Source organism: Halobaculum sp. EA56, assembly GCF_051195075.1.
Classification (GTDB): Archaea; Halobacteriota; Halobacteria; order Halobacteriales; family Haloferacaceae; genus Halobaculum.
Genome location: NZ_JBNTJX010000005.1, coordinates 115,343 through 172,179 on the forward strand (window position 1 = coordinate 115,343; position 56,837 = coordinate 172,179).

Below are 56,837 nucleotides of genomic sequence, written 5' to 3' on the forward strand. Positions count from 1 at the left end.
CCTTCACGAAGCCCACGGGCGTCGCCACGACGACGGCCGGCCGGGTGCCGTCCTCGATGCAGTCCGCGAGCGCGAGCGCCGCCGTGGGCGCGTTGCCGACGACGGCGACCGCGCCGTCGTAGACGCCCTCGCGGTCGAGCTCCAGCACCGCGGCGGCGGTCCGGGTCATCCCCGTCTCTGCGGCCAGTTCGGCGCCGTTGCCGATCGCCTTCCGAACCGGACAGTCGTGGCCGCGACCGGTGATGCCGGCCTTCACCATCGTGATGTCCGTGACGACCGGTCGCTCGTCGAGCACCGCCCGGGCGCCCGCCCGGATCGGCTCCTCCTCGTCGGCGCCGGTGAAGCGCACGAGGTGCTGGAACTCGGGGTCGCCGGTCGCGTGGACCGCCTTCGCGCGCAGGCGGTCGGCCAGCGTCTCCTGCGGGACCAGCTCGTGGACGCGGTCCATGCTCGTCTCGGCGATGTCCATCGCCGCCTCGGTCGTGGCGCCCAGGTCCGCGTACGCCTCCGTCCCGTTCGATTCCTCCTCCTCCTCCGGTGCCGTCTCGCTCGCGTCGGATGTCTCCGGTGTGTCGCTCATGGTGGTGTCGTGGTCGGTCGTGTCGGGTGTCGTGATCGGTCAGTCGTCGTCGCCCGCGCGGCCCGCGAGCGCGTCCGCGTCGCCGCCGCGCGACTCGCGCTCCTCGATGGCGCCCTCCGCGCGGAGGTTCAGGTCGCGCAGCCGCTCCGCGGTGTTCGCGTCGGCGTCCCACAGGCCGCGCTCGACCGCCTCCAGGAGCGTGTCGGTGATCGAGTCGAGCGCCCAGGGGTTCACCTCCGCCATCCACTCGCGCCGCTCCTCGTCGAAGGCGTACGCGTCGGCGACCGCCTCCCACAGCGTGTCGGAGACGACGCCGGTGGTGGCGTCCCAGCCGAGGACCACGTCGACCGTCGTGGAGAGGTCGCCGGCGCCCTTGTAGCCGTGCTCCTCCATGGAGTCGAGCCAGCGCGGGTTGAGCACCCGCGAGCGCATCGCCTTGCGGACCTTCTCCTCGTTCGTGTACACGCGCACGTCGTCGGGGTCCGAGGAGTCGCCGACGTAGGAGGCGGGCTCCTCGCCGGCGTGCTCGGTCACCGCGGTGATGAACCCGCCGTGGAAGGCGTACCAGTCCGAGGAGTCGAACTCGTCCTGCTCGTCGGTGTCCTCGACCTTCACGGTCGCCTCGACGCCCGAGAGCCGCCGGGCGAAGGCGTCGTGCGCCTCGCTCACGGAACCGCGCTTGCCGAGCGCGTAGCCGCCCCACCGGGTGTACACGTCCGCGAGGTCCGAGCGGCCCTCCCAGTTGCCCTCGTCGACGGCCTTGTTCGTGCCGGCGCCGTAGCCGCCGGGCGTCGTCGTGAACACCCGGTGGCGGGCGGCCGACTCGGGGTCCTCGACGCCCTCTGCGGCAAGTTCCTCGGCCTCCTCCTCGACGTGCTTCTTCACGTAGTTGCGGTCGTGCGGCTCGTCGAGGGCGACCACGGCGTCGACGGCGTCGTGGATCACCCCGGCGGCCGCGGGGAAGGCGTCGCGGAACAGCCCGGACACGCGCGTCGTCACGTCGATCCGGGGGCGACCCAGCTCCTCCAGGGGGATCGGTTCCACGTCCTCGACGCGCCCGGCGTCGGACCACACCGGCTCGACGCCCATCATCGCGAGCACCTGTGCGATGGTCTCGCCTCGGGTTCGGACGGTGGGCGTGCCCCACGCGACGACGCCCACCTCCTCGGGGTACTCGCCCTCGTCGTCGCAGTGTCGCTCCAGCACGCCCTCGGCGACCTCCCACCCCACCTCCCAGGCGGCGCGTGCGGGCACCTTCCGGGGGTCCAGCGTGTAGAAGTTCCTCCCCGAGGGGAGCAGGTCGACGCCGCCGCGGGTGGGGGCGCCGCTGCCGCCGGGCGGGACGTACCCGCCGGCGAGCGCGTCGGCGACGTTGCCCACCTCGGCGCGGGCGCCGCCGACCCGGGGGGCGGCCTCCTCGCAGACGTACCGGAGCGCCTCCCGGAGGTCGTCGTGGGCGCCCGAGGCGGCCCGCGCGTCGCCGATCGTGTCGACGTCGACGACCAGGAGGTTCATGTTCACCTCGCTGTCCGCCCCTCCGTCCCGCTCGGAGGCGGGCACGTCGAATCCGTGCTCGGCGAGCGTCCGCACGAGGTCGCAGCTCACCTCGTGGACGCGGTCGGCCGCCTCGGCGTACGTCATTCCCAGGTCCTCGTCGTAGGTCCCCGGCTCGGCGCGCATGCGGTCGTAGTCGACGCCCAGCACCCTGGCCACCGACTCCCGGAGGCTCGGCGCGCCGGGGTTCTCTAGGCGGGTGAGCGCGACGAGGTACTCCACGAGCCGGTCGCCCGCCGGCGGCTCGCCGAGCGTGTGCAGGCCCATCCGGATCTGGGTGGTCTTCACGTCGGTGAGGTACTCGTGGACCCGCTCGACCAGTTCGTCGACGTCGACATCGTCGCCTGCGACTTCCCCCTCCGCGAGCGTCGACCCCGCCTCGTCGGGGCCGCGAACGTCCGCCCGCTCGTCGATGTCGCCCGCGATCCCCAGTTCGACGGCGAGGTCGAGGTCGTCGACCGCCTCGCGGATCCGGCGTTCGAGCCGCTCGCCGTCGTCCGGGCGCGCGTCGGTCGTCCCCGCCTCCCGGTACTGGTCGGCCAGCTCCTCCAGCTCCGCGAGGTCGTCGTAGGTGCCGGCGTTCGCCATCGGCGGCGTGAGGTGGTCGACGACGGCGGCGTAGGACCGCCGCTTCGCCTGCGTCCCCTCGCCGGGGTTGTTGATCACGTAGGGGTAGACGTTCGGGAGGTCGCCGACCAGCTGGTCGGGCGCCGACGATGAGTCCAGCCCCACGGTCTTGCCGGGGAGCCACTCGAGCGAGCCGTGGGTGCCCATGTGGACGACCGCGTCGGCGTCGAAGGACTCCCGGAGCCAGCCGTAGAAGGCGACGTAGTCGTGCGGGGGCTGGAGGTCCGAGTCGTGGTACACCTTGCTCGGGTCCATCCCGAACCCGCGCGGCGGCTGGACCGTCACGAGCACGTTCCCGAACTCGACGCCCGGGATCGCGAACGGACGGGCGGGCGGGTCCCCCCACTCCGACAGCACGGCCTCCCGGAAGCCCTCGTCGAGGTCCGCGAACCACTCGCGGTAGGTGTCGGGCGCGACCGTGTCGACGCTCAGCTCGCGGACGTCCTCGGGGGCGACCCACCGGTCGTCGAGGGTGAGCTGCGCCGTGAGCGCGTCGATGAGGTCGGCGCCGTCGGCCGGCGGGCCGTCCTCCCGGCCGGCGTCGCCGAGGTCGTACCCGCGCTCGTCGAGTTCGGCGAGGAGGTTCGCCGTGCTCTCGGGCGTGTCCAGCCCGAACGCGGTGCCGATGCCGTCGTCGCTGGGCGGGTAGTTGTGGAGGACGACGGCAACGTCGGCCTCCCCGTTCGGGAGGTGCCGGAGCCGCGCCCAGTTGGCCGCCAGCGACGCGACGTGGTCGACCCGGTCGTCGATCGGGAAGTGCTGCTTCGGCGCCGAGCCGATTCCGGCCTCGTCGTCCGTGCGCTCCTTCCCGGAGATGGGGTGGGTGATCACGTTCCCGTCGAACTCCGGGAGCGCCACGGAGAGCGCGAGTTCGAACCCCATCACGCCGGTGTCGCTCGACTCGTAACGCGAGCGCGAGCGCATCGTCGTGACCGTCTGGAGCACCGGGACGCCGAGCCGGTCGAGGAACACCTCCTCGGCGCCCGCTCCCTCGTCGTCCGCGTCGCGGCCGCGCTCGTCCATCGAGAGCGCGAACATGAACGACGAGAGCACGGCGTCGACCACCGGCTCGCCGTCGTCGTCCAGCAGCCACTCGTCGGTGACGCGCTCTGCGTCCCAGCCGTTCTCGTCGCCCGCGGGGTTGCAGAACACCGGGAGCGCGTCGACGCCCCGGTCCTCCAGCGCGCGCACCTGCGCGTCGACGTACCGTGTGTTCTCGTGGGTCCAGTGGGACTCGTAGAACCAGACGCCCACGGTCGGGGTGTCGGGGTCGAACGTCGAGACGAGTTCGTCGTAGGCCGCGCCCGGGTAGTCCGGGTGGTACACCCCTTCCGAGGGGAGCGCCACCGGGTCGTCGTACTCGTAGCCGCCGGGCGGAGCGTCGGCCGCCGCGCCGTAGGCGTCCGCGAGGTACCGCAGGAGGTTCGCGAGGTTCGCGGCGCCGCCGCGCTCCAGGTACTCGCGGACCCGGTCGGTCACCTCGTCGTCGGCGGTGGTGTCCTCGTCGGCGAACGCGTCGCCGGTCGCCTTCACGACGACCGGGGTCCCCGTCTCGCGCAGTCGCTCGACGGCGCGCTCGTAGCCGGGCATGCTGTCGGTGCCGCCGTGGAGCCACAGCACGACCGCCGCGGCGTCGGCCTCGGCCAGGTCGGACAGGAACGCGTCCACGTCCGCGGGGTCGTCCAGGTCGCCCTTCGAGCGCGCGACCAGCTCCACGTCGGTCTCCGCGGCCGCCGACGCGACCGCCCCCAGTTCGTTCTCCGTCGCCGTGTAGAGTCCGAGCGTCGTCATAACCTTTGTAAACCCTCGTTGTTGTAAGTCAACTGTGATTGATGAAGGCGGGGACAAAAACCCACCGACGCCCGACGCCGGCTTCGGGGACGTGGTGGGCCAGGGGGAGCTGAAGCGGGCGCTGCTGGCGGTCGGGACGGACGACGACCTCTCCGGGGTGCTGGTCCGCGGCGAGAAGGGGACCGGGAAGTCCACGCTCGCGCGCGCGCTCGCGGGCTACCTCCCCGAGCGGCGCGTCGTCGCGGACTGCCCGTTCGGCTGTCCGCCCGGCGACGGGGACCGGCAGTGCCCGGACTGTCGCCGCCGGGCGAACCCCCCCGTGGAGACGCGGCCCGCGCCGTTCGTCACGCTCCCGCTCGGGGCGACGCGGGAGGCCGTGGTCGGGTCGCTGTCGGTCGCGGGCGCGCTCGACGGCGAGGCGACGTTCGAACCGGGCCTGCTCGCGCGGGCGAACCGGGGGGTGCTCTACGTGGACGAGGTGAACCTCCTCGACGACCACCTCGTCGACGTGGTGCTCGACGCGGCCGCGGCCGGGGTGAACAGGGTCGAGCGCGACGGCGTTTCCCGGACACACCCCGCTGAGTTCACCCTGATCGGGACGATGAACCCCGAGGAGGGCGACCTCCGCCCGCAACTACGAGACCGCTTCGACCTCACGGTCGACGTGACCGGCCTCCGGGACACCGCCGACCGCGTCGCGGTGGTCGACCGCGCGCTCGGCCGCGACGCCGACGGCGACGGTCCCGACCGGGACCCCGAGTTCCCGGACCCGGCAGCGACGGTCGCCGACGCCCGCGAGCGCCTCCCCGAGGTGACGCTCCCGGACTCGTTCGTCCGCGATCTGGTGGACCTGTGCCGGGACGCCGGCGTCGACGGCCACCGCGCCGACATCGCGGCCGCGCGGTGCGCCCGGACCCTCGCCGCGCTCGACGGACGGTCCCGGGTGATCGAGGGCGACGTGCGCGAGGCCGCCTCGTGGGCGCTCCCGCACCGCCTCCGCACCGACCCCTTCGAGGAGGCCGCCGACCCGGAGAACCTGATCGACGACCACCTCGGCGAGGACGGCGACGAGTCCGACGACCGGACGGAGTCGGACCGCGAGAGCACGGACGCCGACGGGGACAGCGACCGCGACGGCGACGAGGCGGGGGAAGGCGACGTGGACGAGACCGCGAGGGACGCCGAGGGCGATCGAGCAGACGGCGGGGACTGGTCCCCCGACCGCGACGCCGGAACCGGTGACAACGACGGCGACGCCGGGGGGGACCGCCCCGAGGCCGGAGACGGCGGGGACCGTGGCGACGCCCCCGAACCGACCTCGGCCGGAACGACTGACGCCGGGTACGACGGCACCGACGACCCGTCCCCCGGGGGACCGGAGGACGACGGGGCCGGCGACTCCGGGGAGGGGAGCGGGGATCCCGACCCCGACGACGCGACCGACGAGGACCCCGACGGGGCGACGCCGCTTGTCCCCGGCTCCGAGCGCGCCGGCGTCGGCGACGCCGTCGCCCCGGACGTCGAGGCGCCCGACGCCGACCGCGCGGCCGCGGGCGACGGCGCCGGTCGAGGGAGCGCCGCCCCCTCGACGCGCGGGACCGGCCCGCGCGTCCGGACCGAGCGCGCGACCGCCGACGACCCCGTCGACGCCGGGGCCTCGGTCCGCGCGGCGGCCAAGCGCGGCGGCCGCGCGGTCGAGGAGCGCGACCTGCGTCGGTCGGTCCGCGCCGGCGACGCGGAGGCGCTGGTGTGTTTCGCCGTCGACGCCTCCGCCTCGATGCGCGGGCCGATGCGGGCGGCGAAGGGCGCCGCCGTCGACCTGCTGCGCGACTCCTACGAGCACCGCGACGCCGTCTCGCTGGTGGCGTTCGCCGGCGACGACGCCGCCGTGTTGCTCCCGCCGACCGACGACGTCGGCCGGGCGGCACGGCACCTGAAGGACCTCCCGACGGGCGACCGGACCCCGCTGGCGGCGGGAGTGGACGCCGCCGCGGACACGCTCGCGCGCGCCGACGCGGACGTGTCGTTGGCGGTCGTCGTCACCGACGGCGGCGCCAACGGCGTCGAGCGGCCCACCGCGGCCGTCCGCGAGGCCGGCGGGCGCCTCCGCGAGGTCGCCGACCGGACGCTCGTGGTCGACGCCGGCGACCGCGAGGGGGCCGTCCCGACGCTCGTCGAGTCGACCGGGGGCGAGCGGGTGCCCCTCTCGGCGCTGTCGGCCGGACGGGTCGACCGCGAACTCGGCGGGACCACCGGACACCGTGTCGCGGGGATCCGCGGTCCCGGATCCGACGCCGAGTAGCGCGGACGGACGCCCGACAGGGGTCGTTCTCACCCGCGTCCGGGCCCGGCTGGTCCGGTCACTGCGCCGTGTACCCCCCGTCGACCGGAAGCGCGGTCCCGGTCACGAAGGAGGCCTCGTCCGAGCAGAGCCACACGACCGCGTCGGCGACCTCCTCGGGCGTTCCCATGCGCTTCATCGCCTGGGGCGAGACGGTCTCCTCGACGGCGGCCGCGTCGCCGCCCGTGAACCGCTCCACCATCGGCGTGTCGATGACCCCGGGGCAGACCGCGTTCACGCGGATGTCGTCCTCGGCGGTCTCGACGGCGACGGAGCGCGTCAGTCCGACCACCCCGTGCTTCGAGGCGTAGTAGGGCGTCAGTCCGGCGGCACCCACGAGCCCCGCGACTGACGCGGTGTTGACGATCGCGCCGCCGCCGCGGTCGCGCATCGCCGGTACCTCGTGTTTCATCGCGAGGAAGACGCCCCGGAGGTTCACGTCGATCACCCGGTCCCAGTTCTCGATCGACTGCTCGGTGATCGGGCCGCCCTCGCCCTCGATACCGGCGTTGTTGTGGGCGACGTCGATCCCGCCGAACTCCTCGGTCACCGCCTCGACCAGGGCCGCGACGCTCTCCTCGTCGCTGACGTCGACCGCGAAGGCGACCGCCTCCCCCCCTGCGTCGCGGACCCGCTCGACCGTCTCGGCGGCGCCCGCCTCGTCGACGTCCGCGACGGCGACGCGCGCGCCGTGCTCGGCAAACCGCAGCGCCGTCGCCCGGCCGATCCCCGATCCCGCTCCCGTCACCACCGCGACCGCATCAGGTAGGTCGTTCATGTAGCTCACGGTGACAAGCGTCACCGATCACCATACTCTCCCACGGAGAATAGCTGTTTCTTCGGGTCCGTGGCGTCACCGGCCCCCGGATCGCGCGCGCCACCGTCGGCGCCCGGACGGTATCGCTGACGGGACCGGACCGGACCGGTTCGGCTAGCGCGGCCAGCGGTGGAGGCGGCACCCGCCGCGCTCGCCCGCGTCGTCGTCGTGGTAGGCGACGGGTTCCTCGACGGCGGCGACGGCGTCGGCGTCGAGCGCGACCGCGGTCGCGACGCCCTCGGTACCGAGCACCGTCGCCTCGCCGGTCCGGAGGTCGAACACGCGCACCCCGTGGACCGACGGATCGCGGTCGCGGAAGTGCTGGGCCGCGGGCACCGCGAGCGCGTCGGCCGTGCCCGCGACGTGGTGTGCGAAGCCGCCCGCGTCCGCGCGCCAGCGCTCCTCGCCCGAACGGTCAACGCCGACCGCCGTGTGCTCGGCCGGGTGGCGCGCGGCCGTCTCGCGGCCCTCCTCCGGGAAGGTGTTGCCGACGACGAACGCGACGCCCCCCGCGCCGGCGTGGACATGGTTCGGGTAGGCGTACACCCGCTCCGTCGCGTCGGGGGTCGTGCCGCCCTCGGCGTCGGTCCCGGCCGCGTTCCCCTCGTCCGCCTCGGCTCCCTCGCCCGTCCGTCGCTCGACGGGCGTTCCGAGGTCGACGGACGCGTGGACCGCCCCGTCGCGGTCGAGGAGGTAGCCGCGGTAGTCGGCGTGGCTCGCGACCGCGTGGCCGTCGGGCGTGAGCGCCACGTCGCCGACGGGCCTGCTCGCGTCCGCGTCGCCGCCGGCGTCCGGCGCGCGCCGGGGGTCCCACCGGAGCCGAACGTCGCCCGAATCGGGGTCGAGCACGACCAGCCCGTCGTCGTGGGCGTCGGGCTCCGGACAGCGGTTGTACGCGACCGCGACCCGGTCGCCGTCGGCCGCGATCGCGACGGGCGAGGCGCGGGCCGCGTATCGCCACGCGACGGTCCCGTCCGGGTCGAGCGCGTACACGACGCTCTCGAAGCGTCGGTCGCTCCCCCCGTCGGCGTCCCCGTCCGTCGACCGCCGCTCGTACCGCCGCGCGGCCACGTACGCCCGGTCGCCGTGGGTCTCCATCGCGGCGACGAACGGGTACCAGAAGCGCGTCTCCTTCGCGGGCGGTCCCACGTCGTCCGCGGCCTCCAGTCGCCACCGCTCCGTGCCGTCGGCGGCGACGAGGCGGATCACCCCGCGCTCGCCGCGGGTGCCCGCGAGCGCGCCGCCGGCGAACGGCGCGAGCGCGACGACCGGCTCGTCGCCCGCCAGGCGCCAGCGCTCCGGGCCGAGGGAGTCGGCTCCGGTACCGTCGCCGGCGGTCCCTCCCGCGCGCTCGAACGCCCGGAGGTCGCCGGCGGCGGTCCCGACGACGACCAGGTCGGCCGTCAGCGCGACGGCCGAGCGGCGCCCCCGCTGGCGCGAGCCGCCCGGGTCGACCGCGCCGAGCGACCGGGCCGCGTGCGCGTCGGCCCGGGGGCTCCCCGCGCCCGCCGCCTCACTCCTCGACGGGGAAGGCATCGTGCAGGTCGTGGTGGGTCTCGCCGAGGCCGTCGAGCAGGCCCTCGCCGTGGGTCGCCAGGCGCGCGAGGCTCCGCTCGGCGTCGCGGACGGCGACCAGCCGGCCCCGGACGTAGTCCGCCTCGGGGTCGTCGGGGTCGAGCGTCGCCACCTCCTCCTCCAGGTCCACGAGCGCGGCGTCGAGGTGGCGACGGAGTTCGTCGAGGGACTCTGCGGTCGCGAGCCCCTCGATGGGCCCCTCCAGCTCCCCCTCCAGTTCCTTCTCGGCGTGCTCGCGGGCGGCGCGGTCGTCGGTGCCGAGGACGGTCATCAGGCCGAGTCGCAGGGCTTCGAGTTCGAGACAGCTCATTGTAACGTGTCGTGGACGAGGTCGGAGACGATGCGCTCGCGGTCGAGGTGCGAGGAGACGATGCGCTCGGCGTCCTCCTCCCCGACGCCGCCGTACCAGACGCCGTCGGGGTAGACGGCCACCATCGGGCCGTCGCCGCACTGGTCGAGACAGGAGGTGCGGGTGACGCGCGCGTCGCAGGCGTCGGAGTCGCGGACGGCCTGCCGGAGCCGCTCCAGCACGGCCGGCGACCCCGCGGCCGCGCACGTCTGGTTCGTGCAGACCGCGACGTGGTTCGCGGGGGCGTCGTGGGCGTGGGGGTCGTCGTCCACGTCCTCGCGGTCCGCGTGGGCCGCGCTGTGGTTCAGGGCGCGCAGCATCGCACGGGCGCCGCCCTCGTCCTCCTCGTAGCCGTCGAGTTCGACCTTGTACTTGCAGGTGTCACAGGACATCTCCACGCTGCCGGTGCGGGCCTCCTGCCAGCGGTCCGAGAGCACGTCGAGCAGCCGCGGGTCAGTGCCGAGGGGCTCGCCGTACGACGCGTCGACGTAGGGGTACTCCCCGTCGAACTCCTCGGCGCCCTCCTTGATCCGGCCGGTGAGGACGCCGTCGCCGAGCATGTACGGCAGCACGAGTACCGCGTCGGGGCGCTCGCGCGCGACGGCGTGGAGCGTCTCGTCCAGCGTCGGCTCGGTCACGCCGATGAAGGTGGCGCGCACGTCGTCGAAGGCCCGCCCCTCGTACAGCAGGCGGGCCAGTTTGTGGACGTCCGCGTTCGCGTCGGGGTCCGAGGAGCCGCGGGCGCACAGCACGACCGACACCTCGTCGTCCGCGCGGTCGACGCCCAACTCGCGCTCGACGGCCGCCGCGCGGTCGTCGAGCAGGTCGAGCAGGGCGGGATGGACCCCCAGGTGCGAGCCGTTCCGGATCTCCAGGTCGGGGTGCTCGGCGCGCGCCCGCTTCACCGCCAGCGGCACGTCGTTCTTGACGTGGCTGGCCGCGAACAGCGACAGGTGGACCACCGAAACCCGCGAGACGGCGCCGGCGAGGCCGGCGACGGCCTCGTCGATTGCCGGCGACGCGAGTTCGAGGAACGCCGCGTCGACCGGGATGCCGAGCCTGGATTCGAGGTCGGCCGCGAGCGTGCGCACCTGCTCGTTCGACTTCTCGCGCCGGGAGCCGTGTCCCACGAGCAGTACCGCCTCGTCGGAGAGCGACGAGGGGGTGGGGGCGGTCTCGCTGCTCACGGCCGGCCCCCGTCGGCGTCGCCCTCGTCGCCCCCGACGCTCCCATCGCGGACGCGCTCGACGCTCTTTCGCGTCTTGCGTCGCCGCTGTGGGGCGAACAGGCCCGACTCCGCGCTCCCCTCGTACAGCCACTCGCCGAGGGTGGGGCCGGCGTCGTCGGCGACGCCGAACCAGTAGCCCCCCGAGGAAGAATCGTTCAGGTCGCCGTACGGGGCGTCGACGGGCGCGGCGTCCAGGTGATCGCGAACGGTCGCGAGCAGCGCCTCGTCGTCGTGGACGACCGAGATGCCGACGGCGTTCGCGTCCGACTTGTAACACACCGTCCCGCAGCCCTCGACGAGCCCGCGGAGGAGCTGGCGGCGGTGGTCGGCGAGCGCCGAGAAGCGGTAGCCGCCGGACACGTCGCCGTCGGTCGGGAGGCCGAACGCGGCCGCCGCCCGGCGGGCCGCGGGCGTCTCCGCCCGAACGACGTACTCGTCGCTCGTGCGGGTCACGTCGGTGTTGTGGGCGTACTCGCGTTCGGTCACCTCGCGAGCGCGGTCCACGTCGCGCTCGCCGAACAGGGCGGCGACCCGCTCGGCCGCCGCCGCGTCGCCGACGTGCACCGTCACCTCCCGGTCGGCGACCGCGCCGTCGGCGGCGACGCGTCCCCACAGGTACGCGGCCTCGGGCGTCGCCGCGAGCAGGTCGTCCGGCGCGTCGGGGAGCGGCGCGTCGCCGACGGCGCTGTCCGTGTCGTCCGCCTCGGCGGTCCCGCTCATCGGTCGGGCACCTCCCCCGCCTCCGCGGCCCCGGTCTCGACGGCGACCGCGATGGCGTCGAGCGGGCACGCCGCGGCCGCCTGTCGCGCGTCGTCGACGCGGTCGTCCGCGAAGGTGGCGGTCACGCTCGCGTCGGTCCGCTCGACCGACTCCGCGTCGGCGGCGTCGACGGCGGCGAGGCCGTCGTCGTCCTCGACGAACCGCGGGTCGCGGACGAGACACGCGAACACGCCGTCGCAGGCGTCGCGGTCGACCGTCACGGTGTAGCTGGCTGGCTCGCTCATCTCAGTAGTCGTACTTGGTCTCGTAGCCGCGCGGGGTGACCATCCGGCCGTCCCACACGTACGTGTCCTCGTTGCCGACGACGACCGTCGTCGTCATGTCCACGAGGTCGGTCTCGCCGTACGACTCCAGCTCGCCGAGGGTGGTGATCTCGACGGCCTCGTCGTCGCGGCCGGCGCCGTGGACGATGCCCACCGGCGTGTCGTCCGGGCGGTGCTCCCGGAGGATCTCGCAGGCAGTCTCCCAGTTCTCGCGGCGCTTGCGGCTCCAGGGGTTGTAGATCGTGATCGTGAACCCCTCGCCCGCGACGGCGTGCAGGCGCGACTCGATCTCCTCCATCGGGGTGAGGTGGTCCGACAGCGACACGGACACGGAGTCGTTCACCAGCGGCGCGCCGAGGCGGGCGCCACAGGACTGCGCCGCGGGGACGCCGGGGACGACCTCGAAGTCGACCATCGAGGCGGTCGCCCCCTTCGACTCCAGGATCTCCAGCGCCAGCCCCGCGAGCGCGTACACGTTCGGGTCGCCGGAGCCGACGATCGCCACGTCGTGGCCGGCGAGCGCCCGGTCGATCGCCTCCTCGGTGCGCGAGACCTCCCCGCACATCGGCGTGTCGTACAGCTCGTCGGCCTGCTCGGTGATCTCGTCGGGAATGAGGTCGATGTAGGTGGTGTAGCCGACGATGTGCTCGGCGTCGGCCAGCGAGGACTTCGCCCGCGCGGTCATGCCCTCGGCGTGACCGGGGCCGAGCCCGACCGCGACCAGCCGTCCCGGGTCGGCGTCGAAGTCGTCGACGGTCGCCTCCACCTTCTCCTCCGTGTCGCTGGAGGCGCCGCCGCCGCAGGCGCTCGTGGAGTCGCTGTCGGAGGCCCCCGACGAGGAGGCGCCGCACGCGGACGAGCCCGTGGAGCCCGCGTCGGTCTCGGCCGCCTCGGCGGCCGTCCCCCCGTCGGTCGTCGCGCCGCAGGTGGTCGTCCCGGTACCCGCGTCGGCGTCGTGTTCGTCCGCGCTGTCCGCCTCGTCCGTCGTTCCGCCGCATGCGTCGCTCATCGGTGTGTGGTGTGTGTTCAGAAGTCCTCCACGTCACGCCCGCCGCGCGGGGTGACGAGGTAGTCGCGGTAGTCGTTTCGCCAGACCTCGGTCTCGTGGGTGCCGACGAGGATGGAGGTGCCCATCCCGCCGACCTCCCCGTCGTGGTCGGTCGCCTCGCCGAGCGTCGTGATCGTGTACGTCTCGCCGTCGACGTTGCGGCCGGCGTCCCCCCGGCCGGCGTCGTTGACGATGGCGACGGGCACGTCGTCGTGGCGGGCCTCGCGGATCGCCTCGATCGCGCGCTCGTAGTCGCGCCAGCAGTTGTAGAGGACGATCACGAAGTCGGCGACCGCGGCGGCGTGGAGCTTCTCCTCGATCTCCTCCCAGCCGCGCCACTTGTCCGACAGCGAGACGGTGCAGAAGTCGTTCGACAGCGGCGCGCCGAGCGTCGCCGCGAGGCTCAGCCCCGCGGTGACGCCGGGGACGATCTCGATGGGCACGTCGGTCGCCTCCTCGGCCTCGGCCATCGTGAACAGCAGGTCCGACTTGCCGTACACGTTCGGGTCGCCCCCGGAGACGTGTGCCACGTCCTGGCCGTCGCGGACGCGCTCGAACGCCTCGCGGGCCAGCTCGACCTGCTTGCCCATCGACGAGCGGACCAGCTCCTGGTCGCTGTCCGCCTGCTCCTCCTCCGGCGGCAGGGTGCCGTCGTCGCGGAGGAACGCCTGGTAGAGGTTCGAGGCGATCACGCAGTCGGCCTGCTCGATGACACGCCGGGCACGGTCGGTCATCTCGCCCGGGAGCCCCGGGCCGATACCGACGACGTACAGCGTGCCGTACTCGTCGGGCGCCGCGCCGTCGGGGTCGCCGCCGGCGGCCGCGCGCGACTCGGGCAGCGTTCCCGGGGGTAAACCGCCGCTCATCGCCCCACCGCCACGGTCACGCTGTCCTCGTAGCCGATCTTCTCGACGACGAGTTCGTGGTCGCGCCCGCCGGCGATCGCCGACGCCTCCGAGACGCCCGGCCAGCCGATCAGCTCCTTCGAGCGCGACGGCGTTGGCCCCTCGAACTGCTCCAGCGTCTCCTTCTCGAAGCTCACCACGCCCAGGTCGCGCGCCTCCGCGGCCTCCAGCAGCCCGGGTTCGTCCTCCTTGCGGGTACCGGTGGCGACGAACTCCACGTCGTCCCAGTCGGCGTCGGCCTCCGCCAGCGCACGCTCCCAGGCGGCGTCGAACTGCTCGGCGGTCGCGCCCGAGACGCTGCCCGTCCCGAGGACGACGCCGTCCTCGGGGTCGCTGTTGCGCTTGAGGACGGTCACGTCGTCGCCGACGAGGACCGCCCGCGGGCCGTCCAGGCGCGCGACCGGGCCGAGGTCGTCGTCGAGGACGGCGAGGTTCGTCGCGACCGTCGAGTCGCCGTTGACGACGTGGGCGTCCAGCGCCTTCGCGCGCTCCTCGACGCCCTGCTTGCCCGCCGCCTCGCTGGCGGTCGTCATCGCGGGTACCGCGCCCAGCGAGGCGAGGTCGTCGGCGACCTGGTTGGCGCCGTGGTGGCCGCCCGTGAGCGGGATGGCCCACGTCAGCTCCTCGTCGACGACGACCACCGCGGGGTCGTCCCACTTGTCGTCCAGCAGGGGCGCGGTCTTGCGCATGGCGATGCCGCTGGCCATGAGCCCGCAGAACACGTCGTACTCGCCCCAGTGCTCGGCGAACACGTCGCCGTGGTACTCCAGGAGGTCGATCCGCTCGTAGCGGTCCGCGAGCCCCCGTCTTATCTCCTCGGCGGTGTCGCGCTTGCGCTCGAAGGTGACGATGCCGAGCGTCTCGGCGACCTCGCCGTCGGAGTCGGGCGTCGAGCAGTGCCCGCCGCCCGAGTCGGAGTCGGAGCCAGCGTCCGACTCCGCGGTGTCGCCGGTCGATGCGTCCGTCGTGTCGTCGTCCGTGCTCATGTCGTGGTCCTCGCTGTCGGTGTCGGTGTCAGTCGTCGCTCTCGGCCGCTTCGGCGTCCGGGTCGGCCGCCTCCGCGTCCGTCTCCGCCCCCTCCGCGTCGTCGCTCCCCCCGCTCGCCCACTCGCCGTAGAGGTACGAGCGCTCGTAGCCGCCGCCGGTGACGGCCTCGCCGATGACCACGAGCGCTGAGGCGCGGTACCCCGCCTCCTCGACCGCGTCGGCGACGTCGGCGACCGTCCCGCGGATCACGTCCTCGTCCGGCCAGGAGGCGTGGTACACCACCGCGACGGGCGTGTCGGGGTCGACGCCGTCGTCCAGCAGGCGCTCCATCGTCTCGCGGACCGCGTGCGTGCCGAGGTAGATGCAGGTGGTCACGTCGCCCATGCGAACGAACTCCGAGATGTGGTCCTCCTCGGGGCTCAGGGTCTTGCCCTGCGGCCGGGTGAACGCGACGTGGTTCGCCACCTCGTTGAGCGTCAGCTGGGTGCCGAGCGTCGCGCTCGCGGCGAACGCGGAGGTGACGCCCGGGACGAAGTACGTCGGGACGCCCTCGGCCTCCAGCGCGTCCATCTGCTCCAGCGCCGCGCCGTACACCGAGGGGTCGCCCGAGTGCAGGCGGACGACCGTCCGGCCGTCCTCGTAGGCGTCCCGCATCAGCGGGACCAGCTCCTCGAGGTCCTTCCCGACGGAGTTCACCCGCTCGGCGTGGTCGCAGAAGGCGTCGAGCAGCTCGCTGTTCACCAGCGACCCCGCGTGCACGACGAGGTCGGCGTCCGCGAGGAGCGCCCGCCCGCGCACCGTCAGCAGGCCGGGGTCGCCGGGGCCGGCGCCGGCGAACGGGATGCCCTCGCGGTCCTCCAGCACCTCGGTCGCCGGGTCCGGGAGGTCGGAGGGGTCGGTCACCGGCCCGTCACCCCCGAGCCGTCGGCCGCCTCGCCGCCGGCCTCCCCCGCAGACGCGCCGTCCGCCTCCGCGAACGCCGCGGTGGCGGGCTCCTCGCCGGCGTCCGGGCGTCGGGCGTACGCCAGCGTGTAGTAGTCGCGGTCGGCGACCTCCTCGGGGTCGTCGGTGACGACGCTGTCGCCCTGCTCCATGAACAGCCGGCGGCCGTACGTCACCTCGTAGCCGGCCTCGACGAGCCCCTCGTGGGTCGCCGGCGCGTCGGTCACCTTGAACAGGACCATCCGGTCCGGGCCCGTCGGCGACCGCCCGGCGTCGGCCTCCCGGAGCGCCAGCCCCGCGCCGGCCTCCACCTCGACGCCGAGGGCGGTCGTGAACGCCGTCGTCGCCGAGACGCCCGGCACCGTCTCCACCGCCACGTCGGGGTGGAAGGCGTCGAGCGTCCGCCGGAGGTGCCCGAACGTCGAGTAGACGTTCGGGTCGCCGAGGGTGACGAACGCAGCGTCTCCGTCGCGGGCGACGGGCGCGACCGCGTCGGCGGCCTCGCGCCACGCCCGGCGGAGCTCCTCGGGGTCGCGCGTCATCGGGAAGTCGAGGTCCCCCAGCCGCGACTCGGGGACGTGCTCGACGGCGACCGAGCGCGAGAGCCGCCCGGGGGTGTAGACCGTGTCGGCCGACTCCAGCACGCGCCGCCCACGGAGCGTGATCAGGTCCGACGCGCCCGGGCCGAGCCCGACGCCGTACAGCGTCACGCGTCGCTCACCCCTGCTTCCCCGGAGTCTCCGTCGTCCGCCGCCCCGCCGTCCGCGACCCCGCCGGCGACGAGGTACACCGGGTTGTCCGAGTCGAAGCTCGTCGCGCCGGCCAGCTCGTACCCGTGGCTCGCCTGGAACTGGGCCACCTCGTCGAGGATGCCCCGGTCGCGGAACGCCTCGACCGCGCGCCCGGCGACCTCCAGCCGCGAGACGTTCATGACGACGCGGTCGACTCCCGTCTCGACGGCGTGGTCGAGGACCGCCTCGAAGTTTCGCGAGCCGCCGAGGAACAGCGCGTCCGCGTCGTCGGGCAGCCCCTCGGGCGCCTCGGCCGCGACCAGTTCCACGTCCGCGTCGCCCGTGTCGTTCGCCGCGAGGTTCTTCCGCGTCGTCTCCAGGCGCTCGGGCTCGCGTTCGAGCGCGGTCACGCGCCCCGCACGCCGCGCGGCCTCGACGGTCACCGCGCCGGTGCACGAGCCCACCTCGACGAAGTGGTCCGCGGGCGTGAGCCCCAGTTTCGAGAGCGTCACGGCCCGGACTTCGGGCTTCGTGGGCCCGGCCTTCGCGTCGTGCGGGAGGCGTATCGACGGTATCCGAGGCATCGGTTCCACGGGAGGCGGCCCGAGTAATAACAATTTGGTTTGTTCTAAGGAAAGTTAGTTTGTGTTAGGGCGGGCGGACCGCCGGCTACCCGTCCGCGACGACCCGCGGCGGGTCGGGGACGGCGGAGCGAACGGCCGGGACGGCGCGCGCCGGTCCGGCGGGGCCGCTTACTCCGGCGGCGGGTCGGCCGCGTCGGCCGGCACGCCGAGGTTCGAGGCGTCGGGGCCGAAGACGCCCGCGAGGAGGTCGGGCACGTCCGCCGGCGTCACGTCGGAGAACCACCGCCCGCGGGGGTGGACCGCGACGGCTGTCCCGTCGGCGCTACACAGCCCGAGACAGCCCGTCTCGGCGACGTGGACCCGCGACCAGAACACCCCGCGGTCCTTCAGCCACGATCGGACGGCGTCGAGCACCTCGTCGCCGTGGGCCTCCGCGCAGGCCGCGTACTCCGAGTCGCGGGCGTTCGTGCAGACGAGGACGTGGTCGGTGAAGCCGCCTTCGGCGACCTCGACGCTGCGCTCCCTCATCGGCTCCCCGCGGGGGCGGCCTCGGCGAGGCCCGTCCCGTCGGGACCGGCGGCTTGACCGGACCGCCCCGACCGCTCCCGGAACCGGGCGTGGGCGCCCGCCGTGATCAGCCACAGCAGCGCCTGGCCGAAGACGACTACACCGGCCAGCCCGGCCGCGAGGTCCGCCGGCAGGCTGTCCGGCGTCGGGACCGCGGGCACGCCGGCGACGCCGACCGTCACGACGACGAACGCCGTCCACGGCGCGGCGCCCGCGACGGTCGCCACGAGGCGGCCGCGCGAGGGTCGGACCCGGGCGTACGCGTACATCCCGAGCACGGAGGCGACCCCGCCGGCGAGCGTCGCCGCGAGGTACACGGCCGTCGCGGCGTTCGGATCGAGCGCCCGCTCGACGCCGGGTACCGCCGGCGGCAACACGAGCCACGGCGCGACCGAGACGGTGAGGAACCCCGCCGCGCCGAACACGTAGCTCCGGGCGGCGCCGCTCCCGGGCACGACCGGTTCGAGGAAGTAGAACGCCACCCCGAACCCGGCCGCACCGAGGAACACGCCCCAGAGGACGCCCGAGACGACGCTGACGGCGTCCGTCACGGCCGCCGAGAGCGCCCCCTCGTCCGCGTGCCCGGCCGGCTCCACGGCGTGCTCGCCTTCGTGGGCCGTGCCGTCCGCGTGACCCGCGTGTGCGCGTTCGTCCGCGAACGCCACAAGCGGGTTCGCCACGAGCGCCACGAACAGCCCGAACACGACGCCCGCGACGAGCCCCGCCTTCACCCCCCGGACCAGGTAGTCGGCGAGCATCTCAGTGGCAGACGATGCCGGCGGCGTGGCGGAAGTTGTGCATCGCCTCGTGGGCGGTCGGCTCCTGCAACGCCAGCAGGGTGAACCCGAGCGCCGCGACCGCGAGCGCCGTCGCCAGCGCCCGCGCCGGGGTGACAGTCGTCCGCGCGTGCTCCCATCGGCCGTGAACGGTGTCGGTCGCCGTCATTGGCAATTCGATTTGCACAAACACAAGTGGGGTTGTAAAACTTTCCGAGCGGGAGGGGGCGGTCGGGGGGAGGGGTCCGTCGACGACGGGAGGACGGAGCGAGAGACGGCGGGGCGCCCGGGACGGCTACCCGTCCGCCGGACCGATCAGCGCGTCCACGTCGGCGTGCGTCTCCAGCAGGTCGCGCATCGTCTCGATGGTCCGCGCGTCGCGGGTCCGGCCGCTGCTGACGACGTCCTCGGCGCGCTCGACGGTGGTGAGCGTGTCGCCGGGCACCGACAGCACGGGGAGGCCGGCGTCCTTCGCCTTGCCCAGGACGGAGCCGGACGGTCGGTGCCCGCCCGTCAGGACGAGACAGCGGACGCTGGCGGCCTCTATCGCGGTGGTGGCGATGTCCGATCGGTCCCCGCCGGTTATCACCGCGACGTCGCGGGCCCGGCGGAAGTGGCGCAGCGCCTCCTCGCCGCCCATCGCGCCGACCATGAACCGTTGGACGAGCGCGTCGTCGTCGCCCTCGACGAGCACCTCCGCGCCGAGTTCGTCCGCGAGGGCGGCGACGGTCACGCCCGCGAGGTCCGGGTCGCGGGGGACCGCCCCGACCGTGTCCACCCCCCGGGTGTCGAGGAACGGCGCCACGTCCTTCTCCACGTCGTCGTACACCGCGTCGCCGACGCGGTTGAACAGGACGCCCGCCAGGCGGTCGCCGACGTCCTCGACGGCCGCCAGCACCTCGTCCACGTCGCCGGGGTCCTCGTACTCCGCCACGAGGAGCACGTCGGCGTCGAGCAGGGCCGCGACGTCCGGGTCCGTGAGGTCGACGACGCCGCCGGTGCGCACGTCGCCGCCGCCCTCGACGAACATGGCGTCCGTCCCGGCGGCGAGGCCGTCGTAGGCGTCCGCGACGCGCTCGCGCAGCTCCGCGGGGTCCTCCCGGCCGCGGATCGCCCCCTCGACGAACGTCGGCGAGTAGACGACCGGCTCCAGCTCGTGCATCTCGGCGTCGACGCCGAGGAGTTCGCGCGCGAGCATGGGGTCCTCGTCGAGCGTCTTGCCGACGACGCTCCGGAGGCGCGTGCCCTTCGGTTTCATGTAGCCGACCTCGCGCCCGCGGTCGGCGGCGATGCGCGCGAGCGCGAGCGTGACGGCCGTCTTGCCGGTGCTCTCGGCGGTCGATGTGACGAGTAACGGGTTCATGAGTTCGAGTCCAGCTCCTCGGGGTCGACGGTGAGTCGGAGGTCGACGGCCCGGACCCCGTCGGGCGTCGCGACCAGCGGGTTCACGTCCAGCTCCACGATGCTCGGGAAGTCCGCCACCAACTGGGAGACGCGGACCACCGCGTCGACGACGGCGTCGAGGTCGACCGGGTCGCGACCGCGGGCCCCCCGAAGCAGCGGCGCCGCGTCGATGTCGGCGGTCATCCCCTCGGCCTCCTCGCGGCCGACCGGCGCCAGCCGGAAGGTGGTGTCCTCCATGACCTCCACGAACACGCCGCCCAGCCCGAACATGACGAGCGGGCCGAACTGCGGGTCGCGGTGGCTCCCGACGATGGTCTCGACGCCGGCGTCGAGGTCGATCATCTCCTGCACCTGCACGCCGAGGATCGTCGCGTCGGGCTGGTAGTTGCGGGCGCGGGCCACCAGGTCCTCGTAGGCGTCGGCGACCTCCGCGACCGGGACCCCCACCTTCACGCCGCCGATGTCGGACTTGTGGAGGATGTCCGGGGACACGATCTTCATCACCACCTCCTCGCCGATGTCCTCGGCGACGGCCTCGGCCTCCGCGGGGTCGTCGACGACGGCGCCCTCGGGCGTCGGGATCCCGTAGGCGTCGAAGATCTCCATCGCCTCGACGCCGAGGCGGTTGTCCGGGCGGTCCTCGACCGACGAGAGGATCTCGCGGACGCGCTCGCGGTCGGCGTCCACGGGCTCGGGCTCGGGGTACGAGCGCTCGCGGACCTCGCGGTACTCGGCGAGCGACTCCAGGCCTGCGACCGCCCGCGCGGGGTCGAAATACGAGGGCACCCCGCGCTCCCGGAGGACCTCGCGCGCCTCCGCGAGGCGGCCGCCGCCCATCAGGCACGCCGCCATCGGGACGCCGTGTTCGTCGGCGGCGTCGGCGATCGCCTCGCCCAGTTCGCCGAAGTCGAGCGTCGCGGTCGGGGCGGTGATCACGACGACCGAGCCCACGTCCGGGTCCGCCAGCGCGGCGTCGAGCGCCGCCTCGTACCGCTCGACGCCCGCGTCGCCGATCACGTCGACCGGGTTGTACACGTTCGCCTCCTCGGGCATCGTCTCGCCCAGCCGGTCGACCGTCCCGTCGGCGAAGCTCGCGAGCCGCAGTCGCTCGGCGTCGCCGACGGCGTCGGTCGCCATCACGCCCGGGCCGCCGGCGTTCGTCACGACGGCGACGCCGTCGGACTCTGGGACCGTCCCGCCCGAGAGCGCGCGCGCCGCGTCGAACAGTTCCTGGACCGACTCGGCGCGCAGGACGCCGGCGGCGTCGAGGCCGGCCTCGTAGGCCCTGTCGGACCCCGCGATGGCGCCGGTGTGGCTGGAGGCGGCCTGCGCGCCGGCGTCGGTCCGGCCTGACTTGACGACCGCGACCGGCGTGTCGTCTGTCGCCTCGCGGGCGGCGTCGACGAACGCGCGGCCGTCGACGACGCTCTCCAGGTAGCCGACGACCACGTCCGTGTCGGGGTCGTCGCCCCACGCGCGGACGAAGTCCGTCTCGTCGAGGACGGCCTTGTTGCCCAGCGAGACGACGTCCTTGAAGCCGAGGCCCGCCTCGGCGGCCCAGTCGACGACGGCCGTGACGAACGCCCCCGACTGGCTCATGAACGAGACGCCGCCCGCGGGCGGCGCGTCGGGGCCGAACGTGGCGTTCAGGCCGAGCGGGCTCGACATGACGCCGAGGCTGTTCGGGCCGACGAGGTTCAGGTCGTACTCGGCGGCCACCTCTGTCAGCTCCCGCTCCCGGTCGGCGCCCTCGGCGCCCGTCTCGCCGAAGCCCGCCGTGAGGACGACGACGTTCCGGACGCCCGACTCGCCGCACTCGCGGACCACGTCGACGACGTAGTCCGGCGGCACGGCGACGACGGCCATGTCGGCGTCCGCCTCCGAGACGGACGCGACGCACGGCTCCCCGAGCACGGACTCTCGGTTGGGGTTCACCGGGACGACGGTCCCCTCGAAGCCGGACAGGAGGTTCTCCGTCACCGCCCGGCCGACCGACCCCTCCCGGTCGGTCGCGCCGACGACGGCGACGCGCCCGGGGGCGAACAGCCCCGCGAGCGAGCGGTCCGCCTCACTCATCCGTCACCCCCCGGACGCCGCGGCGGTCGGGCCGTCCGGGTACCCCTCTCGACGCCCGGCGGGCACGGCCGGACGGCCCGGCCGCGACCGGCGGGATTCGGCTCACACACATCGTCACCGTCCGGCGGTTCGCCCCCGCCGCACAAGAATCTGACCGCGGTTCCCAGGCGGCGGACGTCGTCGGTCCCGACCGGGCCCGTCATGTCGGCCGACGTGCCGTCCCCCCCGGACCTCGACAGCGGCGAGGCAAACGTCCGCGCCACGGACGTCGCTGATAACCCCCCGGTCGGCAGGGGAACGGGAACGCCCGGCCTGGTGCCGCCCGGTTCGATACCCGCCGTCCCGTGGGAGGCGATGACAGCCGCACGTGACTGACGGGCATCCGGGGTGGACGGGGTTAACACTCGGCTACTGACCTGGGGTCGCGTCGACGATGCGAGGGGTGGGAAGTTAGTCCGCCGATTCCAATATCGGTTCCCCCGGAACAGACGGCCGGAGGTGAGACCGATGTCAGAACACGTAAACCACGACGACGACAACGACGACGGCGGAAAGGGAATGTGATGCGGCCCGCCGCATCGTAGCATCGCCCCCAGACCACACCGCGATTCGCCGGACCGGACCGACCTACCTCCCTCCGGCTCCCTCTTCCGAGTCGGGCCCCTCCGGACACGATACGACACGTTCGCAGAGCAGTCGGCGAGTCCCGCCGACTGACGACGACAGCCCCGCCGGACCCTGTCGTCAGCCCCGTGAATGCGTCACGTCGGACCGTGTCGGCGCCCGTCCGGCACGGCCGCTCCGGGGTCGGAGCCGGCCGGGGATGTTCAAGTAGCGCACAGACCGAGGACGGCCCGTGGCGGCCCGGGTCAGTCGTCGTCCGCGTCGCCCCGGAGTCGGCGCCGATCCGACGCGCGCGTGTCGCCGGCGGCAGCGTCCGAGGTGACCTCCCCCTCGACCGCGTCGTCGCCGGCGCCGTTTCCCATCCCGGCGATCCGGCCGGTGACGGGCGCCTTCAGGAAGGTGACGAGCCGGTAGAGGTACTTCGTCATGTTCGCCCCGTCGAGGTGCATCTCGTAGCACTCGCGTACCTCGTCGCCGTCGAGGAACGGGAGCGCGCGGATCAGTTCCTCGGACTCGTCGAGCGCGTCCGCGACGTAGTCCCGTTCGCGGATCAACTGTGACTGGTTCCCCCACGGGTGGTGGTTCAGGTGGTCGGCTGGGACCGCGTCGAACGGCGAGAGCCCGGCCAGCGCGTTCATCGGGACGTGTCCGAGGAGGTGCGCGAACCGCGAGCGCCCGGCCGCGACGCCGCTGTCCGCGTGGGGGATCGACGCGAGGTCGGCGTCCAGTTTCGCGACCGCCGCGTTGACGACGTTGCGGCGGATCTTGTACCGCGTCGGCATCGCGTCCCAGAGGTCGATCATCCGGCGATCCAGGGCCGGGACCCGTAGCTCCAGCCCCTCGCGGAGGCACTGCCTGAACAGCGGGTCGGTCGTCGCGGGGTAGTGCAGTCGCGCCAGGACGAAGTCGTGGAAGGAATCGTACTGGACGCCGTACGCCTCGACGCCGTCGTCCGTGTGCCGGACGTTCCGACGTGCGACGGCCGCGAGGTCCACGTCCGTGTCGAGGTAGCCCGGGACGCGGCACCCGAGTTCCTCGTGATACTCCTCGACCGACGTGATCGGGAGCTCGACCGGCAGTTCCCGGACGCCGAGCGGTCCGAGGTCGACGTGTCTGACGGGGACGAACAGCCCCTTGTACATAGTGTCCATGAAGTGGCCGGTGAGGAGTACGTCGACTTCCGATCGGATCTCGTCGATGAAGCCCTCCGCCCACGCCTGATTGAACAGTTGCTGGAAGTTCCAGTACTCCGGGGAGCTGTCGAGTACCCGACCGATGTAGTCCGGGTCACGCCGGAGGAAGTGGAACTCGATCCCCTTCTCGAGGGCGATCCGCTCGGCGACCCGGGCCTCCCTGCTCATCCAGTCGGCCATGTGGAAGGCGGTCACGTCGAGGTCGTCCGGGAGCGCCGCGAGCACCAGGCGGGCGTCGCTCCCCCCGCTCAGGAGGATCCCGTACTCCTTCGATCGATCCCGCGTCAGCGCCTCGGTCGCCGCCCGGAAGCGCTCGACGAACTCCCCGAGGAACCCGTCGAAGCCGTCGAACTCGCGGTCGGTGGAGGGCCGAGGGCGCCAGTAGGTGTCCCGCTCGACGGACCCGTCGGCGAGGTCGTACGTCGTGACCGTCCCCGGGAGGACCGCCTCGACGCCCTCGAACGGCGTCTTCACGCCGAGCGGCCCGCCGCGCCACGAGAGGTGCTCGGCGACGTACTCGTCGTCGAACGACAGCGAGACCGCCGGGTATCGGTCCAGCGACTGGACGTGGGAGGAGAACACGACCCCGCCGTCGTCCGCCTCCGTGACGAACAGCGGCCGCGTTCCCAGGCGGTCCGTGAACAGCGAGACGGTCGACCGTTCGCGGTCGTACACGATCCCGACGAAGTCGCCGTTCAGGCGTTCTATGCACTCGAGTCCGTGCTCCTCGTAGAGCCGTGCACAGTAGGTGGGAACCGGCTCGTCGAGCGGTCGCGGCCGGTGTGTCTCGTCGAGTTGCGTGCCGAGAACGTTCCCCCACACCCAGACGAGGGCACCCCCGTCGGGCGATCGACCGGGATTCTCACCGGATCGGCTCCGGTGCCTGACGCTACGGAGTCGTACTTCCCCGTCCTCGTACGTGTCGACCCGCTCGTCGCCCGTCCGAACGAGCGAGTCCGACAGCCCCTCGATCGGGTGCTCGCCGCCGATGACGCCACATGCTCCGACCATCGTCCGCGCGGTGTCGGAGTCCACACATAGGTATCCGTTCGATAACCCCCTTGACGGCCCTTCCGCACGGACGACAGCCGGTGTAAACGGCTCCGGGGACGGGTCAGTCGCCGACTACTTAACCGGGAGAGGGTGGCATCGCGGGTAGAAACCGCGGTCGGGTGCCGCCGGGCGTCCGCCGACCGGGACCACTCATGACCGACACAGCGACGACGGATCCGACGCCGCCATGACAGACTCGACGACGGAGGGACCCGAGGAGGTATCGACGCGCGAGAAGGTCGCCGCGGTCCGCGAGGTAGTCGCCTACCGTCCAACCCTCGCCGTCGGGATCGTCGCGTTGAGCGTCCTCGTCGGCGCGATGGAGGGGGTCGGCCTCGGCTTCATTCTCCCGATCGTCACCGTCCTCCAGGGGGGCGGCGGGAGCGACCCGTCGGGGGCGACGCGGCTGTTCCTCGAGGCGTACGACCTCCTCGGGATCCCGTTCACTCTCGAGTACATCGTCGCCGGCGTCGGGGGTGTCCTCGCAGTGCGGTACGCCCTCGGCGTCGGCGTCGCCTGGCTGGCCGCGATACTCAACACCGGGTACAAGCGGCACCTCCGGGTCGAGAGCTACGAGGCCGCCCTCGACGCGCGGACGGCCTACTTCGACGAGCACGGCTCCGACGAACTGTTGAACGCCGTGCTCACCCAGACGAGCTACGCCAGCCGCGCGATCACGCGTATCGTCCGCGCGGTCAAGACGACGCTCGTGTGTGCGGCCTACGGGCTCGTCGCGTTCCTCCTGGCGCCGTGGCTGATGACTGTCACGGGCGTCGTTCTGATCTCGTTCATGTTCGTCAGCCGATACGCCTTCGAGTCCGGCTACGGCGTCGGCGACCGGATCGCCCGGGCCAACGAGCGCGTTCAGTCGGTGCTCCAGGCTGGGATACAGGGGATCCGCGAGGTGAAACTGTTCGGCCTGGACGACGAACTCAGCGCGGAGTTCCGGAAGGCCGTGGACCGCCACGCGCGCGCCTCGGTCCGGAAGCAACGGAACCAGACCGCGCTCGCGAACCTGAACCAGTTCTTCGCCGCCGCGACGGTGTTCGGGTTGATCTACCTCGGGGCGCGGGTCGCGTCGCTCTCGTTGGCCGGCCTCGGCGTGTTCCTGTTCGCGATGTTTCGGCTGGCGCCGCGGCTCAGTTCGCTCAACGCCCTCGCGTACGACATCGACAACGACCTGCCTCACCTCGTCCGGACGCGGGCGTTCCTCGACCGCCTCCGCCGCGACCGCGAGGACTGGGGGGAGGGATCCGTCGACGAACCCGTCGAACGCGTCGAGTTCGACGGGGTCGGCTTCGGCTACCCGACCGGCGACGGCGCCGTCCTCGGGGGCGTTTCCTTCGCCGTCGAGCGCGGCGAATTCGTCGCGTTCGTCGGACCCTCCGGCGCCGGGAAGTCGACGGTCGCGTCGCTCCTGGCGGGGCTGTACCGACCGGACGAGGGGGAGATCCGCGCCGACGGCGTCCCGATCGGTCGGTTCTCGGTCGACGAGTGGCGCGGCCGCGTCGCGGTCGTCGGCCAGACCCCGCACCTGTTCAACGAGACGCTCCGGTACAACCTGACGGTCGGTAACCGGGAGGCGACTGACGCGGCGATCGCGGAGGCCTGCCGGATCGCGCGCGTCACAGAGTTCCTCGACGACCTCCCCGACGGCTACGACACGGTGCTCGGCGACGACGGCGTCAGGCTCTCCGGCGGCCAACGCCAGCGCGTCGCCATCGCCCGCGCGCTGGTGACCGACGCCGACGTGGTGGTCCTCGACGAGGCGACGAGCGAACTCGACAGCCACCTCGAGGCGGAGGTGCACGCGGGGATCGAACGGCTCGACCGGGACTACGCAGTCGTCGGGATCGCCCACCGGCTATCGACGGTGACCGGGGCGGACGCGATCCACGTGATGGAGGACGGAACGGTCGTCGAGTCCGGCACCCACGCCGAACTCCTGACCGACGATGGAGCCTACGCGGACCTCTACGCGGCCCAGACGGAACGGCCGACCGGGCCGACACTCGGCACGGGCAGGTGAGTCGGGACCTGGGACGGGCGTTGTCGGTAGGATCGGTCGGGCGTCGAGAGGAGGGGCCGCGACGGGACTACCGGCGACAGGGGAGCGTCGTCAGCGGGGGGAATACGGGAGGGGCGACGCCGGCGGATCAGCGGCTCCATCTACGGGGGGGACCTCGGGTCGCTCACGCGCTCAGCCGGGTGCGCGTGTCGGCGACCAGACGCGGAACTCGCGCGCTCGCGGCCGCGGCGACCCGGGGGAGGGCGGCGCCCAGGAGGGCGCCCAGCGTCAGCGAGGGGAACGACGCCGCGACGAGCAGGGCCGCGGGGAGCAGCGCCAGCGCGACGGCGGCGGTCAGCGATCGGGGGTGGCGGTGGGCGTGCGGTTCGGCGGACGGTCGGGGACCGGGTGCGTACATCTGTGGCGTGACGGGGTGGCTGTGAGCGAGCGACGCGAGCGGCCTCGCCGTTCGGCCGCCCGCCGTCACGCCGGCGGGGTCCGCGGGGACCCGAACCGGTGTGGGCGAACGGCCTACCGCGAGGCGGAGGGGAGCGGTTCGTCGATGCCGACCATCGTGTTCGCTCGGTGTCACCCCGTCGTATAAAAACTGTCCGAGGCGTGTGCACGCGTCGCATCCGGCCGGACGCGCGCCGGCCGGGAAGCCGCCGTCGGGGCGGCCCCCGTTCGTACTCAGCAGCCCTCGCAGTCGCAGTAGCGCTCGCAGACGGGGTTGTCGCAGTCCGGGGACCGGGCGGTGCAGTGCGTCCGCCCGTGTTCGATCAGCAGCACGTGCAGCGGGTAGGTGAGGTCGTCGGGGACGACGGCGTCGAGCACGTCGTGGGCGCGGGCGTTCGACGCCGACTCGGGGACGAGCCCGAACCGCTTGGAGACGCGCTCGACGTGGGTGTCGACCGCCATCGTCGGCTTGCCGAAGTGGAAGTTGAGCACGACGCTGGCGGTCTTCGGGCCGATACCCTTGACGTCCGTGAGCCAGGCCTTCGCCTCGTCGGCGGGCATCGCGTCGAGGAACGCCAGCGAGTAGGCGCCGCCGGTCTCCTCCCGGACCGCCGCGAGCGCACGCTTGATCCGGGCCGCTTTCGTCTCCGACAGCCCCGCGACGCGGATCACCTCGGCGAGGTCGTCGACCGGCGCCTCCTCGACGGCCGCGAAGCCGTCGTACGTGGAAAAGAGGTTCTCGGCGGCGCGCTCGGTGTTCTCGTCGGCGACGTTCTGCGAGAGGATCGTCGTCACCAGCTGTCGGACGCCCTCGCCCGGCTCGGCGTCGCCGTCGGCGCCGTGCGCGTCGCTCGTGCCGACCGGGCCGTAAAGGTCGACCAGTTCCCCGTGCAGTTCGCGAACCGCGGCCTCGTCCCACTCGACGTCCCGGCTCGACATACTGATCCGTCGGGGCGTCGTCGAGTTGAACCCGGCGACGGTGGCCGGTCCGGACGGCGACGACGCGCGCACGAAAGCGACAAAACTTACCGGCTGGATCCTGAACCGGCGCCCGGGCCGCGACCCACGGGAACGGCTCGTGTTTTTCGGCCCTGTTGACACCACCGCTGGACGGGGCGGCCGGCCACCGTCCCGTCGTTCGGTTTCTCGGGGTTCGCACGCGGTGCCGTCCTCGCGCCGGGAAGGGGCCTCGCGCCGCGCTCGGTCGGAGCGGACGGACGCGAGTGCGGCCGGGCCACGTCCGGATCCCTCGGTCCGAACCCTCGAACTCCGTCGGGTCACCGGTCCACACCGCACCGGCGTCGAACTCCGTGAGGACGACCCGGTCGGCGACGCCGCGGAGGAACCAGTATGTCGGAAACAAATAATACATCGAAATAGCATATGTGTTATAGATTATAATTTCTCCTCGGTCGCGGCAGTCGGCAGAGAAATGCCGTTTTCCGTACGTTTGCTTCCGTTTCTGCCGATAGTTGGACCGACGTTCGCCGGATCCGGCCCGGTACGCGTTTCGATGTGGACGGGACGTAGTCGGCGCCGATATCGGACCGAGGAGCATCAGCCCTCGGAGTTTCGAGAGTATTGACGGGACCGCGATCGATCCATGAGATAGATCTTTCATACTCCATGTCGTCTTTGAATTCTTTTGTGTTATCCGTAGTATAAGAATTATGGTATGAATTCCGGCGGGCCTTCGACGGCTCGGATGAACGCGTCTCGGAGAACTATACACAGGAACCGTTTCTAGAGTACACAAAAACTTTTAGAAGGCGGTCCCGAACGTGGGGACGAGACGCACCCATGTCCAAAGCGGTCTTCGACAGCGACGAGTACGACCGGCGGATCGACCGGACGAAAGCGCGGATGGCGGAGGAGGGGTTGGACGCGCTGTTCGTGAGCGACCCCGCGAACATGAACTACCTCACCGGCTACGACGGGTGGTCGTTCTACGTCCACCAGGGCGTCGTGGTCGTCAGGGACCGCGACGAGCCGGTGTGGGTCGGCCGGGAGATGGACGCCAACGGCGCGCGGGCGACGACCATTCTCGGCGAGGAGAGCATCCGACCGTACAGCGACGACCACGTGCAGTCGCCCCACGACCTCCACCCGATGGACTTCGTCGCCGCCGTGCTGGAGGACCTCGACGTCGCGGACGGCCGGATCGGGCTGGAGATGGACGCGTACTACTTCACGGCGAAGTCGTACACGCGGCTCCGGAAGAACCTCCCCGAGGCGGAGTTCGAGGACCACACCCTGCTGGTGAACTGGGCCCGCATCAGGAAGTCCGAGCGGGAACTCGAGTACATGCGCGAGGCGGCCCGGATCTCCGAGAACGCGATGCGGGCCGGCCTCGACGCGATCGAGGAGGGCGTCCCCGAGTACGAGGCCGCCGAGGCCATCTACTCGGCGCTCATCGACGGCACCGACGAGTACGGGGGGGATTACCCGTCGATCGTCCCGCTGATGCCGTCGGGCGACCACACCGGGACGCCGCACCTCACGTGGACGGACCGGGAGTTCAGGGACGGCGACCCGGTGATCATCGAGCTGTCGGGGTGCCGTCACCGGTATCACTCCCCGCTCGCGCGGACGACGTTCGTCGGCGACCCGCCGCGGGAGATGCGCGAGCGGGCCGAGATCGTCGTCGAGGGGATGGAGGCCGCCCTGGACGCCGCCGAGCCCGGCGTCACCGCCGAGCGCGTCGAGAAGGCCTGGCGCGACACGATCGCCCGGTACGACATCGAGAAGGAGGACCGCATCGGCTACTCGATGGGGCTCGGCTACCCCCCGGACTGGGGCGAGCACACCGCGAGCCTCCGGCCGGGTGACGGGACGGTGCTGGAGGAGGGTATGACGTTCCACACCATCCCCGGGCTCTGGTTCGACGACTTCGGCGTCGAACTGAGCGAGACGTTCCGCGTCACCTCGACCGGCGCCGAGCCGCTCGCCGACTTCCCGCGCCGCCTGTTCACCGCCTGACCATGACGGCGAACGGACCCGCCGCGGAGGCGACGACGGTCGAGGACGAGCCGAGCGCGACGGCCGCGGACGACGGCGCGGCCGGGACCGAATCCGAGTCCGCCCTGGCGACGGCGCGTCGACAGCTGGAGCGGGCGGCCGCGCACGTCGACGTCGACCCCGGCGTCGTCGAGCGCCTGAAGCACCCGACGAAGGTCCAGCAGGTGTCGGTGCCGCTCCGGCGTGACGACGGCTCGCTCGAGGTGTTCACCGGCTATCGCGCACAGCACGACGACGTGCGCGGCCCGTACAAGGGCGGCCTCCGGTACCACCCGGAGGTCGACGCCGACGAGTGCGTGGGCCTGTCGATGTGGATGACCTGGAAGTGCGCCGTGATGGACCTCCCCTTCGGCGGCGGGAAGGGCGGGGTCGCCGTCGACCCGAAGACCCTCTCCGAGGAGGAGACCGAACGGCTGACGCGGCGCTTCGCCGAGGAACTCCGCGACCTCGTCGGGCCGAAGAGCGACGTGCCCGCCCCGGACATGGGGACCGGCCCGCGGGAGATGGCGTGGTTCATGGACGCGTACTCGATGCAGCAGGGGGAGACCACCCCCGGCGTCGTCACCGGCAAGCCGCCGGTCATCGGCGGGTCGTACGGCCGCGAGGAGGCCCCCGGCAGGTCGGTCGCGATCGTCGCTCGCGAGGCGATCGACTACTACGACCGGGACATCGAGGAGACGACCGTCGCCGTGCAGGGGTTCGGGAGCGTCGGCGCCAACGCCGCGCGGCTCCTCGACGAGTGGGGGGCGTCGGTCGTCGCCGTCTCGGACGTCGACGGCGGGATCTACGACCCCGACGGCCTCGACACCGGCGACGTGCAGGACCACGACGAACGGCCGGGGATGGTCTCGGGGTACGACGCGCCCGGGACGCTCTCGAACGCGGAACTGCTCGAACTCGACGTCGACGTGTTGATCCCGGCGGCCGTCGGCGAGGTGATCACCGTCGACAACGTCGACGACGTGCGGGCGGACCTGATCGTCGAGGGGGCGAACGGGCCAACGACGTTCGCCGCCGACGCCGTCCTCGAGGAGCGGGGCGTCCCGGTGATCCCGGACATCCTCGCGAACGCGGGCGGCGTGACCGTGTCGTACTTCGAGTGGCTACAGGACATCAATCGCCGGCAGTGGTCGCTCGACCGCGTCCACGAGGAACTCGAGGCGGAGATGCTGGACGCGTGGGAGGCGGTCCGCGCGAACGTCGACGGGAAGGGCCTGACGTGGCGCGACGCCGCGATCGCCGTCGCCCTCTCGCGCATCGGCGGCGCGAAGGAGGCGCGCGGGCTGTGGCCCTGACCGGGGCGGAGTAGTCGCCGCCGGTCGGCGCCCCGTCGGCGGTCAGTCCCGTCCGGGCGCGAGGATCTCGTTCTCCAGGGGCTCGCCCGCGTCGAGCCGGTCGAGGTTCTCCGCGACGATGTCGGCGAGGCGGTCCCAGTGCTTCGGCGTGTACCCGCCGGTGTGCGGCGTGATCAGACAGTTCTCGAGGCCCCAGAGGGGGTGATCGGCCGGGAGGGGTTCGGGGTCGGTCACGTCCAGCGCCGCGCCGCGGATCGCGTTCGAGCGCAGCGCCGAGACCAGCGCGTCGGTGTCGACGATGCCGCCGCGGGCGGTGTTGACGAGCACCGCGTCGGTCCGCATGGTCGCGAACTCCTCCTCGCCGACGAGGCCCCTGGTGAGGTCGTTCAGCGGGCACGCGAGGACGACGTACTCGCTCCGGGCGAGCGCGTCGTGGATCGCGTCCGCGTCGAAGCCGACGACCTCGTCGGTCGGCCCCCCCTTCGAGGGCGTGTACCTGACGCCGATCGTGTCGACGTCGAACCCCCGGAGGCGTCGGACGACGGCCTGCCCGATCGACCCGAGCCCCACCACGGTCACGGTGCTCCCGGCGAACTCGCCGGACTGGAAGTGTCTCCACTCCGAACGGTTCTTGCGCCGCCACCCCTCGTGGAGCCGGCGGGCGAAGGTGAGCACGTTCCCGATCGCCTGCTCGGCGATGCCCGGCGCGTGGATGCCGCCGGCGTTCGTGACGCCCACGCCGCGCTCCTCGAAGGCGTCCATCGGGACGTGGTCGGTCCCGGCGAACGTGCAGGCGAACAGCTCCGGCCGGTCGGCGCCGTCGATCAGTTCCTCCTCGACGGCGATGCCCGTCACGACGCGGGCCCGCGGCACGAGTTCGCGCTCCTCCTTCGGCGTCCTGGCCAGCGCGACCGTGCGGTCGGGCAGGCGCTCGCGCAGGGCCTCGGCGTACGATTCCATCGAGAGTCCTTCCGTCCCCTCGCGGAGGACGACGACGTCCGGCGTGTCTGTCATGGGTGCTCGGGCGCGCCGGCGACGGCGAGCGGCGGTCCCCGGTCGCCCCGGGCGGTCGACCGTGTTCGGCCGCGGGCGCGTGGAACGTCCGCGGACGCGTGAACCGCCCGTGGGCTCGGGGGTCGCCCGCCGATCGCTCGGCGCGTCTGTGTGCGACGGATTCGCGGGTACCGTCTTAGGCTTTTTGTGTAGTCGACATCAACGGTAATCGTTTACAATTAAGTGGGTGGAGCGTGTGAGCCGTCCACATGCCCGAGACGATCGGTTCGCGGCTGGTCGAGCTCCGCCGCGACCTCCACCGACACCCCGAGCCCGGCTGGTGTGAGTTCCGGACGACCGCCAGACTCGTCGAGGAGCTGCGACGGATCGGCGTCGACGACCTCGCGGTCGGCCCCGAGGCGTACGACCCCGCCGACCGGATGGCCGTCCCGGACGAGGGGACGGTCGAGGAGTGGTACCGGCGGGCGCTCGACCGGGGGGCGGACCCGGAACTGCTGGAGCGGATGGAGGGCGGCAACACCGGGGCCGTCGCCGTCCTCGACCGCGGCGAGGGGCCGACCGTCGGGCTCCGCGTCGACATCGACGGCCTCTACATCGAGGAGTCCGCGGCGGACGGACACGCCCCCGCCGAGCGCGGGTTCCGCTCGGAGACGGGCGAGACGATGCACGCCTGCGGGCACGACGCCCACATGGCGTGGGGGCTGGCCACCGTCGAGGCGATCGAGGCGAGCGACTTCTCGGGCCGGCTCGTCGTCTTCTTCCAGCCCGCCGAGGAGACGTCCGGCGGCGGCGCCCCGATGGCGCAAAGCGACTACGCCGCGGACATCGACTACTTCTTCGCGGTCCACGTCGGGCTCGACCACCCGACCGGCGAGGTCGTCGCCGGGATCGAGAAACCGCTCGCGATGTGTCACCTCGGCGTCGACATCGAGGGGACGTCCGCCCACGCGGGGAAGGCCCCGCAGGAGGGGGACAACGCGATCCAGGCGCTCGGAACCGCCATCGGCAGCGTCTACGGGATCCCGCGACACGCCGACGGGATGACGCGGGTCAACGTCGGTCGCGTCGAGGGGGGCACCGCGAGCAACGTCGTCGCGGAGGAGGTCCACGCCGTCGCCGAGGCGCGCGGCGAGACGACCGAGCTCATGGAGTACGCGCTGGCGGAGCTGCGCGCGAGGTTCGAGGCCGCGGCGGAGATGCACGGCTGCACGGCCCACGTCGAGGTCGAGAGCAAGAGCCCGCGCGCCGACAGCGACCCCGAACTCGTCGAGGTCGTCGCGGACGCCGCCGAGGGCGTCGAGGGGGTCGACACTGTCGTCCCCACGGCCGACTTCGGCGCGAGCGAGGACGCGACGTTCCTGATGCGGCGCGTCCAGGAGGACGGCGGGCTCGCGTGTTACTGCATCGTCGGGACCGACCACCCGACGAGCCACCACACCCCGACGTTCGACGTGGACGAGCGGAGCCTGCCGACGGGCGTCAGGGTGTTGACCGACTCGATCCTCGCCGTCGCGGAGGGGGGAGCGTGAGCGGGGACGCCCCGGCCGCCGGCGACGGTCGCGCCGACGCGGTCCCGGCGGCCGACGAGGTCGTCACGGCGTCGGACGTCGAGGCCGCGGGCGAGCGGCTCGCGGACGTCGTCCACCGCACGCCGCTCGACGGGTCGACGACGTTCGCGGCGCGCAGCGGCGCCGAGCGGGTCGACCTCAAACTGGAGAACATGCAGCGCACCGGGTCGTTCAAGATCCGCGGCGCGTACAACGCGATGGCGCAGCTCCCGGCGGACGCCCGCGAGCGCGGCGTCATCGCGGCCAGCGCCGGCAACCACGCGCAGGGCGTCGCCCTCGCGGGCGACCTGCTCGGGATCGACGCGACCGTCGTCGTCCCCGAGGTCACGCCCGCGGCGAAGGTCGAGGCGACGCGGGGGTACGGCGCGGAGGTCGTCGTCCACGGGTCGATCTACGAGGACTCCTACGAGCACGCGCTCGACCTCGCCGACGAGGAGGGGTACGAGTTCGTCCATCCGTTCGACGACGGGCGGGTCATCGCCGGACAGGGGACCGTGGGGCTGGAGCTTCGCGAGCAGGCCCCGGACCTCGACACCGTGCTCGTCTCCGTCGGAGGCGGGGGGCTGATCTCCGGGATCGCGACGGCGCTGAAGGCCCACGACCCGGACGTCCGCGTGATCGGGGTCCAGCCCGAGGGCGCGGCCCACGCGAAGCCGTCGCTGGAGAACGACGAGATCCGGCGGCTGTCGGGGATCGACACGGTCGCGGAGGGGATCGCGGACGCCCGCCTGCTGGAGCGGACGTTCGCCGTCGTCCGCGAGCGCGTGGACGACGTCGTGTCGGTGAGCGACACCGACCTGGCCGTCGCGACCGCGCTGCTCGCCGAGCGCGCGAAGACGGTCGCGGAGGCGGCGGGCGCGGCGCCGGTCGCCGCCCTGCTCTCGGGTGCCGTCGACGTGGAAGGCGAGCACGTCGCGGCCGTGGTCTCCGGCGGCAACGCCGACCTCGCCGAGCACGCCGAGCTGACGCGGGTGGGGCTCGGGGCGCTCGGCCGCCGTGGCGACGCCCGCCTCGCGCTCGCGGACTGGCCGACCGTCCTCGGCGACGTGACGGAGGCCGTCGAGGGACGCGGCGGGACACTCGACGGGATCGAGCGCGTCGCCCCGACCGCGGCCGACGACCCCAACAGGACCCACGTCGAGATCGGCCTGGGGGGGAGCGGCCCGGACCACCTCCGGGACGTGATCGAGGCGCTCGACGCGCTCGACGGGGCGGAGGTGGTCGCGCACGGGATCGACCGCGGCGACGGCGCTGCCGGCGGCGACGGGGTCCGCTGACCGGCGATGGCCGTCGCCCTCGCGCTCCTCGCGTCGGTCCTCTTCGGCGTGCAGGCGCTGTTGATCGACCGGGCGCTCGGCGCGGACGCGAACGGGTCGGCGCTCTCGGTCGCCGCCGTCGTCACGGCGATCAGCGCGGCGACGCTCTGGGGCGTCGTTCTCGTCCGTCACGGCGTGCCGTCGCCGCCACGGCCCGCCCTGCTCACCCCGTTCGTCGTGGCCGGGGTCGCCGATCCGGGGCTGGCCCGCGCGCTCTTCTACGAGGGGATCGACCGGATCGGTCCCTCGGTCGCCTCGGCCGTCCTGGCCGCCAGTCCCGCGGTCGCCTCGGTCCTCGCCGTCTTCGTCCTCGGCGAGGGACTCGCGGCTGTCGAGGGCCTCGGCGTCCTCCTGGTCGTCGCCGGCGTGGCGACGCTCCAGTTCGCACGTCCGGACGACGGGGTCGGGGACGACACGGCGGCCGACATCGACGCCGTGCGCCGCGAACTCCTCGGCACGTCTGCGCGCGACACCCTGTATCCCGTCGCGGCGACGCTCCTGTTGGCGGGCGCGTTCGTCGTCGTGAAGCTCGGGTTGCAGTCCTACGGGGACCCGCTGACCGCGACGGCGGTCACGCAGACCGCGGCGCTCTGTGCGCTCGTGCCGCTCTCGGTCCGCAGCGCCCGGGAGCGTGGAGCCGTCCGCTCGACGGTTCGCTCCCCGCTCGTGGCGACCCTGGCGGGGCTCGTCGTCGCCGGCGGCTGGTACGCGATGTTCGCGTCGCTGCGGGTCGGGTCGGTCGTGACGGTGCTGCCGATCGTGAGCACCTACCCGCTCGTGGTCGTCGTCGCGACCTACGCACTGGAGCGAACGGTGCCGCGGTCGCCGCGGATGCTCGGCGCCGTGGTCGCCGTCGTCGTCGGCGCCGGAGCGGTACGGGCGGCGTGACCGGAGGGTCGGTTCGGGAGGGTCGGACGGCCGCTATCACGCGAGCGCGCGGTCGGCGACCGCGTCCATCGCCTCGCGGAACAGCTCGGTGCCCAGCTCGATCTCCCGCTCGGTCGAGTCGAGCGGCGGGAGCAGCCGGATCGTCTTCTTCCCGCAGCCCAGCGTCAGCAGGCCGCGCTCCAGCGCGGCCTCGACGACGGCGTCCCGGCGGTCGGCCGTGTCGAACTCGACCGCGAGCATGAGCCCCTCGCCGCGCACGTCGACGACGTGGTCCGGGGCGCCGTCGCGGAGGATCTCCGTCGCCTGCCGGCCCCGCTCGGTCGCGTTGTCGAGCAGGTCGTGCTCCTCGATCGCGTCGAGCGTGAGCGCGCCCTGCATCGACGCGAGCAGGTCGCCCCCGCCGAACGTCGAGCCCAGGCGGTTCTTCTCCGAGGGGAAGACGTCCGAGCGCGAGATCGTCGCCCCGACGCGGAGCCCCTTCGCGCTGGCGATGACGTCCGGTTCGATCGGGTAGTGGTCCGCCGCCCACATCTCTCCCGTGCGGCCGACGCCCGACTGGATCTCGTCGACGACGAGCGGGATGTCGTAGGCGTCACAGACGTCGGCGACCTCGGTCACGAACGCCTCGTTCGGGAAGCGGTAGCCGCCCACCCCCTGGATCGGTTCGAGGATCGCGAAGGCGACCTCGTCGGGGTTGACGTGGCCGCCCTCCGGGGAGAGCGCGTTCCGGAGCGCGGACCCGTCCCCGGGGAAGAACCCGCACTCGCAGCGGCCCGCGTCGTCGCAGTCGCAGAAGGGCACCGTCTTCACGCCGGCGATCTCCGGGTAGTGGCGGGTGTACACCTCCTTGGACTTGGTGAGCGAGAGCGTGCCGACGGTCCGGCCGTGGAAGCTCTTCTCGAAGGCGTAGGCGTACTTCGCGGGGGACCGGTGGTCGTGGCAGATCTTCAGCGCGTTCTCGACGGCCTCGGCGCCGGAGTTCGAGAGGAAGACGGTGTCCATCCCGTAGTGGGACGAGACGTCCACGAGCTTGTCCATCAGGTGGCTCGCGCCGGGGAACTCGGCGGCCTCCGGGTCGGGGCCTGCGCCGAAGTACATGTCCTGGCCGGCGATCTTCATCGGCTCGACGAGGTCGAACTCGCGGAGCGTCGAGAGGACCTTCTCGTTGTTGTACCCGAGCGGGGCGGCCCCGATGTGACAGGTGAAATCCAGCAGGACGTTCCCGTCGACGTCGGTGACGAACGGGCCGTCGGCCTCGGCGGTCACGTCCCACACGAACTCGTGGGAGTACTCGCTCGGCGCCGCGTGCTCGGAGTGGAACTCGATCCACCGCCGCGCGTTCGGCCCGGGCAGCGCTGTCGCGTCGGGCTCCGCGGTGTCCCTATCCATACACAAGGAACGTTGATACCGTACATTAAAAGTTGTTATCCGACGGATCGATTCCGTCGACGTGACGGCCCGTGAACCGGTTCGAGGAGCCGCACAGGCCGGGGTTTCGGACGGAGCGAGCCGGCGACGGTCGGTCGCCTCGGCGCCCCGCGATCGGCCGGGGTCAGTCGTCCGCCGTCCCGATCGATCCTCGCCGGCGGTCTCCCACGTATCTCCACGGCCGCGCTCGATCGTCCGCGACCGTGTTCGGTCGGTCCGGCGAACCGTGTCAGTCGTCGTCCGTGGTGGCCGGGGACGCGGGCGTCCCGTCGTCGGGCGTCGTGCGTCCCCAGAGCCTCGTCCGCTCCTGCAGGAGGACGGTGCCGTAGTCCCCCCGGAACGACTTGATGAGGCCGAGCATCGTCACCAGACAGACGATCGCGAACGGCGCGCCGGTGATGATCGCCGCCGACTGCAGCGCGCGCACGCCGCCCACGACCATCAGGATGGACGCGACCGCGCCCTGGAGCACGGCCCAGAAGACCCGGTTGATCGAGGACGGGTGCTTCTTGCCGCCGGTCGTCATCATCGACACCGCGAGCGTCGAGGAGTCCGCGGACGTGACGAAGAAGGACGTCACGAGGACGAGGAACGCGAACAGCAGCAGCGGTCCGACGACCGGGAGGTTGCCGAACAGGACGTACCCAGACACCGCCTCGCCGTACTCCGAGACGGGGCCGAGGATGTTCGCCGCGCCGGTGTACTGCATCAGCACGCCCGAGCCGCCGACGATGGCGAACCACGGGATGGTCGCCAGCGACGTCGCGCCGATGCCGGCGAAGGCGACCTCGCGAACGCTGCGGCCGCGCGAGATGCGCGCGATGAACAGCCCCGCGAACGGCGACCACGCGAGGGGCCACAGCCAGTAGAACACGGTCCAGGCGTTGACCCACTTGTCGCCGCTCGCGACGGTGGCCTGCGTGAACAGGCTCATCCCGACGAAGTCGCCGACGTAGCCGCCGATCGCCTGCGTCCCGAGTTCGAGGATGCGGATCGTCGGCCCGAACGCCAGCGTCGCGAGCATTACCAGGAGGAACACCACCATGTTGAAGTTCGACAGCCGGCGGATCCCCCTGTCGACGCCCAGCACCAGCGAGACGGTGAAGATGACGACCATCCCGGTGATGACGAGGATCGTCCCGATGTCGCCCAGTTCGATCCCCCACTGGAAGTTCAGGCCGGTGATGAACTGGCTCCCGATGAACCCCAGCGAGGTCGCGACGCCGCCGAGGGTCGCGAACACCGCGAGGATGTCGACGACCTTGCCGGTCACGCCGTCGACGTTGTCGGCCCCGAGGATCGGCGTCAGCACCGCCGAGACGCGCAGGGGCGCGTCGTAGTTGTAGACGTAGTACCCGATCCCGAGCCCCATGACGGTGAAGCACGACCACTGGGTCACGCTCCAGTGGAAGATCGAGTACTGGACCGCCGCCGGCATCGCCGCCGCGGACTTCGCCTCCACGCCGCTGAAGAACGGCGGGACCGTGGAGTAGTGGAACAGCGCCTCGGCCGGCCCCCAGAAGACGATGCCCGCCGCCAGCCCCGCGGAGTACATCATCGCGAAGTACGAGAGGTAGCTGTACTCGGGGTCGCCGTCCCCGAGCCGGAGGTTGCCCCACGGCCCGAATATCACGAAGCCGAGGAACAGGACGAACCCCAGCATGACCGTCAGGAAGAACCAGTTGAACTGCGCGAGGATCCACACGCGGATCCCGTCGACGAACTGGTAGGCCGCGTCCGGGCTCAGGCTGAACGCCGCGACGAACAGGAGCGTGATCCCCGCGCCGAACGCGAAGATCGTCGGCTCGATCTCCTCGAGGAACTCGGCGACCGGGCCGTCCGCGCCGGCGTCACTCACGAGCGATCACCCCCGTGCGGGAGTAACCGCGACGCCCGACGGCCGCCCCCGGCCGCTGGCTCCGTCTCTGTACACGCTGCCGTCTCTCGGTACGGGTGGGTGTGTTCGAACACATCGGACTCTGTTATCGTGTCGGGAGTGACCATGCCACTCGGTCCCGTGCGTCACCACGATCCCCCATGATCTAAATAAAGATTACGGTTACTGACTCCACCGATTACGGAATCCGTATACAGCTCGCCCGTCGCGGCGGCGGCGCCCCCGTCCCCGAACGGGACTAGCTCGTATACACTACCTGTGGACTAGATTTCGGAAATTCGGACGTATCGCCGTCTCCGGACGTCCGATCCGGACTGTTCGTAACTTTTAACCGAATATGTAAACGATATCTGTGTATGACAGAGGAGACCGACGACGCGACCGAGCGAACGGGGCTCGCCTACTCCGCCGACCGCGGCCGGGGGATCCTCACGCCCAGCGACCGGGAGTACCTGCTGGGTCGGAAAACCGACTACACCGACCACTCGAAGAAGCAGAAGCGCAACCGCATCCGCCGCCGCCTGCGCAACGCGATGCTCGATTTCACCATCCTCTTCGAGTGTCTCGAGGACCGCGACCGCGAGACGGTGTTCAACCCCGACGACGAGGACCGCGAGGCGTACACCCGGGGGATCACGGACATGCTGGCGTTCCTCCACCTCGGGACGATGGGGTACTACACGCCGTTCAAGGACATGCTCTCGGAGGGGGTCAACAAGGCCGAACAGGAACTGGCCGGCTCGGAGTACCGGATGGTGACCGTCGACTTCAACGTCGAGCCGGTCGGCCGGATCGACGTCGACGAGGTCATCGACAAGCTGGAGTTCGGGGAGTTCGAGAAGGTCACCGACGAGGAGTTGCAGGCGTTCGTTCGCCTGCTCGCCGAGTCGGACGACTTCTCCGCGACGGACATGCGTTCGGAGATGAAAGCGCAGATGGCCGAGTTCGTCGAACGGGTCGACGCCGCGAGCGAGCAGCGCGAGCAGCGCGTCGAGGAACTCAACGACTGATCCTCCGCCGGACGGCGGGTCCCGGACCCGCCGTCGGCCGGCGAGCTACTCCGGGTAGGCGACGGCGTCCATCTCGACGCGCACGTCTCCCGGGAGGCGCGAGACCTCCACGCAGACGCGCGCGGGGAGCGTCCCGGAGAACCGCTCGCCGTACGCCTCGTTGACGCGCCCGTACTCGTCCAGGTCGGTGACGTACACGGTCACCTTCACGACGTCGTCAAGGCCGTCGCCGCCGGCGGCCTCGACGCAGGCGGCGATGTTGTCCAGCACCCGGTCGGTCTGTTCGCGGATGTCGCCCTCGACCTCCTCGCCGGTGTCGGGGTCGACTGGCCCGTACCCGGAGACGTACAGCGCGTCGCCGGCGCGGACCGCCTGCGAGTAGGGGTTGTCGGTGCGCGGTGCGTCGTCGGTGCGGACTCGTCGTGGCGTCATCGGTGGAATCGGTGTTCGGTTTCAGGCGGTCCGTCGTTCGGCCGTGACCGACTCGATCCCGTCGACGATCACGTCCAGCGCGGTCTCGGCGAGATCCCGGGTGAGCACGAGCGGCGGCAGGAGCCGGAGGACGTTGCCGTGCCGGCCCGCTTTCCAGACCAGCACGCCGCGCTCGAAGCAGTAATCCTGCAGCGCGTCGGCCGCGTCGTCGTCGGGGTTCCCGTCGGCGTCGACGAACTCGGCGCCGATGAACAGCCCCTTGCCGCGGACGTCGACGATCCGCGGGTTGTCCTCGGCGGCCTCGCGCAGGCGCGTCCGGATGTACTCGCCCAGGTCGCGGGCGTGCGCGAGCAGGTCGTGCTCCTGGATGTACTCGATGGCGCGGGTGCCGGCCCGCATTCCGACCACGTGGCCGCGGTAGGTCCCCGCGTGGTCCCCCGAACCCCACGTGTCGAGGTCCTCCCGGTAGATCGTCGCCGAGAGCGGGAAGCCGACGCCGCCGAGGGCCTTCGCGGACGTCATCACGTCGGGGGTCACGTCGTACCACTCGCCGGCCCACCACTTCCCGGAGCGCCCGAGGCCGCTCTGGATCTCGTCGAACACGAGCGGCACGTCGTGGTCGTCGGCGATGTCGCGCAGCCCCGAGAGGAAGCCCTCCGGCGGGGTCACGACGCCGCCCTCGCCCTGGATCGGCTCGACGAAGATGCCCGCGGGGTTCGCGACGCCGCCGTACGGGTCCTCGAAGATCGCCTTGACCTCCTCGAGGGAGTGCTCGACCGCCTCCCGCGGGCCCTTGTCCATCTCGACGGGGTTCGGGTAGGGCGCGTGGGTGACGTCGGGGAGCAGCGGCGTGTACTCGCCCTTGAACGTCTTGTTGCCCGTGAGGCTCATCGCGCCGCTCGTCGCGCCGTGGTACGCGCCGCGGAACGCGACGAGGCCGGTGCCGCCCGTGTTGTACTTCGCCAGCTTGATCGACGCCTCGATCGCGTCGCTGCCGGTCGGGCCGCCGAACACGACCCTGTTGTCGCCCCGGAGGTCGCCGGGGGCGATCTCGTCGAGCGTCTCGATGAGGTCGAGGCGCGCCTCGGTCGGGAAGTCGACGGTGTGGACGAACTTGTCGGTCTGCTCGTGGACGGCCTCGAGCACGTAGGGGTTCGCGTGGCCGACGTTCAGGACGCCGATCCCCGCGAACATGTCGATGAAGGTGTTGCCGTCGGCGTCCCTGACGGTCGCGCCGCTGCCCTCCTCGAACGCGATTGGGATGTCTTCGGGGTAGGCGACGGCGCTGCTGTCGATCGCCTGCTGGCGCTCGATCAGTTCGCGGGACCGCGGGCCCGGGACCGCGTCCACGTTCGGTGCGTCCTCGAAGTGTAGCTCGTGAATCGGTGGCCCTGCGACCATACCCGAACCCACGTGGAACGGTCATAAAAAGATTGTCCACGCTTCCCATGGAAGACGTACACAGATATCGGTTCCGTTCGTCGATATATCACCGGAACCCGCGGACACTGTCTACAGAAACCGTAATCGATTTGGCGGTCGGCCGGGTACGCCGTGACAATGTTGCACACGGAGGGGCCGCTGCTCACGATCGACCTCGACGCCCGCGAGACGGACACCGAGGCCGTCGACGGGGTACTCGAATCGTACGTCGGCGGGCGCGGCGTCGCGACGAAACTCGCCCACGACCGGGTCCCGTTCGACGCCGACCCGCTCGGGCCGGAGAACCGGCTCTACGTCTCCACGGGACCGATGCAGGTCTCGAACATGAGCTTCACCGGCCGGACGAACTGCACCGCGGTGTCGCCGCTCACCGACGGCCTCTGCTCGTCGAACGCGGGCGGGTTCGTCTCCCGGCACGTCGCCGATACCGGGTACTCGGCGGTCGAGATAGCGGGCGAGAGCGACGAACTCGTCGTCCTCCACGTCCGAGACGACGGGGTGGAGTTCGAACCGGTGCCCGACCTCGCCGGGGCGACCGTCCCGCGGACGGTCTCCTACCTCGACGACGAACACGGGATCGGCTCCGATCAGACCGCCGTCATCGGCCCGGCCGGCGAGAACCTGGTCCGCTTCGCGTCGATCATGACGAGCGAGGAGCGCGCGTTCGGCCGCGGCGGCATGGGGGCGGTGCTCGGCTCGAAGAACGTCAAGGCGATCACCTTCGGGGGGGACTCCCCGCCGGAGGTCGACGTCCCCGCGACCCAGACGGAGATCCACCGCGAGGCCGCGACCGACGACCACGTCATGAAGCGACAGGGGACGGTCGCGGTGATGGACCTCGCGAACGAGATGGACGGGCTCCCGTCCTACTACTTCTCCGAGCGGAGCTTCGAGGGCGTCGAGGGGATCAACGGGAGCGCCGTCGAGGAGAAGAAGTACGAGAAGGGGACCTGCTCGGCGTGCGCGTTCGCGTGCAAGCTCCCGACGAGGGACGAGGCGTCCGGCCTCGAAACCGAGGGGCCGGAGTTCGAGGTCGCCATGGCGTTCGGGTCGAACTCGGGCGTCGACGACATCGTCGACGTGATGAAGTCGAACGAGCTGTGCGACCGGTACGGGCTCGACGCCATCTCGACGGGGAACACGGTCGCCGCGTACCTGGCGAGCGAAGACGAGTTCGGGAACGTCGACCTGATCCACGACCTCGTCGAGCGGATCGCCCGCCGCGAGGGCGTCGGCGACGACCTCGCCGAGGGCATCGACCGGGTCCACGACGACCTCGGCGTGGAGAACTGGACGGTCAAGGGCTTGGACTTCGCCGCCCACGAGGGTCGGCTCCTCCACGGGCAGGGGCTCTCCTACGCGGTCGCGAACCGGGGCGCGGACCACATGTACGCGGTGTTCTACTCGCAGGAGTACCCGCTCGTCGGCGAGGACGACGCGTACCCCCCGTCCGGGTTCGAGGGGAAGCCGGAACGGCTCGTCGAGAAGGAGAACCAGATGGCGCTCAACGACAGCGGCATCGTCTGCAAGTTCTCCCGGGACTACATGACTCCCGAGCGCTACGAGGCGCTGTTCGACGCCGAGTTCGAGGACCTCCTCGCCGTCGGGGACCGCGTCGTCACGCTGGAACGCCACTTCAACAACCGGCGGGGGTTCGACCGCGGCGACGACACGCTCCCGTACGACATCGAGGGGCTCGAGGACGCCATCGACGAGTACTACGAGCTGCGAGGGTGGACGGAGGACGGGACGGTTCCGCCCGAGCGGGTTCCCGCCTGAGCGGCGCCCTCAGCGGTCCGGGGGCTCCCCGTCCTCCTCCGGGACTGCGGAGTCCGGACTGTACATGGCATCGATCTTCGCCTCGAACTGTTCGACCCCCCGTTCGAGCAGTTCGACCTGCGTCGCCTTCGTGTCCTCGTCGACGACGTACTCGGGGCCGCTCAGGTTCAGCGAGCCGTACACCTCGCCGCGCGGGGACGTCACCGCCTTGCCGACCGCCCAGAACCCCTCGATCGCCTCGGCCCGGTTCTCCCCGTACCCCTGCTCGCGGACGCGCTCCAGTTCGGCGAAGAACTCCTCCTCGCTCGTGATCGACCGGTCCGTCGCGGCGGGGAGCCCCCACCGGTCGATGATCTCCCGCACGCGACGTTCTGGATACTCGGCGACGATCGCCTTCCCCGCGGCCGTCGTGTGGACGTGGAAGGGGGCGCCGTCGATCAGGTAGCGCGGGGAGTTCGCGAACTCGAGGTCCCCGTACAGCGAGACGATCCGGCCGTGTTCCTCGACGGTGAAGTCCGCCTCCATCGTCGACTCGGCGTTCAGCCACTCGACGACCTCCTCGGCGATCCGGTAGTATTCCTTCCGGGTGCGGACGTACTCCCCGAGGTGGCAGAACTTGGCCCCCAGCCGGTAGCGGTTGTCGTCGTTGATCACGTACCCGAACTCGGCGAGCGTCCGGAGGTGGCTGTGGACGGTACTCTTGGCGAGGCCCGTCTCCGCCGCGAGGTCCGCCAGGCTCGCCCCCTCCAGTTCGAGGATCGTGTCCACCAACCGGAGGGACGCGGCGGTCGTCTTGAGCACCCGGGACGAATCGTGGTCACGCATGGGTGACCATCTCGCGGCGGCCGACAAAAGACTACGCCCCGATCCGCCGGGTCGGCGCGGTCGCCGTTCCTCTCGCATGAACGTTTATCATAGTTTCCGGCCGTCCCTTCCCCGCGGCGCATATATCCGGCGCCGAGAACCGCGGGATCTCCCGATCCGGTCGGGGTGACCCGCGGACGCTCGACACTCCTCCTGAAACGTGTTCGGCTCTCGGGAACGGATCCGCTCGGTCCGAGGGACGATCCGCCGCCGTACCGGACCCGAGCCACCCGCTCTCGACGCGACGGGACGGTCGTTCCCGAGACGCGAAGGGTTAAGTAACGCTCCCGGTCCCGCGCGGCCCCCGGACGTCGGCGCCGGCGGCATCGGAGGACGTCATCCGGGGTCCCCGAACCTCCGCCCGGGTTTACACACGTATCGGTGTAATGGAGAGTCGAGCGCGGCCGACGGAGGGGCCGGACCGAGGCCGTCGACGTAGACGCCGTGATTCTCGCGGACCCGGAGGGTTGTTGTCGAGCCGGAGTGAGTACCGGAACCGCGGGCGGGATCGTTCGTCCGGGTCTCACGGGTCCCGCATCGGGTCGGACACCGGGGAGCTCCCGTCGCCGTCCCCTTCCGCGCCCTCCACCGGGAGCGTCGTCACGAGGCGCTCGGCCACTTCCGGTCCGATCACCCCGGCCAGCTCCATCGCGTCCCGCTCGTGCGTGTCGAGGTCGAGCACGCTCCGGAAGAACCACGAGAGCGTGACGTACGCCTCGTGGAGCCGGTCGGCCCGCTCGCGACCGGCGTCGGTGAGCGTCGCGCCCTCGTACGGCTCGTGCGTCACCAGGTCCTCCCCGGCGAGCCGCCGGACCTGTTCGGTCGCCGACGCGGGGGACCGGTCGAGGAGGTCGGCGATCGACCCCGACGACACCGGCGCCCCGTCCCGCTGTTCGAGGATGTACACCGCCAGGAGGTAGCGTTCGTTCCCGCTCATCGGTCCGAGCGCGTGCGATCCCGGTCGGCCGTGGTGCCGAACCGCCCCGGCCGGTTCGAGGCGGGCCCGCGGCGGGGGCGGGATGTTCGTCCCACGGGTCAGACCCTCCGGACCAGGTGATCGCGGATCGTTCGCTGGCAGTCCGCGCAGGTCGCGTCGAGGCGCGCGACCGTCGAGAGCACCGGATGGTCGACCGACAGGTCCCGATACAGGTACGACACGAGGTCGCGGTGGCGGATCCCCGCCGCTGCGATCCACTCGGCGACCGCCTCGGTCCGCTCGGCCGCGGTTTCGAGTCGCTCCTCCTCCCGATCGAGCGCCAGTTTCAGCGTCCGCGTCTCCCTGCGCCGGCTCCGAGCCTCCGAGACGAGGACGCGCTTGAGGTCCGCCGTGAAGGTCGCGTCGGTGGCCGGCGCGAGGGCGACGGCGATCGAGTCGGTGAACTCGCCCCGGATCGTCTCCAGCAGCGACTCCTCCCCGTCCGCGTCGGCGACGCTGTGCGGCCGAACCGTCTCCGCGAACGCGCTCCGGACCGCCCGGCAGCGGTCGCCGGCCGCCGAGTGTCCCCGGTCGACGACGCCCGCGGTCGCGGTCGCGCCCGTCGACGCGGAGCCGGTCGGGTCCGCGGGGAGGTCCTCGACCCGGCGGACGAACGCGTCGAAGGCCTCGATCGTTTCGTCGACCGCCTCCCGCTCCGATCGGACGCGGGCGCGGGCCCGAGAGACGGGTGTTCCCGTCGACATCCCGGTCAGTCCTCCCGGAGGCTCGGGTGCGTCACCTGGTCGTCGGGATGCGGCTCTGCGAACCGGTCCCGCATCACGTCCAGCGAACGGGACTCGCGCTCCCGACGCGTCTCCCCGTCGATCTCCTCGCACCCCGGCGGGAGGTCGCGCCCGCGGTCGGTGAAGTAGCCGTCGGGAGCGACCCAGTCGTGGTAGAACGGACGGTCGTCGTCCTCCAGCAGGGTGACCGCGACCTCGGCGCCGTGGCCCGCACAGACGATGGCCTGGTGGGGCTTCTCGGCGAGCCGTCCCGCGGCGTACAGGCCGTCGATCCCCGTGCGTCCGCGCTCGTCCACGTCGACGAACGCCTTCCCGCGATCGACGATCCCCACGCCCTCGATCCCCGCGAGGTAGTCGGTCGTGTTCTTGGTCGCGGCGACGACGTACTCCGTGCGGAACCGGTCGCCGTCGGCCGTCTCCACGGCGAACCCCTCGTCGGTCCGCTCGACGCGCTCGACGACCCCCCGGAGGATCTCCGCGCCCGCCCGTTCGGCCTGCTCGCCCATGAGGTCCAGCAGCTGGCGCGGGTTGACGCCGGCCGGGAACCCTGGGAAGTTCTCGACGTGCGCGTTCCGACGGAGGATGGAGTCGCCCGCGTCCACGACGAGCGTGGTCAGTCCGTGCCGTGCGGTGAACGTCGCCGCCGACAGGCCCGCGACCCCGCCGCCGACGACCACGACGTCGCTCGGAACGGTGGTGCTCACGGTCAGACCGCCCCCGTCTCGCCCGCCGCGGCGTCCTCGGCTGCTCGCGTCCTCGGAACCCCCGCTCGTGGCCCGGTCTCGCCCGTGCCCCCGGCGAGCGATCCGCCGTCAGCGGCCGCATCGCCGTTCGTCGCCTCGGCCCCCCGTCCCAGGGCGTCCGTCCGTTCGGTGTCGTCGGCCATGGTTTTAGCCCTCCCTAAAACAACTTAGCGGTTGCGGTTTTTAGGTATGCCGAAACATCGGATCCTCGAATACGCTCGGTCCGGGGAGCCCCGCGAGTCGACACCGCGAACGTGCCGCTTCAGCCACGCACGGACGTCGCGTTTCGGAACCGGGCCGGCTACTCGGATGCCGCCCGCTCAACTCCGTCGAGGGATGCACCACTGTCGCCGTGTCTTCACCGTCGCCGGGGACACCCGGCGTCGCGTCGTCATCCCCACACCGGTCGCGTTCAGGGCGGATACCCCGTTGAGACGACGCTGCGGGTCCCGTGAGCCGGGTGTATTCCATTACACCGATATCTTTGTAACGTATGCTCCCATAGTCGGGCGCAATGACCGATTCCCGTCCGAACAGCAAGGTGGCGCGAGTGATCGAAGAATACGACCTCAGCGGGATGGGCGAACAGCTCGAGGTGGCGTGGACCGGCGAGTACGGCGAGCGGACGAGCCTCCGCGACCTCGCCGACGAGTTCAACCGGGCGGTGCTGGAGGCGGCGATCAGGGACGCGGACGGTCCGATCGCGGAGACCGACCTCGAGAGCCTCTACCGGACGCTGACCGACGACGACGTCTCCGGGGCCGACAGGATGCGGAAGCGGCGGGAGCTCGAATCGACCGGCGTGGACGTCGAACGCGTCGAATCGGACTTCGTGACCCACCAGGCGGTCCACACGTACCTGACCGAGTACCGCGACGCCGAACTCCCGGACCGGTCGGAGGACGTGGCCGAGCGGAAGGCCGAACTGCTGGAACGGCTGCAGGGCCGGACGGTGGCGGTCGCGAACTCCACGGTCGACAGGCTCGTGGAGAACGGGGACATCACTGACCGGTCGTACGACGTCGTCGTCGACGTGCGCGTGGTCTGCGGCGACTGCGGCTCGGACTACTCGGCGGGGGAGCTGTTTCGACAGGGTGGCTGTGACTGCGCCGGACCGTGAGACGACGGGCGCCCCGAGGGGACAACACTTAAGAGACAGTCGCCTCTTGGCTGGTGTGATGGCACCAGAACAGTTGGCCGAGCGCGGTGTGCGCGTTCGGGCCCGAAACGTCGGCGGCATCGAGGAGACGGAGGTAGAGTTGAGCCCGGGAGTGACCGTGTTGACCGGCCGGAACGCGACCAACCGGACGTCGTTCCTGCAGGCCATCATGGCGGGCCTCGGGAGCGAGCGGGCGACGCTCAAGGGCGACGCCGACGAGGGCGAGGTCGAACTGCAGATCGGCGACGAGACGTACACGCGGACGCTCACGCGCAGCGGCGACACGGTGGTGTACGGCGGCGACCCGTACCTCGAGGACGCGACGGTCGCCGACCAGTTCGCGTTCCTCCTCGAGAACACCGAGGTTCGACGGGCCGTCGCACGCGGCGACGACCTCCGCGAGATCATCATGAAGCCGGTCGACACCGAGCAGATCGAGGCGGAGATCAGCCGGTTGGAGGCCGAGAAGCGCGACATCGACGACGAGATCGAGGAGCTGGATCGGCTCGAACGCGAGCTTCCCGACCTGGAGGCCGAGAAGCGGGACCTCGAGGAGAGCCTCGAGGAGGCGAGGGCCGAACTCGACGAAGTCGAGTCGGAGATCGAGGCCCACGACGTGAGCCTCGAACGGAGCCGCTCACAGCAGGAGGAGATGGAGGAAGCCCTCGCGGAACTCCGCGAGGCCCAATCCGAACTGGAGGACGTCGAGTTCGAGCTCGAAACCGAGCGGCAGACCCTCGAGGAACTCCTGAACGAACGTGACGAGTTCGAGTCCCGCCTCGAGGACATGGACGAGCCCGACGAGGACCCCGAGCGGCTCTCCGGCCGCATCGAGGAGCTTCGCGACCGGAAGCGCTCGCTGGACGACACGGTGAGCCAGCTCGGGAGCGTCATCAACTTCAACGAGGAGATGCTCGCCGGGGAGGGCCTCGACCTCGACGAGCTGGACGGCCAGGAGTCTGACGGTGACCCGACAGAGAAGCTCCTCGAGAACGGCGTGCAGACCGTCTGCTGGACGTGTGGGTCCGAGGTCGAGCGCGAGGGGATCGAGGACACCGTCGACCGCCTGCGCGAGCTTCGCGCGGAGAAGCTGGACGAGCGCGCCGACCTCGACGACCGGATCGACGAGCTGACCTCGACCCGCTCGGAGATACAGCGACTGCGTCGCGAGCGCGAGCGAACCGAGAACCGGCTCTCGGAGACGGAGTCGGAGATCGAGGCGACCCGCGAACGGATCGAGTCGCTCGAGGGGTCGCTCGCCGACCAGCGCGAGGAGGTCGAACGGCTCGAGGCCGCGACCGAGGAGGTCGGGACCGGCGAGGACTACGAGGAGGTGCTCGATCTCCACCTGCGGTCCAACGAGATCGAACTCCGCATCGAACGCCTGGAGAGCGACCTCGCGGACGTCGAGGAACGCATCGCCGACCGCGAGGAGGCCGTCGAGGAGCGGGCCGACCTCGTCGCCCGCCGAGAGGAGATCAGCGAGGAGCTCGTCGACCTCCGGACGCGGGTCGAACGCATCGAGGAGCAGGCCGTCGAGGAGTTCAACGACCACATGGAGTCCGTGCTCGCGGTCCTCGAGTACGAGAACATCGACCGCATCTGGATCGAACGTCGCCGGCGCGAGGTCCGCGAGGGCCGGCGGACGGTCGAACGGACCACGTTCGACCTCCACATCGTCCGATCGACCGAGGACGGCACGTCGTATCAGGACACCGTCGACCACCTCTCCGAGAGCGAGCGCGAGGTGACCGGGCTGGTGTTCGCGCTGTCCGGGTACCTCGTCTACGAGGTGTACGACGACCTCCCGTTCATGATCCTGGACTCCCTCGAGGCGATCGACTCCGACCGCATCGCCCGCGTCGTCGACTACTTCAGCGACTACGCCGACTACCTCACCGTCGCTCTCCTGCCCGAGGACGCGGAAGCGCTCTCCGAGGAGTACAGCTACGTCGAACAGATCGAGTGATCGCGGACGGCAGGACAGTCCCCCGTCCTCCCGGGGGACGGCTCGGACCTCCCCGTGGTCGGCGGCCGGTTTCAACGGGGTCCGGCCGGCGACGCTCGGGGTCAGTACTCTTACCTCGAACGCCCGAATACGTGTCGTGTAGTTCCTACCTCTCGAAGAGAATTTATTTCATGAGGTATTCGACACACATTATCCGAGTGATTCGATCCGCGATCCGCTACGGGTCCGTACCCCCCGTGAGACCCGTTATCCCTGGGACGCAGGCGTCTAGCGGACCGCGAACCGCTCTCTGACACCGTTCACCCGTCGTCTCTGTCGCCCGTCACCGGGCACCGGGACGTTCGCGACCCCGGCCGGACAGATGATATAGCGATATGAGATTTACCCAATGAGTCAGCGGTCAGTCGACGCCGCGTTCCTCCAGAACGAGTTCGGCGACCTCGTCCGCGTGGTCGGCGAGGACGCGCAGCGCCGCGTCGTGGAGTTCGCGCTTCGGTGCATCGCGGACGTCGTTGCGGCGGAGCGTCGTCTCCACCTCGATCGCGAGGGCGTCCTCGAAGGCGTCCCACGCCTCCTGCCGGGCGTAGAGCGGTCGCTGCTTGGCCTCCTCGAACCCGAACGCGGGCGACGTGTCCCCGGAGGGGGAGTCGTCTTCCGAGGGGGAGCCACTTTTCGACGTGGCGGCCTCCCTCGGTTCGTCGCCCGTGCCCGGTTCCCCCGCGTCGGGGCGTCCGTCACTGAGGTCGTCCTCCGCCGCGGCAGCCGGCGAGGTAGTCGTCTGTGTCCCCCCGGTGTCGTCGGTTGCCGCCGCGTCGGTCGCGTCCTCCTGTTCGGCCTGATCGAGGTCGTCGAACGCCATCAGGCGGTCACCTCCTCCTCGCGCCGGACGCCCCCGCGCTCGACGATCCGCGCGAGTTCGTCGTAGCAGGAGAGCTGATCGCAGCCGGCGTCGTAGTCGCGGAGCGGGAGGCCCGCGTCGTTGGCGTCGTCGATGGCCGACCGGTAGCGGATCCCGGGCAGAGTGCCGTCGTAGTTCCCCTCGTCGATCGCGGTCCAGTCCTCCTCCGTGAGCCGGCAGAAGTTCGGGACGACCGAGTCCGCGATCCCCATCGAGTTGATCTCCTCGAGCAGCGCCCTGTCGCGGCGGTTCTGGTCGAGACGCTGTGACAGTCCGGAGGGGACGACCGCGAGGATGTCCAGCTCGAAGTACTGGCGGGCCTCCTTCACGAGGCGGTTGACTGTGTTGTGGATCCCCGAGTCGTACCCGGTCTCGGGCCGGACCGGGATGATGAGGTTGTTCGTCGCGTAGAGCGCGTTCTCGTTGAGCTTCCCCTGGTTGGCCGGGCAGTCGACGACGATGTAGTCGTACTCGTCGCCGAGAAGCGGCTCGATCACCCGCGCGTTCAGCCGGGTCGACCCGCCCATCGCGTTCTTGAGCTGCGTCTGGACGTCCTCCAGGTCCTGATGGGCCGGGAGCAGGTCCAGGCCGTCGACGACGTCGACGATCGCGTCCCGGGGGTCCCCCTCCTCCAGGAGCAGCTCGTGGACGTGATTGGTGTCGCCCTCGTACTCCTCGGTGAACCCGAGGTTCTGGGTCATGTGCCCGTTGTCGTCGAGGTCGATGACGAGCGCCGACTCGTTTCTGTGCGCCAGTTCCCGTGCGAGGTTGATCGCCGTGGTCGTCTTCGCGAACCCTCCCTTGAGGACGCCGACGGCCACGGCACGTGGTTCGTGATCGGCCATGGTGTCACCTGTGGCAGCCGCGCCGAACGCCTTTTGGAATAGGTAGCTGAAGTAGCTCAGCTACCTCCGGTGCTTACTTCACCCATTTTTTACGAGCGGGCGACCTCCCCCGTCGGCGTTCCGGCGGCCGGCCATCGTCATCCCCTACCGTCGCATGGTACAAGAAGGTACGCAAGACATCTGAGTTAGTGAAGATAGCTAAGCCACCTTAGGTAGCTATGATAGATAAACTATCTACCTTAGGTAGTTTGGTGGTCTGACGCCCGCTACAGGGCGAGTTGTTCGCGGCGTCACGATGACTGTCGACGGAGCGTCCCCGCCGGGCACACTCGGCATCAGCGGAAATAGAGTGAAATATATAGTAGGTGAGATAGGTAGCTAAGGTACCACAGCTAAAATAGCTCAGATAGAAAGTCTGAAAATCCCGATCGGACATCGACGCACCGAAGCCGGCGACAGTAACGATAGGTACCTTAGGTAGCTATCTGAAGTAGTTGAACTACCTGAGATAGGTGATACGAGGTCGGATCCCGCGGACGGAACCGTACCGGCCGGGGGACCGGAAAGGGGAACCCCATCGAACGTGACGGCTACTGGTCCGTTACTCAGCGCTCATCGATCCGAACACTTCGTCGGCGTCCGCGGGGACGTCGAAGTCGTGATAGTGTTCGCCGCGTTCCTTCGAGAGGACGTTCAGCGCGGCGGCGGCGCCGTCGCCCGCCGAGATGACCGCCTGCCACTCCTCGGCCCGGACCATCGCCCCGGTGGCGTACGCGTCCTCGACACTCGTCTCCATGGTGACGTCGACGTCGACGACGTCGCCGTCGAACTCGCAGCCGAGCGCCTCCGCCAGGTCGCGGTTCGCACCGGTCGCGAGCACGAGGTATCGAGCCTCGACCGGGTCGCCGTCCGTCTCGACACGGAATCCCCCCTCGGTCGCCTCGACGTCGGTCGCCTCGGTCCCCTGCCGGCGGTCGACGCCGAAACTGTCGACCTGCTCGCGGAGGGTCTCGACGAAGGCCGACCCGTCCTGGGATCCGATCCCGGGGTAGTTGAAGAGGTGGGCTTTGTGCAACCACGTCCCGTCCGTGTCGAGGACGGTCGCGTCGAGGCCGTTCTTCTGTGCGAACAGCGCCGCGGTCAGCCCGGCGGGGCCGCCGCCGACGATCACGATGTCGGTCACGGTTTCACTTACTTCGCACGCGACATAAGCGTGCGCCTCGGTGACGACTACCTCGGTCTCGACGGATCCCGCGGGGGCGTTCGAGCGTGCGAACATAAATCGGATTCCGCGATACAGATCCCTCGGCTCCGGGCGGTACCGGAACGGACAGTGGCACCGGTAATTCCGTCGGTCGAGACAGACGGACCCAACCATTCGTGCTTCCGTACCGTCCCGGAAACGTCGAACCCCCTCGCGGCTCGTGTCCGTGGGATCCGAAACGGTCCGTCGATCTCGGTGTGTCTCGGCCCCTTGTCGAGGCGGACTGGAGTTTAGGGTAGTTACACGAGTGTAACTGGGTGACGCACACGCCCGGAAACGGGTAAGTCACCGGGAGTTCTAGCCGTACCTGAGGCAGTTACGATATCCGTCGTCCCCACGACGACGGTTCTTTCCAACATGACAGGACACCACCGGACGACGACGGAAACCGAACCGACGGAGACGGAACCGACGATCGGGGGGGACCCGCCCGACGACGACGTGTTCGCCGATCTCCCGCCGAGTGCCAAACTCGTCCACTTCGTGCTCGAGCGGGAGGACCAACGGACACAGACGGAACTCGTCGAGGAGACCACGCTCTCCGCGAGGACGGTTCGGACCGCCCTGGGACGGCTCGAGGAAGCCGGTCTCGTAACCGAGTCCGTCTGCCTTCGCGACGCCCGCAAGCGGGTGTACTCGCTCGCCTCCGACGAGGGCGAGAGCGGCGGGGCCGACGTGGAGGCGGAAGCGTAGCCGGCCTCCCGAATCGGGTCGCTACCCCCCCGTGACGAACTCGGTTCTCGTCTCGTTCAGCACTTCGCGCGCGTGTCCCGAGGGGTCCGCCAGTTCCGGGTCGTACACCGCCGCGACTTCGCCGTCCCCGAGGACGAAGGTCCGCCGGTCCGTGTACCCCTCGTCCGTGTCGAGCCCGAACGCCTCCGCCACCTCACCGTCCGGGTCCGCGAGCAGATCGAATCGGATCCCTTCCTCCTCGGCGAACCCGGCGTGGCTCTCCACGTCGTCCATCGAGACCCCGTACACCGAGATATCGGCCTCCCGGAAGCCCGACAGTACGTCCTGGAACTCGTTCGCCTCGATGGTACACCCGCCGGTGAAGTCCTTCGGGTAGAAGTACACGACCGTCGGGTCGTCGAACGACGGCGAGACGTGTTCGCCGTGCTGGTTTCGCGCCGTCACCGAGGGTGCTTGATCGCCGGGGTCGAGCATACGAACCCCAACGTGCGGTCACGGAATAACCCTCCGGGAACGCGACTCCCGAGAACGCGACTCCCAGGAACGCCCGTCATTCGATGACGGCGGTCGGTCGGCGTCCGGCGGACGTGAACGTTCGGCGTTCCCGGGGTACGTCCCGCTCCCGTACGTGACGGGGGATCAATCGTCGCCGTCCTCGGTGTGGGCGGCACGGCCGTCTCCGTTTCCGTGAGGGTCGGGAAGCGATTCTCGATGGAGGTGGTACCACTCGGCGAGCGTTCCGCGCGTCCCCTCGGTCTCGACGGTCACGGACCCGTCGAACCGCCACTCCGCTCGGTCGGCGTCCTCGCCGAACGCCAGCGGTACCTCCACGCGGAGGTCCTCCGCGGAGAGGCTGACGCCGCCCTCGCGTTCGATCCCCTCGTCGATCACGAGTTCCAGCAGGTTCAGCCACCGTTCCGGAACGCGACGCGAGGCAGTCGTATCGTCGTCCACACTCCCCTATCGTACTCCTAGTACCTGTGGCTTCCGTCGACCCCCTTTCCCCTCGATCGTCCCCCCGATCGAACGGACACCGAGAGAGGCATACGATCCGAACGAACGATTCGACGATCGAACCGATCCCCGACCGTCCGCGCCCCGTCGTCAACACCACTGTGTCCGCAGTTATTGCCGGGAACGGGGGTGAACTTCCCGGGAACGGCCGTGCTCTCGACGCCGCCATTTCGCGTCGGTCCCGGTCACGATGGTATCGTTCCCGTACGTCGTCGGCGATGATGTCAATGGGAGGGGTTGACACCACCACGTCCGCCGTTGTCGGCGCCGACCGACCTGAAGCGACGCACGTAGGTGGGCGAGCAGATCCGTTTGCGACGGCTGCACTGCTCGTTTCACCGATGAAATCGTTTGCGGGGCGATGCGGACGGGAGCGAACCGGTGTCGATCGACACCGTCGTGTCCGCTGTTTTCCGAAGCGCCCACGACACCACGGTGTCCGCTGTTATCACATCCCACGATCGAACGATGCCGGCGGGGACCGAACCCGGGGTTCGAGACCGCCCGGTGGGCGTTCGGTGGTACGGTCGTTCGGTGGGTGGGAGCGCGGGAGCGGGGTCGTCTCGGGACCGCGTTCGACACCGCGATGTCCGCTGTTGGTCGACACCGCGATGTCCGCTGTTGTGATACCGATCGGTGGATGCGGCAGTGCGACCGAGATCGAACGAACGTTCACGAGCGTTGGCGAAGGTTCGTCGCTCGGCGCCGACTCCCACCGATCGGGGTCGCTGACGAACTCGGTCCGAGGATCCACGAGTCGGGGACCCGTCGGCGAACGGGGGGCACCTCCGACGAGACGCTCCGAGCCGGACGCGTTCGACCCGGCTGCGGCGCCGGCTTCGGCAGCCCGGCGCACTATCGGACCCGGGTACGGAGGAGTTCGGCTTCAGTCGGATCGACCGGTCCTAGCGCTGATCGACGGACACCGTTGTCCGCGACACCATCCACAACACCACCGTGTCCGCAGTTTCACACGAGGAGGCCATCGCGAGGAGAGACACGTGGAAAATCGCGAGGGGATTCGCGTGGAAAATCGCGAGGATATCAGCCGTCGGAGGCGAAGTCGGTGACGCGGGCGTCGGTTAGTTCGTCGCCCGGGTCCTCGATGAGGAAGTCCTGGACGGACTGGTGGACGCCGACGTCCTCGACCGTGTCGGACATGGCGTCGAGCAGGAGGTCGACGTCCATATCGAGGGCGTACTCGCGGTACGTTCCGCCCCGGCGTCCCTCGTTGCGCTCGGTGACCGAGATGATCCCGAGCATCGCCAGTTCGGAGAGGTGGTCCCGCATCCGACGGGGGACGAGCGGGTCCCGGTCGGCCG

General features: G+C 71.2%; 50 protein-coding genes (2 of these 50 running past the window's edge). 12 read left to right on the forward strand and 38 right to left on the reverse strand.

The genetic code is table 11. The annotated features are described in order from the left end of the window. Both ACQUQ1_RS10400 and cobN read right to left on the reverse strand, forming a co-directional pair. A protein-coding gene (locus ACQUQ1_RS10400) for a precorrin-8X methylmutase (RefSeq protein ID WP_435064226.1) crosses the window boundary here: on the reverse strand, positions 1-580 show its 5' portion. The gene continues 221 nt to the left of window position 1, outside the view; 580 of the gene's 801 nt are visible here — the first part of the coding sequence; it begins with the start codon at positions 578-580; its stop codon lies off the left edge, out of view. 39 nt (positions 581-619) lie between these two features. Next, positions 620-4,552: a cobaltochelatase subunit CobN gene (gene cobN, locus ACQUQ1_RS10405; protein ID WP_435064227.1), complete on the reverse strand. Its 3,933-nt coding sequence runs from the start codon at positions 4,550-4,552 to the stop codon at positions 620-622. Positions 4,553-4,586: 34 nt separating this feature from the next. Between cobN and ACQUQ1_RS10410 the strand changes: the two genes are divergently transcribed. Continuing rightward, the gene (locus tag ACQUQ1_RS10410) at positions 4,587-6,854 is read left to right on the forward strand and encodes a VWA domain-containing protein (RefSeq protein WP_435064228.1); all 2,268 of its coding nucleotides are present in this window, start codon (positions 4,587-4,589) and stop codon (positions 6,852-6,854) included. A gap of 58 nt (positions 6,855-6,912) precedes the next feature. Here ACQUQ1_RS10410 and ACQUQ1_RS10415 read toward each other — a convergent pair whose 3' ends face one another. From ACQUQ1_RS10415 to ACQUQ1_RS10500, 18 genes are all read right to left on the reverse strand, one after another. Then, positions 6,913-7,671: an SDR family NAD(P)-dependent oxidoreductase gene (locus tag ACQUQ1_RS10415; RefSeq protein ID WP_435064463.1), complete on the reverse strand. Its 759-nt coding sequence runs from the start codon at positions 7,669-7,671 to the stop codon at positions 6,913-6,915. 153 nt (positions 7,672-7,824) lie between these two features. Next, complete coding sequence (locus ACQUQ1_RS10420) at positions 7,825-9,246, reverse strand: PQQ-binding-like beta-propeller repeat protein (RefSeq protein ID WP_435064229.1); 1,422 nt, start codon at positions 9,244-9,246, stop codon at positions 7,825-7,827. Beyond that, positions 9,224-9,595, reverse strand: a complete 372-nt coding sequence (locus ACQUQ1_RS10425; RefSeq protein ID WP_435064230.1) for a DUF3209 family protein — start codon at positions 9,593-9,595, stop codon at positions 9,224-9,226. The genes ACQUQ1_RS10420 and ACQUQ1_RS10425 overlap by 23 nt, the downstream gene beginning before the upstream one ends. Continuing rightward, positions 9,592-10,821, reverse strand: coding sequence for a CbiX/SirB N-terminal domain-containing protein (locus tag ACQUQ1_RS10430; RefSeq protein ID WP_435064231.1), 1,230 nt, complete (start codon positions 10,819-10,821; stop codon positions 9,592-9,594). The genes ACQUQ1_RS10425 and ACQUQ1_RS10430 overlap by 4 nt, the downstream gene beginning before the upstream one ends. After that, entirely contained in the window at positions 10,818-11,582 is a 765-nt protein-coding gene (locus ACQUQ1_RS10435) for a cobalamin biosynthesis protein (RefSeq protein ID WP_435064232.1), read from the reverse strand. The genes ACQUQ1_RS10430 and ACQUQ1_RS10435 overlap by 4 nt, the downstream gene beginning before the upstream one ends. Further along, positions 11,579-11,866: a ferredoxin gene (locus ACQUQ1_RS10440; protein ID WP_435064233.1), complete on the reverse strand. Its 288-nt coding sequence runs from the start codon at positions 11,864-11,866 to the stop codon at positions 11,579-11,581. Before ACQUQ1_RS10440 ends, ACQUQ1_RS10435 begins: the two co-directional genes overlap by 4 nt. 1 nt (position 11,867) lies before the next feature. Further along, complete coding sequence (cobJ, locus tag ACQUQ1_RS10445) at positions 11,868-12,914, reverse strand: precorrin-3B C(17)-methyltransferase (RefSeq protein ID WP_435064234.1); 1,047 nt, start codon at positions 12,912-12,914, stop codon at positions 11,868-11,870. Positions 12,915-12,931: 17 nt separating this feature from the next. Continuing rightward, entirely contained in the window at positions 12,932-13,819 is an 888-nt protein-coding gene (locus ACQUQ1_RS10450; RefSeq protein ID WP_435064235.1) for a precorrin-3B C(17)-methyltransferase, read from the reverse strand. After that, positions 13,816-14,844 (reverse strand): cobalt-precorrin 5A hydrolase, encoded by a 1,029-nt coding sequence (gene cbiG / locus ACQUQ1_RS10455; RefSeq protein ID WP_435064236.1) that lies wholly within the window; start codon positions 14,842-14,844, stop codon positions 13,816-13,818. The genes ACQUQ1_RS10450 and cbiG overlap by 4 nt, the downstream gene beginning before the upstream one ends. A gap of 28 nt (positions 14,845-14,872) precedes the next feature. Then, positions 14,873-15,748 carry a cobalt-precorrin-4/precorrin-4 C(11)-methyltransferase gene (locus ACQUQ1_RS10460; protein WP_435064237.1) on the reverse strand — a complete coding sequence of 292 codons (876 nt, stop codon included), beginning with the start codon at positions 15,746-15,748 and terminating at the stop codon, positions 14,873-14,875. Continuing rightward, on the reverse strand, positions 15,745-16,497 hold the full coding sequence (locus ACQUQ1_RS10465; protein ID WP_435064238.1) for a cobalt-factor II C(20)-methyltransferase: 753 nt from the start codon (positions 16,495-16,497) through the stop codon (positions 15,745-15,747). Before ACQUQ1_RS10465 ends, ACQUQ1_RS10460 begins: the two co-directional genes overlap by 4 nt. Beyond that, positions 16,494-17,102, reverse strand: coding sequence for a precorrin-6Y C5,15-methyltransferase (decarboxylating) subunit CbiT (cbiT, locus tag ACQUQ1_RS10470; protein ID WP_435064239.1), 609 nt, complete (start codon positions 17,100-17,102; stop codon positions 16,494-16,496). Before cbiT ends, ACQUQ1_RS10465 begins: the two co-directional genes overlap by 4 nt. 168 nt (positions 17,103-17,270) lie before the next feature. After that, positions 17,271-17,630: a (2Fe-2S) ferredoxin domain-containing protein gene (locus ACQUQ1_RS10475; RefSeq protein WP_435064240.1), complete on the reverse strand. Its 360-nt coding sequence runs from the start codon at positions 17,628-17,630 to the stop codon at positions 17,271-17,273. Next, positions 17,627-18,427: a CbtA family protein gene (locus ACQUQ1_RS10480; protein ID WP_435064241.1), complete on the reverse strand. Its 801-nt coding sequence runs from the start codon at positions 18,425-18,427 to the stop codon at positions 17,627-17,629. The genes ACQUQ1_RS10475 and ACQUQ1_RS10480 overlap by 4 nt, the downstream gene beginning before the upstream one ends. Position 18,428: 1 nt before the next feature. After that, positions 18,429-18,614 (reverse strand): CbtB domain-containing protein, encoded by a 186-nt coding sequence (locus tag ACQUQ1_RS10485; RefSeq protein WP_435064242.1) that lies wholly within the window; start codon positions 18,612-18,614, stop codon positions 18,429-18,431. A gap of 126 nt (positions 18,615-18,740) precedes the next feature. Then, positions 18,741-19,808 carry a phosphotransacetylase family protein gene (locus tag ACQUQ1_RS10490; protein ID WP_435064243.1) on the reverse strand — a complete coding sequence of 356 codons (1,068 nt, stop codon included), beginning with the start codon at positions 19,806-19,808 and terminating at the stop codon, positions 18,741-18,743. After that, entirely contained in the window at positions 19,805-21,925 is a 2,121-nt protein-coding gene (locus tag ACQUQ1_RS10495; protein WP_435064244.1) for an acetate--CoA ligase family protein, read from the reverse strand. The genes ACQUQ1_RS10490 and ACQUQ1_RS10495 overlap by 4 nt, the downstream gene beginning before the upstream one ends. Before the next feature lie 869 nt (positions 21,926-22,794). Beyond that, a complete protein-coding gene (locus tag ACQUQ1_RS10500) occupies positions 22,795-24,753 on the reverse strand; it encodes an asparagine synthase-related protein (protein WP_435064245.1) in 1,959 nt (652 codons plus the stop codon). A 229-nt stretch (positions 24,754-24,982) separates the two neighbouring features. On the opposite strand from ACQUQ1_RS10500, the gene ACQUQ1_RS10505 reads away from it, so the two are divergent. Then, entirely contained in the window at positions 24,983-26,824 is a 1,842-nt protein-coding gene (locus ACQUQ1_RS10505; protein WP_435064246.1) for an ABC transporter ATP-binding protein, read from the forward strand. A gap of 163 nt (positions 26,825-26,987) precedes the next feature. On the opposite strand, the gene ACQUQ1_RS10510 is transcribed toward ACQUQ1_RS10505, so the two are convergent. Both ACQUQ1_RS10510 and ACQUQ1_RS10515 read right to left on the reverse strand, forming a co-directional pair. Next, the gene (locus ACQUQ1_RS10510) at positions 26,988-27,221 is read right to left on the reverse strand and encodes a hypothetical protein (protein WP_435064247.1); all 234 of its coding nucleotides are present in this window, start codon (positions 27,219-27,221) and stop codon (positions 26,988-26,990) included. Positions 27,222-27,493: 272 nt separating this feature from the next. Next, positions 27,494-28,198: an endonuclease III domain-containing protein gene (locus tag ACQUQ1_RS10515; protein ID WP_435064248.1), complete on the reverse strand. Its 705-nt coding sequence runs from the start codon at positions 28,196-28,198 to the stop codon at positions 27,494-27,496. Positions 28,199-29,059: 861 nt separating this feature from the next. On the opposite strand from ACQUQ1_RS10515, the gene ACQUQ1_RS10520 reads away from it, so the two are divergent. Continuing rightward, positions 29,060-30,238, forward strand: a complete 1,179-nt coding sequence (locus ACQUQ1_RS10520) for a M24 family metallopeptidase (RefSeq protein WP_435064249.1) — start codon at positions 29,060-29,062, stop codon at positions 30,236-30,238. A gap of 2 nt (positions 30,239-30,240) precedes the next feature. Next, positions 30,241-31,572, forward strand: coding sequence for a glutamate dehydrogenase GdhB (gene gdhB, locus ACQUQ1_RS10525; protein WP_435064250.1), 1,332 nt, complete (start codon positions 30,241-30,243; stop codon positions 31,570-31,572). Positions 31,573-31,614: 42 nt separating this feature from the next. Here gdhB and ACQUQ1_RS10530 read toward each other — a convergent pair whose 3' ends face one another. Beyond that, positions 31,615-32,586, reverse strand: a complete 972-nt coding sequence (locus ACQUQ1_RS10530) for a D-2-hydroxyacid dehydrogenase (RefSeq protein ID WP_435064251.1) — start codon at positions 32,584-32,586, stop codon at positions 31,615-31,617. 248 nt (positions 32,587-32,834) lie between these two features. Here ACQUQ1_RS10530 and ACQUQ1_RS10535 point away from each other — a divergent pair, with 248 nt between their 5' ends. From ACQUQ1_RS10535 to ACQUQ1_RS10545, 3 genes are read left to right on the forward strand one after another with little or no spacing between them, the layout of a single operon-like run. After that, complete coding sequence (locus ACQUQ1_RS10535) at positions 32,835-34,115, forward strand: amidohydrolase (protein ID WP_435064252.1); 1,281 nt, start codon at positions 32,835-32,837, stop codon at positions 34,113-34,115. Further along, a complete protein-coding gene (gene ilvA, locus ACQUQ1_RS10540; RefSeq protein ID WP_435064253.1) occupies positions 34,112-35,431 on the forward strand; it encodes a threonine ammonia-lyase in 1,320 nt (439 codons plus the stop codon). The genes ACQUQ1_RS10535 and ilvA overlap by 4 nt, the downstream gene beginning before the upstream one ends. A gap of 6 nt (positions 35,432-35,437) precedes the next feature. Further along, complete coding sequence (locus ACQUQ1_RS10545; RefSeq protein ID WP_435064254.1) at positions 35,438-36,358, forward strand: EamA family transporter; 921 nt, start codon at positions 35,438-35,440, stop codon at positions 36,356-36,358. 36 nt (positions 36,359-36,394) lie between these two features. On the opposite strand, the gene ACQUQ1_RS10550 is transcribed toward ACQUQ1_RS10545, so the two are convergent. Together ACQUQ1_RS10550 and ACQUQ1_RS10555 are read right to left on the reverse strand one after the other, a co-directional pair. Next, entirely contained in the window at positions 36,395-37,747 is a 1,353-nt protein-coding gene (locus tag ACQUQ1_RS10550; RefSeq protein ID WP_435064255.1) for an aminotransferase class III-fold pyridoxal phosphate-dependent enzyme, read from the reverse strand. Between the two features lie 268 nt (positions 37,748-38,015). Further along, positions 38,016-39,644 carry a BCCT family transporter gene (locus tag ACQUQ1_RS10555; protein ID WP_435064256.1) on the reverse strand — a complete coding sequence of 543 codons (1,629 nt, stop codon included), beginning with the start codon at positions 39,642-39,644 and terminating at the stop codon, positions 38,016-38,018. 395 nt (positions 39,645-40,039) lie between these two features. On the opposite strand from ACQUQ1_RS10555, the gene ACQUQ1_RS10560 reads away from it, so the two are divergent. Beyond that, positions 40,040-40,693 (forward strand): hypothetical protein, encoded by a 654-nt coding sequence (locus ACQUQ1_RS10560; protein WP_435064257.1) that lies wholly within the window; start codon positions 40,040-40,042, stop codon positions 40,691-40,693. 45 nt (positions 40,694-40,738) lie between these two features. On the opposite strand, the gene ACQUQ1_RS10565 is transcribed toward ACQUQ1_RS10560, so the two are convergent. Both ACQUQ1_RS10565 and ACQUQ1_RS10570 read right to left on the reverse strand, forming a co-directional pair. Next, complete coding sequence (locus ACQUQ1_RS10565; RefSeq protein ID WP_435064258.1) at positions 40,739-41,125, reverse strand: Rid family detoxifying hydrolase; 387 nt, start codon at positions 41,123-41,125, stop codon at positions 40,739-40,741. Between the two features lie 21 nt (positions 41,126-41,146). Next, entirely contained in the window at positions 41,147-42,526 is a 1,380-nt protein-coding gene (locus ACQUQ1_RS10570) for an aspartate aminotransferase family protein (protein WP_435064259.1), read from the reverse strand. Between the two features lie 159 nt (positions 42,527-42,685). Between ACQUQ1_RS10570 and ACQUQ1_RS10575 the strand changes: the two genes are divergently transcribed. After that, positions 42,686-44,347, forward strand: a complete 1,662-nt coding sequence (locus ACQUQ1_RS10575) for an aldehyde ferredoxin oxidoreductase family protein (RefSeq protein WP_435064260.1) — start codon at positions 42,686-42,688, stop codon at positions 44,345-44,347. A 9-nt stretch (positions 44,348-44,356) separates the two neighbouring features. On the opposite strand, the gene ACQUQ1_RS10580 is transcribed toward ACQUQ1_RS10575, so the two are convergent. The 5 genes from ACQUQ1_RS10580 to ACQUQ1_RS10600 all read right to left on the reverse strand — a co-directional run bounded on the left by ACQUQ1_RS10580 (position 44,357) and on the right by ACQUQ1_RS10600 (position 47,816). Further along, positions 44,357-45,172 carry an IclR family transcriptional regulator gene (locus ACQUQ1_RS10580; RefSeq protein ID WP_435064261.1) on the reverse strand — a complete coding sequence of 272 codons (816 nt, stop codon included), beginning with the start codon at positions 45,170-45,172 and terminating at the stop codon, positions 44,357-44,359. Positions 45,173-45,734: 562 nt separating this feature from the next. After that, a complete protein-coding gene (locus ACQUQ1_RS10585) occupies positions 45,735-46,148 on the reverse strand; it encodes a metal-dependent transcriptional regulator (protein ID WP_435064262.1) in 414 nt (137 codons plus the stop codon). Positions 46,149-46,246: 98 nt separating this feature from the next. Then, entirely contained in the window at positions 46,247-46,891 is a 645-nt protein-coding gene (locus ACQUQ1_RS10590; protein ID WP_435064263.1) for a DUF7260 family protein, read from the reverse strand. A gap of 5 nt (positions 46,892-46,896) precedes the next feature. Continuing rightward, positions 46,897-47,640 (reverse strand): FAD-dependent oxidoreductase, encoded by a 744-nt coding sequence (locus tag ACQUQ1_RS10595; protein WP_435064464.1) that lies wholly within the window; start codon positions 47,638-47,640, stop codon positions 46,897-46,899. Then, the gene (locus tag ACQUQ1_RS10600) at positions 47,637-47,816 is read right to left on the reverse strand and encodes a hypothetical protein (RefSeq protein WP_435064264.1); all 180 of its coding nucleotides are present in this window, start codon (positions 47,814-47,816) and stop codon (positions 47,637-47,639) included. The genes ACQUQ1_RS10595 and ACQUQ1_RS10600 overlap by 4 nt, the downstream gene beginning before the upstream one ends. A gap of 371 nt (positions 47,817-48,187) precedes the next feature. Between ACQUQ1_RS10600 and rdfA the strand changes: the two genes are divergently transcribed. Then, on the forward strand, positions 48,188-48,793 hold the full coding sequence (gene rdfA / locus ACQUQ1_RS10605; RefSeq protein WP_435064265.1) for a rod-determining factor RdfA: 606 nt from the start codon (positions 48,188-48,190) through the stop codon (positions 48,791-48,793). Positions 48,794-48,851: 58 nt separating this feature from the next. Next, entirely contained in the window at positions 48,852-50,801 is a 1,950-nt protein-coding gene (locus ACQUQ1_RS10610) for an archaea-specific SMC-related protein (RefSeq protein WP_435064266.1), read from the forward strand. Between the two features lie 400 nt (positions 50,802-51,201). On the opposite strand, the gene ACQUQ1_RS10615 is transcribed toward ACQUQ1_RS10610, so the two are convergent. From ACQUQ1_RS10615 to ACQUQ1_RS10625, 3 genes are all read right to left on the reverse strand, one after another. After that, the gene (locus tag ACQUQ1_RS10615; protein ID WP_435064267.1) at positions 51,202-51,660 is read right to left on the reverse strand and encodes a hypothetical protein; all 459 of its coding nucleotides are present in this window, start codon (positions 51,658-51,660) and stop codon (positions 51,202-51,204) included. Continuing rightward, the gene (locus ACQUQ1_RS10620) at positions 51,660-52,544 is read right to left on the reverse strand and encodes a ParA family protein (RefSeq protein ID WP_435064268.1); all 885 of its coding nucleotides are present in this window, start codon (positions 52,542-52,544) and stop codon (positions 51,660-51,662) included. The genes ACQUQ1_RS10615 and ACQUQ1_RS10620 overlap by 1 nt, the downstream gene beginning before the upstream one ends. Before the next feature lie 601 nt (positions 52,545-53,145). Further along, complete coding sequence (locus tag ACQUQ1_RS10625) at positions 53,146-53,727, reverse strand: NAD(P)/FAD-dependent oxidoreductase (RefSeq protein ID WP_435064269.1); 582 nt, start codon at positions 53,725-53,727, stop codon at positions 53,146-53,148. Between the two features lie 438 nt (positions 53,728-54,165). Between ACQUQ1_RS10625 and ACQUQ1_RS10630 the strand changes: the two genes are divergently transcribed. Then, positions 54,166-54,501 (forward strand): helix-turn-helix domain-containing protein, encoded by a 336-nt coding sequence (locus ACQUQ1_RS10630; RefSeq protein WP_435064270.1) that lies wholly within the window; start codon positions 54,166-54,168, stop codon positions 54,499-54,501. A gap of 21 nt (positions 54,502-54,522) precedes the next feature. Here the strand turns inward: ACQUQ1_RS10630 and ACQUQ1_RS10635 are convergent, their stop codons facing one another. The 3 genes from ACQUQ1_RS10635 to ACQUQ1_RS10645 all read right to left on the reverse strand — a co-directional run. After that, positions 54,523-54,975, reverse strand: a complete 453-nt coding sequence (locus tag ACQUQ1_RS10635) for a peroxiredoxin (protein WP_435064271.1) — start codon at positions 54,973-54,975, stop codon at positions 54,523-54,525. A gap of 165 nt (positions 54,976-55,140) precedes the next feature. Further along, entirely contained in the window at positions 55,141-55,455 is a 315-nt protein-coding gene (locus ACQUQ1_RS10640) for a hypothetical protein (RefSeq protein WP_435064272.1), read from the reverse strand. 1,104 nt (positions 55,456-56,559) lie between these two features. Continuing rightward, a protein-coding gene (locus tag ACQUQ1_RS10645; protein WP_435064273.1) for an orc1/cdc6 family replication initiation protein crosses the window boundary here: on the reverse strand, positions 56,560-56,837 show its end. It continues 991 nt past the right edge of the window; only the last 278 of its 1,269 coding nucleotides appear in the window; its start codon lies off the right edge, out of view; the stop codon is at positions 56,560-56,562.

Bases quoted from the DNA above. Each gene is read 5' to 3' on its own strand.
- cobN (WP_435064227.1), bottom strand. From the start codon at position 4,552: ATGACGACGCTCGGACTCTACACGGCGACGGAGAACGAACTGGGGGCG.
- ACQUQ1_RS10415 (WP_435064463.1), bottom strand. From the start codon at position 7,671: ATGAACGACCTACCTGATGCGGTCGCGGTGGTGACGGGAGCGGGATCG.
- ACQUQ1_RS10420 (WP_435064229.1), bottom strand. From the start codon at position 9,246: ATGCCTTCCCCGTCGAGGAGTGAGGCGGCGGGCGCGGGGAGCCCCCGG.
- ACQUQ1_RS10425 (WP_435064230.1), bottom strand. From the start codon at position 9,595: ATGAGCTGTCTCGAACTCGAAGCCCTGCGACTCGGCCTGATGACCGTC.
- ACQUQ1_RS10435 (WP_435064232.1), bottom strand. From the start codon at position 11,582: ATGAGCGGGACCGCCGAGGCGGACGACACGGACAGCGCCGTCGGCGAC.
- ACQUQ1_RS10440 (WP_435064233.1), bottom strand. From the start codon at position 11,866: ATGAGCGAGCCAGCCAGCTACACCGTGACGGTCGACCGCGACGCCTGC.
- cobJ (WP_435064234.1), bottom strand. From the start codon at position 12,914: ATGAGCGACGCATGCGGCGGAACGACGGACGAGGCGGACAGCGCGGAC.
- ACQUQ1_RS10450 (WP_435064235.1), bottom strand. From the start codon at position 13,819: ATGAGCGGCGGTTTACCCCCGGGAACGCTGCCCGAGTCGCGCGCGGCC.
- cbiG (WP_435064236.1), bottom strand. From the start codon at position 14,844: ATGAGCACGGACGACGACACGACGGACGCATCGACCGGCGACACCGCG.
- cbiT (WP_435064239.1), bottom strand. From the start codon at position 17,102: ATGCCTCGGATACCGTCGATACGCCTCCCGCACGACGCGAAGGCCGGG.
- ACQUQ1_RS10475 (WP_435064240.1), bottom strand. From the start codon at position 17,630: ATGAGGGAGCGCAGCGTCGAGGTCGCCGAAGGCGGCTTCACCGACCAC.
- ACQUQ1_RS10480 (WP_435064241.1), bottom strand. From the start codon at position 18,427: ATGCTCGCCGACTACCTGGTCCGGGGGGTGAAGGCGGGGCTCGTCGCG.
- ACQUQ1_RS10485 (WP_435064242.1), bottom strand. From the start codon at position 18,614: ATGACGGCGACCGACACCGTTCACGGCCGATGGGAGCACGCGCGGACG.
- ACQUQ1_RS10490 (WP_435064243.1), bottom strand. From the start codon at position 19,808: ATGAACCCGTTACTCGTCACATCGACCGCCGAGAGCACCGGCAAGACG.
- ACQUQ1_RS10495 (WP_435064244.1), bottom strand. From the start codon at position 21,925: ATGAGTGAGGCGGACCGCTCGCTCGCGGGGCTGTTCGCCCCCGGGCGC.
- ACQUQ1_RS10500 (WP_435064245.1), bottom strand. From the start codon at position 24,753: ATGGTCGGAGCATGTGGCGTCATCGGCGGCGAGCACCCGATCGAGGGG.
- ACQUQ1_RS10505 (WP_435064246.1), top strand. From the start codon at position 24,983: ATGACAGACTCGACGACGGAGGGACCCGAGGAGGTATCGACGCGCGAG.
- ACQUQ1_RS10510 (WP_435064247.1), bottom strand. From the start codon at position 27,221: ATGTACGCACCCGGTCCCCGACCGTCCGCCGAACCGCACGCCCACCGC.
- ACQUQ1_RS10515 (WP_435064248.1), bottom strand. From the start codon at position 28,198: ATGTCGAGCCGGGACGTCGAGTGGGACGAGGCCGCGGTTCGCGAACTG.
- ACQUQ1_RS10520 (WP_435064249.1), top strand. From the start codon at position 29,060: ATGTCCAAAGCGGTCTTCGACAGCGACGAGTACGACCGGCGGATCGAC.
- gdhB (WP_435064250.1), top strand. From the start codon at position 30,241: ATGACGGCGAACGGACCCGCCGCGGAGGCGACGACGGTCGAGGACGAG.
- ACQUQ1_RS10530 (WP_435064251.1), bottom strand. From the start codon at position 32,586: ATGACAGACACGCCGGACGTCGTCGTCCTCCGCGAGGGGACGGAAGGA.
- ACQUQ1_RS10535 (WP_435064252.1), top strand. From the start codon at position 32,835: ATGCCCGAGACGATCGGTTCGCGGCTGGTCGAGCTCCGCCGCGACCTC.
- ACQUQ1_RS10545 (WP_435064254.1), top strand. From the start codon at position 35,438: ATGGCCGTCGCCCTCGCGCTCCTCGCGTCGGTCCTCTTCGGCGTGCAG.
- ACQUQ1_RS10550 (WP_435064255.1), bottom strand. From the start codon at position 37,747: ATGGATAGGGACACCGCGGAGCCCGACGCGACAGCGCTGCCCGGGCCG.
- ACQUQ1_RS10560 (WP_435064257.1), top strand. From the start codon at position 40,040: ATGACAGAGGAGACCGACGACGCGACCGAGCGAACGGGGCTCGCCTAC.
- ACQUQ1_RS10565 (WP_435064258.1), bottom strand. From the start codon at position 41,125: ATGACGCCACGACGAGTCCGCACCGACGACGCACCGCGCACCGACAAC.
- ACQUQ1_RS10570 (WP_435064259.1), bottom strand. From the start codon at position 42,526: ATGGTCGCAGGGCCACCGATTCACGAGCTACACTTCGAGGACGCACCG.
- ACQUQ1_RS10575 (WP_435064260.1), top strand. From the start codon at position 42,686: ATGTTGCACACGGAGGGGCCGCTGCTCACGATCGACCTCGACGCCCGC.
- ACQUQ1_RS10580 (WP_435064261.1), bottom strand. From the start codon at position 45,172: ATGCGTGACCACGATTCGTCCCGGGTGCTCAAGACGACCGCCGCGTCC.
- ACQUQ1_RS10585 (WP_435064262.1), bottom strand. From the start codon at position 46,148: ATGAGCGGGAACGAACGCTACCTCCTGGCGGTGTACATCCTCGAACAG.
- ACQUQ1_RS10590 (WP_435064263.1), bottom strand. From the start codon at position 46,891: ATGTCGACGGGAACACCCGTCTCTCGGGCCCGCGCCCGCGTCCGATCG.
- ACQUQ1_RS10600 (WP_435064264.1), bottom strand. From the start codon at position 47,816: ATGGCCGACGACACCGAACGGACGGACGCCCTGGGACGGGGGGCCGAG.
- rdfA (WP_435064265.1), top strand. From the start codon at position 48,188: ATGACCGATTCCCGTCCGAACAGCAAGGTGGCGCGAGTGATCGAAGAA.
- ACQUQ1_RS10610 (WP_435064266.1), top strand. From the start codon at position 48,852: ATGGCACCAGAACAGTTGGCCGAGCGCGGTGTGCGCGTTCGGGCCCGA.
- ACQUQ1_RS10615 (WP_435064267.1), bottom strand. From the start codon at position 51,660: ATGGCGTTCGACGACCTCGATCAGGCCGAACAGGAGGACGCGACCGAC.
- ACQUQ1_RS10620 (WP_435064268.1), bottom strand. From the start codon at position 52,544: ATGGCCGATCACGAACCACGTGCCGTGGCCGTCGGCGTCCTCAAGGGA.
- ACQUQ1_RS10630 (WP_435064270.1), top strand. From the start codon at position 54,166: ATGACAGGACACCACCGGACGACGACGGAAACCGAACCGACGGAGACG.
- ACQUQ1_RS10635 (WP_435064271.1), bottom strand. From the start codon at position 54,975: ATGCTCGACCCCGGCGATCAAGCACCCTCGGTGACGGCGCGAAACCAG.